This is a genomic window from Streptomyces sp. NPDC006174 (assembly GCF_040614075.1).
Lineage (GTDB): Bacteria > Actinomycetota > Actinomycetes > Streptomycetales > Streptomycetaceae > Streptomyces.
The window spans coordinates 169,813-225,447 of record NZ_JBEXTJ010000001.1 but is presented as its reverse complement, the minus strand read 5'-3'; the positions used below and the strand labels follow the sequence as shown (position 1 = coordinate 225,447).

Annotated in this window: 53 protein-coding genes (1 of these 53 only partly in view); 24 read left to right on the top strand and 29 right to left on the bottom strand. The window is 71.0% G+C overall.

The features are described from left to right. Window positions 1–204 precede the first annotated feature (204 nt). On the bottom strand, window positions 205–609 hold the full coding sequence (locus tag ABZ267_RS01045; protein ID WP_356747265.1) for a hypothetical protein: 405 nt from the start codon (window positions 607–609) through the stop codon (window positions 205–207). A 153-nt stretch (window positions 610–762) separates the two neighbouring features. Between ABZ267_RS01045 and ABZ267_RS01040 the strand changes: the two genes are divergently transcribed. Beyond that, entirely contained in the window at window positions 763–1,047 is a 285-nt protein-coding gene (locus tag ABZ267_RS01040; protein ID WP_356747183.1) for a hypothetical protein, read from the top strand. A gap of 105 nt (window positions 1,048–1,152) precedes the next feature. Here ABZ267_RS01040 and hutH read toward each other — a convergent pair whose 3' ends face one another. The 5 genes from hutH to ABZ267_RS01015 all read right to left on the bottom strand — a co-directional run bounded on the left by hutH (window position 1,153) and on the right by ABZ267_RS01015 (window position 7,272). After that, on the bottom strand, window positions 1,153–2,712 hold the full coding sequence (hutH, locus tag ABZ267_RS01035) for a histidine ammonia-lyase (RefSeq protein ID WP_356747185.1): 1,560 nt from the start codon (window positions 2,710–2,712) through the stop codon (window positions 1,153–1,155). A 76-nt stretch (window positions 2,713–2,788) separates the two neighbouring features. Beyond that, window positions 2,789–3,943 carry a diguanylate cyclase gene (locus tag ABZ267_RS01030; protein ID WP_356747187.1) on the bottom strand — a complete coding sequence of 385 codons (1,155 nt, stop codon included), beginning with the start codon at window positions 3,941–3,943 and terminating at the stop codon, window positions 2,789–2,791. Between the two features lie 90 nt (window positions 3,944–4,033). Continuing rightward, a complete protein-coding gene (locus tag ABZ267_RS01025) occupies window positions 4,034–4,846 on the bottom strand; it encodes an enoyl-CoA hydratase-related protein (RefSeq protein ID WP_356747189.1) in 813 nt (270 codons plus the stop codon). Window positions 4,847–4,973: 127 nt separating this feature from the next. Then, window positions 4,974–6,173: an adenylate/guanylate cyclase domain-containing protein gene (locus tag ABZ267_RS01020; protein WP_356747191.1), complete on the bottom strand. Its 1,200-nt coding sequence runs from the start codon at window positions 6,171–6,173 to the stop codon at window positions 4,974–4,976. A 226-nt stretch (window positions 6,174–6,399) separates the two neighbouring features. Further along, entirely contained in the window at window positions 6,400–7,272 is an 873-nt protein-coding gene (locus tag ABZ267_RS01015; RefSeq protein WP_356747193.1) for a biotin--[acetyl-CoA-carboxylase] ligase, read from the bottom strand. A gap of 233 nt (window positions 7,273–7,505) precedes the next feature. Here ABZ267_RS01015 and ABZ267_RS01010 point away from each other — a divergent pair, with 233 nt between their 5' ends. The 4 genes from ABZ267_RS01010 to ABZ267_RS00995 all read left to right on the top strand — a co-directional run bounded on the left by ABZ267_RS01010 (window position 7,506) and on the right by ABZ267_RS00995 (window position 10,180). Continuing rightward, window positions 7,506–9,086 carry an acyl-CoA carboxylase subunit beta gene (locus tag ABZ267_RS01010; RefSeq protein WP_356747195.1) on the top strand — a complete coding sequence of 527 codons (1,581 nt, stop codon included), beginning with the start codon at window positions 7,506–7,508 and terminating at the stop codon, window positions 9,084–9,086. A gap of 30 nt (window positions 9,087–9,116) precedes the next feature. Then, entirely contained in the window at window positions 9,117–9,323 is a 207-nt protein-coding gene (locus ABZ267_RS01005; RefSeq protein WP_015610948.1) for an acyl-CoA carboxylase epsilon subunit, read from the top strand. 77 nt (window positions 9,324–9,400) lie between these two features. Beyond that, the gene (locus ABZ267_RS01000) at window positions 9,401–9,529 is read left to right on the top strand and encodes a hypothetical protein (protein WP_356747198.1); all 129 of its coding nucleotides are present in this window, start codon (window positions 9,401–9,403) and stop codon (window positions 9,527–9,529) included. 39 nt (window positions 9,530–9,568) lie between these two features. Further along, window positions 9,569–10,180, top strand: coding sequence for a nucleoside triphosphate pyrophosphatase (locus tag ABZ267_RS00995; RefSeq protein ID WP_356747200.1), 612 nt, complete (start codon window positions 9,569–9,571; stop codon window positions 10,178–10,180). A 21-nt stretch (window positions 10,181–10,201) separates the two neighbouring features. On the opposite strand, the gene ABZ267_RS00990 is transcribed toward ABZ267_RS00995, so the two are convergent. Further along, a complete protein-coding gene (locus tag ABZ267_RS00990) occupies window positions 10,202–10,639 on the bottom strand; it encodes a hypothetical protein (RefSeq protein ID WP_356747267.1) in 438 nt (145 codons plus the stop codon). 354 nt (window positions 10,640–10,993) lie between these two features. Between ABZ267_RS00990 and ABZ267_RS00985 the strand changes: the two genes are divergently transcribed. After that, entirely contained in the window at window positions 10,994–12,748 is a 1,755-nt protein-coding gene (locus ABZ267_RS00985) for a biotin carboxylase N-terminal domain-containing protein (RefSeq protein ID WP_356747202.1), read from the top strand. Between the two features lie 120 nt (window positions 12,749–12,868). Then, window positions 12,869–13,465, top strand: coding sequence for a TetR family transcriptional regulator (locus tag ABZ267_RS00980; RefSeq protein WP_356747204.1), 597 nt, complete (start codon window positions 12,869–12,871; stop codon window positions 13,463–13,465). 123 nt (window positions 13,466–13,588) lie between these two features. On the opposite strand, the gene ABZ267_RS00975 is transcribed toward ABZ267_RS00980, so the two are convergent. Both ABZ267_RS00975 and ABZ267_RS00970 read right to left on the bottom strand, forming a co-directional pair. Then, on the bottom strand, window positions 13,589–14,557 hold the full coding sequence (locus tag ABZ267_RS00975; protein WP_356747206.1) for a DeoR/GlpR family DNA-binding transcription regulator: 969 nt from the start codon (window positions 14,555–14,557) through the stop codon (window positions 13,589–13,591). Window positions 14,558–14,764: 207 nt separating this feature from the next. Beyond that, window positions 14,765–16,204, bottom strand: coding sequence for an NAD(P)H-quinone dehydrogenase (locus ABZ267_RS00970; protein WP_356747208.1), 1,440 nt, complete (start codon window positions 16,202–16,204; stop codon window positions 14,765–14,767). Window positions 16,205–16,480: 276 nt separating this feature from the next. On the opposite strand from ABZ267_RS00970, the gene ABZ267_RS00965 reads away from it, so the two are divergent. The 3 genes from ABZ267_RS00965 (at window position 16,481) to ABZ267_RS00955 (ending at window position 19,685) form a co-directional block, all read left to right on the top strand. Next, window positions 16,481–16,918, top strand: a complete 438-nt coding sequence (locus ABZ267_RS00965) for a gamma-glutamylcyclotransferase (RefSeq protein ID WP_015610940.1) — start codon at window positions 16,481–16,483, stop codon at window positions 16,916–16,918. A gap of 105 nt (window positions 16,919–17,023) precedes the next feature. Beyond that, on the top strand, window positions 17,024–17,848 hold the full coding sequence (locus tag ABZ267_RS00960) for a purine-nucleoside phosphorylase (protein ID WP_356747210.1): 825 nt from the start codon (window positions 17,024–17,026) through the stop codon (window positions 17,846–17,848). Window positions 17,849–18,044: 196 nt separating this feature from the next. Beyond that, window positions 18,045–19,685 (top strand): phospho-sugar mutase, encoded by a 1,641-nt coding sequence (locus tag ABZ267_RS00955; RefSeq protein ID WP_356747212.1) that lies wholly within the window; start codon window positions 18,045–18,047, stop codon window positions 19,683–19,685. Window positions 19,686–19,769: 84 nt separating this feature from the next. On the opposite strand, the gene ABZ267_RS00950 is transcribed toward ABZ267_RS00955, so the two are convergent. After that, window positions 19,770–20,414 carry a PH domain-containing protein gene (locus tag ABZ267_RS00950; RefSeq protein ID WP_356747214.1) on the bottom strand — a complete coding sequence of 215 codons (645 nt, stop codon included), beginning with the start codon at window positions 20,412–20,414 and terminating at the stop codon, window positions 19,770–19,772. Between the two features lie 128 nt (window positions 20,415–20,542). On the opposite strand from ABZ267_RS00950, the gene deoC reads away from it, so the two are divergent. From deoC to ABZ267_RS00935, 3 genes are read left to right on the top strand one after another with little or no spacing between them, the layout of a single operon-like run. Continuing rightward, window positions 20,543–21,490 (top strand): deoxyribose-phosphate aldolase, encoded by a 948-nt coding sequence (deoC, locus tag ABZ267_RS00945; protein ID WP_356747269.1) that lies wholly within the window; start codon window positions 20,543–20,545, stop codon window positions 21,488–21,490. A 6-nt stretch (window positions 21,491–21,496) separates the two neighbouring features. Continuing rightward, window positions 21,497–22,933: an aldehyde dehydrogenase family protein gene (locus tag ABZ267_RS00940; RefSeq protein WP_356747216.1), complete on the top strand. Its 1,437-nt coding sequence runs from the start codon at window positions 21,497–21,499 to the stop codon at window positions 22,931–22,933. Continuing rightward, window positions 22,926–23,867: an aldehyde dehydrogenase family protein gene (locus ABZ267_RS00935; protein ID WP_356747218.1), complete on the top strand. Its 942-nt coding sequence runs from the start codon at window positions 22,926–22,928 to the stop codon at window positions 23,865–23,867. Before ABZ267_RS00940 ends, ABZ267_RS00935 begins: the two co-directional genes overlap by 8 nt. A 72-nt stretch (window positions 23,868–23,939) precedes the next feature. Here the strand turns inward: ABZ267_RS00935 and ABZ267_RS00930 are convergent, their stop codons facing one another. Then, on the bottom strand, window positions 23,940–24,362 hold the full coding sequence (locus ABZ267_RS00930; RefSeq protein WP_356747220.1) for a hypothetical protein: 423 nt from the start codon (window positions 24,360–24,362) through the stop codon (window positions 23,940–23,942). A 60-nt stretch (window positions 24,363–24,422) separates the two neighbouring features. Between ABZ267_RS00930 and ABZ267_RS00925 the strand changes: the two genes are divergently transcribed. Then, window positions 24,423–25,139, top strand: a complete 717-nt coding sequence (locus ABZ267_RS00925; protein ID WP_356747222.1) for a uridine kinase — start codon at window positions 24,423–24,425, stop codon at window positions 25,137–25,139. 9 nt (window positions 25,140–25,148) lie between these two features. Here ABZ267_RS00925 and ABZ267_RS00920 read toward each other — a convergent pair whose 3' ends face one another. The 4 genes from ABZ267_RS00920 to ABZ267_RS00905 form a co-directional block, all read right to left on the bottom strand. After that, window positions 25,149–26,156: a hypothetical protein gene (locus tag ABZ267_RS00920; RefSeq protein WP_356747271.1), complete on the bottom strand. Its 1,008-nt coding sequence runs from the start codon at window positions 26,154–26,156 to the stop codon at window positions 25,149–25,151. Between the two features lie 61 nt (window positions 26,157–26,217). Then, window positions 26,218–28,482: a hypothetical protein gene (locus ABZ267_RS00915; RefSeq protein WP_356747224.1), complete on the bottom strand. Its 2,265-nt coding sequence runs from the start codon at window positions 28,480–28,482 to the stop codon at window positions 26,218–26,220. Window positions 28,483–28,565: 83 nt separating this feature from the next. Beyond that, on the bottom strand, window positions 28,566–29,021 hold the full coding sequence (locus ABZ267_RS00910) for a hypothetical protein (protein ID WP_356747273.1): 456 nt from the start codon (window positions 29,019–29,021) through the stop codon (window positions 28,566–28,568). A gap of 369 nt (window positions 29,022–29,390) precedes the next feature. Further along, on the bottom strand, window positions 29,391–30,194 hold the full coding sequence (locus tag ABZ267_RS00905) for a SigE family RNA polymerase sigma factor (RefSeq protein WP_356747226.1): 804 nt from the start codon (window positions 30,192–30,194) through the stop codon (window positions 29,391–29,393). Between the two features lie 224 nt (window positions 30,195–30,418). On the opposite strand from ABZ267_RS00905, the gene afsQ1 reads away from it, so the two are divergent. The 5 genes from afsQ1 (at window position 30,419) to ABZ267_RS00880 (ending at window position 34,345) form a co-directional block, all read left to right on the top strand. Continuing rightward, window positions 30,419–31,096: a two-component system response regulator AfsQ1 gene (gene afsQ1 / locus ABZ267_RS00900; protein WP_078533099.1), complete on the top strand. Its 678-nt coding sequence runs from the start codon at window positions 30,419–30,421 to the stop codon at window positions 31,094–31,096. Then, entirely contained in the window at window positions 31,093–32,658 is a 1,566-nt protein-coding gene (locus ABZ267_RS00895; protein WP_356747227.1) for a HAMP domain-containing sensor histidine kinase, read from the top strand. The genes afsQ1 and ABZ267_RS00895 overlap by 4 nt, the downstream gene beginning before the upstream one ends. After that, window positions 32,655–33,311 carry a hypothetical protein gene (locus ABZ267_RS00890; RefSeq protein WP_356747229.1) on the top strand — a complete coding sequence of 219 codons (657 nt, stop codon included), beginning with the start codon at window positions 32,655–32,657 and terminating at the stop codon, window positions 33,309–33,311. Before ABZ267_RS00895 ends, ABZ267_RS00890 begins: the two co-directional genes overlap by 4 nt. Window positions 33,312–33,431: 120 nt before the next feature. Then, window positions 33,432–34,004 carry a VanZ family protein gene (locus tag ABZ267_RS00885; protein WP_356747231.1) on the top strand — a complete coding sequence of 191 codons (573 nt, stop codon included), beginning with the start codon at window positions 33,432–33,434 and terminating at the stop codon, window positions 34,002–34,004. 134 nt (window positions 34,005–34,138) lie between these two features. Next, window positions 34,139–34,345 carry a PspC domain-containing protein gene (locus ABZ267_RS00880; protein ID WP_356747233.1) on the top strand — a complete coding sequence of 69 codons (207 nt, stop codon included), beginning with the start codon at window positions 34,139–34,141 and terminating at the stop codon, window positions 34,343–34,345. Window positions 34,346–34,431: 86 nt separating this feature from the next. Here ABZ267_RS00880 and ABZ267_RS00875 read toward each other — a convergent pair whose 3' ends face one another. Further along, window positions 34,432–34,734, bottom strand: coding sequence for a hypothetical protein (locus tag ABZ267_RS00875; RefSeq protein ID WP_356755788.1), 303 nt, complete (start codon window positions 34,732–34,734; stop codon window positions 34,432–34,434). 134 nt (window positions 34,735–34,868) lie between these two features. Then, on the bottom strand, window positions 34,869–36,023 hold the full coding sequence (locus tag ABZ267_RS00870) for an adenosine deaminase (RefSeq protein WP_356755790.1): 1,155 nt from the start codon (window positions 36,021–36,023) through the stop codon (window positions 34,869–34,871). 197 nt (window positions 36,024–36,220) lie between these two features. On the opposite strand from ABZ267_RS00870, the gene ABZ267_RS00865 reads away from it, so the two are divergent. Continuing rightward, window positions 36,221–36,898: an alpha/beta fold hydrolase gene (locus ABZ267_RS00865; protein ID WP_356755898.1), complete on the top strand. Its 678-nt coding sequence runs from the start codon at window positions 36,221–36,223 to the stop codon at window positions 36,896–36,898. Between the two features lie 13 nt (window positions 36,899–36,911). Here the strand turns inward: ABZ267_RS00865 and ABZ267_RS00860 are convergent, their stop codons facing one another. Both ABZ267_RS00860 and ABZ267_RS00855 read right to left on the bottom strand, forming a co-directional pair. Beyond that, the gene (locus ABZ267_RS00860; RefSeq protein ID WP_356755792.1) at window positions 36,912–37,655 is read right to left on the bottom strand and encodes a hypothetical protein; all 744 of its coding nucleotides are present in this window, start codon (window positions 37,653–37,655) and stop codon (window positions 36,912–36,914) included. 74 nt (window positions 37,656–37,729) lie between these two features. After that, complete coding sequence (locus ABZ267_RS00855; RefSeq protein WP_356755794.1) at window positions 37,730–38,683, bottom strand: LysR family transcriptional regulator; 954 nt, start codon at window positions 38,681–38,683, stop codon at window positions 37,730–37,732. 62 nt (window positions 38,684–38,745) lie between these two features. Between ABZ267_RS00855 and ABZ267_RS00850 the strand changes: the two genes are divergently transcribed. From ABZ267_RS00850 to ABZ267_RS00840, 3 genes are all read left to right on the top strand, one after another. Next, complete coding sequence (locus ABZ267_RS00850) at window positions 38,746–40,059, top strand: MFS transporter (protein WP_356755796.1); 1,314 nt, start codon at window positions 38,746–38,748, stop codon at window positions 40,057–40,059. A gap of 147 nt (window positions 40,060–40,206) precedes the next feature. Then, the gene (locus ABZ267_RS00845) at window positions 40,207–40,923 is read left to right on the top strand and encodes a L,D-transpeptidase (protein WP_356755798.1); all 717 of its coding nucleotides are present in this window, start codon (window positions 40,207–40,209) and stop codon (window positions 40,921–40,923) included. A gap of 121 nt (window positions 40,924–41,044) precedes the next feature. Further along, complete coding sequence (locus ABZ267_RS00840; RefSeq protein WP_356755800.1) at window positions 41,045–42,103, top strand: sigma-70 family RNA polymerase sigma factor; 1,059 nt, start codon at window positions 41,045–41,047, stop codon at window positions 42,101–42,103. 57 nt (window positions 42,104–42,160) lie between these two features. Here the strand turns inward: ABZ267_RS00840 and ABZ267_RS00835 are convergent, their stop codons facing one another. Beyond that, window positions 42,161–42,505, bottom strand: a complete 345-nt coding sequence (locus ABZ267_RS00835; RefSeq protein WP_356755801.1) for an STAS domain-containing protein — start codon at window positions 42,503–42,505, stop codon at window positions 42,161–42,163. Window positions 42,506–42,695: 190 nt separating this feature from the next. Between ABZ267_RS00835 and ABZ267_RS00830 the strand changes: the two genes are divergently transcribed. Then, window positions 42,696–46,037 carry a S8 family serine peptidase gene (locus ABZ267_RS00830; protein WP_356755803.1) on the top strand — a complete coding sequence of 1,114 codons (3,342 nt, stop codon included), beginning with the start codon at window positions 42,696–42,698 and terminating at the stop codon, window positions 46,035–46,037. Window positions 46,038–46,137: 100 nt separating this feature from the next. On the opposite strand, the gene ABZ267_RS00825 is transcribed toward ABZ267_RS00830, so the two are convergent. From ABZ267_RS00825 to ABZ267_RS00785, 9 genes are all read right to left on the bottom strand, one after another. Next, complete coding sequence (locus tag ABZ267_RS00825) at window positions 46,138–46,728, bottom strand: Uma2 family endonuclease (protein WP_356755805.1); 591 nt, start codon at window positions 46,726–46,728, stop codon at window positions 46,138–46,140. Between the two features lie 97 nt (window positions 46,729–46,825). Next, window positions 46,826–48,103 (bottom strand): thymidine phosphorylase, encoded by a 1,278-nt coding sequence (locus ABZ267_RS00820; RefSeq protein ID WP_356755807.1) that lies wholly within the window; start codon window positions 48,101–48,103, stop codon window positions 46,826–46,828. A 112-nt stretch (window positions 48,104–48,215) separates the two neighbouring features. Beyond that, complete coding sequence (locus ABZ267_RS00815) at window positions 48,216–48,641, bottom strand: cytidine deaminase (RefSeq protein ID WP_356755809.1); 426 nt, start codon at window positions 48,639–48,641, stop codon at window positions 48,216–48,218. Further along, window positions 48,638–49,900 carry an ABC transporter permease gene (locus ABZ267_RS00810; protein WP_356755811.1) on the bottom strand — a complete coding sequence of 421 codons (1,263 nt, stop codon included), beginning with the start codon at window positions 49,898–49,900 and terminating at the stop codon, window positions 48,638–48,640. The genes ABZ267_RS00815 and ABZ267_RS00810 overlap by 4 nt, the downstream gene beginning before the upstream one ends. Beyond that, complete coding sequence (locus tag ABZ267_RS00805; RefSeq protein WP_356755813.1) at window positions 49,897–51,012, bottom strand: ABC transporter permease; 1,116 nt, start codon at window positions 51,010–51,012, stop codon at window positions 49,897–49,899. The genes ABZ267_RS00810 and ABZ267_RS00805 overlap by 4 nt, the downstream gene beginning before the upstream one ends. Beyond that, entirely contained in the window at window positions 51,009–52,592 is a 1,584-nt protein-coding gene (locus tag ABZ267_RS00800; RefSeq protein ID WP_356755900.1) for an ABC transporter ATP-binding protein, read from the bottom strand. The genes ABZ267_RS00805 and ABZ267_RS00800 overlap by 4 nt, the downstream gene beginning before the upstream one ends. 410 nt (window positions 52,593–53,002) lie before the next feature. Continuing rightward, window positions 53,003–54,049, bottom strand: a complete 1,047-nt coding sequence (locus ABZ267_RS00795) for a BMP family ABC transporter substrate-binding protein (RefSeq protein WP_356755814.1) — start codon at window positions 54,047–54,049, stop codon at window positions 53,003–53,005. Window positions 54,050–54,222: 173 nt separating this feature from the next. Continuing rightward, window positions 54,223–55,458: an amidohydrolase gene (locus ABZ267_RS00790; RefSeq protein WP_356755902.1), complete on the bottom strand. Its 1,236-nt coding sequence runs from the start codon at window positions 55,456–55,458 to the stop codon at window positions 54,223–54,225. A gap of 158 nt (window positions 55,459–55,616) precedes the next feature. Continuing rightward, window positions 55,617–55,635 carry the final stretch of a hypothetical protein gene (locus tag ABZ267_RS00785; RefSeq protein ID WP_356755816.1) on the bottom strand. 1,016 nt of this gene lie beyond the right edge of the window, so the window shows 19 of its 1,035 coding nt (coding positions 1,017–1,035); the start codon falls outside the window, past its right edge; it ends in the stop codon at window positions 55,617–55,619.

Genomic DNA, 55,635 nt, shown 5'->3' with positions numbered 1-55,635 from the left:
CTGCCAGGCGGCGATTCCCCGTCAATGTTCCAAGAACACCCGGAACGGACGCTCCGTTCCACATCCGCCGGGGATGTGGGGAACACCACTCATCGACGCGGCCGCGTCAGCGGTGGTTCCCGCTGCCGGGCCCGGATACGGATCCGTCGCACAGCACGGCCCCGGTCCGCGGTGAAGCAGGGCCGGGGCCGGTGTTCTCACACGTCAGACCCGCTGCGCGAGGTCACCGTCCTCGCCGTCGTCCCTCCCATTGTGCGCGACAGCGCCGCCGTACCCCTCCTCCTCGTCCCCGGTCCCGGCCAGGAACGGACCGTCCTCGTCGTCCTCACCCTCGTCCCAGCCCTCCGCGTCGGGGTCGTGGTCGACGCTCTCGCTGCTCCACGAGGCCTGCGCGAGCTCGACCCCGGGCACCTCGCTGACCAGGTCGAACGGGTCGATCAGCGAGGCCAGGGCCTCTGCTCCGTCTGCCCGGACGGTGGCCTCGGCATGCATCCGCTCCTCGGCGGTGTCGCTCTCCGTGATACCGGATACCGGTTCCCCGTACTCGGCGGCGATGGATTCCAGCGCGGTGCCGGTGAGGGCGTCTAGGTCGGTGATCTCCAGCACCATCTCCACGCGAACGCGAACAAACCTGGATGTCTCTTCAGTGCTCATACTCCGGAGCGTATGGCTCCCGGCAGCCACGACTTTCCTCCGACCCGCTGCTTTGCTTAGCATCGGCCCACGGGGCTAACTCATGGTTGTCGCAAGGGGATCGAAACTGTGTCCGTCACTCGCCGCACACTCCTGACCGCCACCGCCGCGGGAACGCTGTTGGCCGCTCTCTGGTTCGTCCCGTCGGCCAACGCGACCGTCGAAAGCTCCGCCGGTCCGGCGACCCGGAGCGTTCAGCCCGCCGCCGAGGAGCCGCAACTCGCCGAGACCGGACCCGGTGTCGACACCACTCCGTACCTGATAGGCGGCACGGCACTGCTCGGCATCGGCGCGGGCTTCGTCACCTATTCGGTACGCCGTTCCGGCGCCGCGGCGGCCCGCCCGGCACTCTGACCCTCGTACCCACGAAATCCCGGTACACGCGAACCTCGTGCAAAGGAAAAGGGCTGCCGCACCCCCCGGTGCGGCAGCCCTTCGTACGCGTACGGACCCGGACTCTCAGGCCAGCGGCCCCGTGACCGGCTCCACCGCCGCCACCAGGAGCCCTTCCCGTACGAACGTGTCCGCGGCGGCCAGGTCCGGCGCCAGGAAGCGGTCCGGCCCCGGGCCCTGCGCGCCGGCCGCCCGCAGCGCGGCCACGGCGGCCTGTGAGGCGGCGGCCGGAACCAGGCCCTCGGCGGCCCGGATCTCCACCGCGCGGGTCGCCGCGTACAGCTCCACGGCGACGATCCGCGCCAGGTTGTCCACGGCGGTACGGAGCTTGCGCGCGGCGGACCAGCCCATGGAGACGTGGTCCTCCTGCATCGCGGAGGACGGGATCGAGTCGGCGGAGGCCGGGACGGCGAGCCGCTTCATCTCGCTGACCAGAGCGGCCTGCGTGTACTGCGCGATCATCAGGCCGGAGTCGACGCCGGCGTCGTCCGCGAGGAACGGCGGCAGGCCGTGCGAACGGTTCTTGTCGAGGAGGCGGTCGGTGCGGCGCTCGCAGATCGAGCCGAGGTCGGCGGCGACGATGGCGAGGAAGTCCAGGACGTACGCGACGGGCGCGCCGTGGAAGTTGCCGTTGGACTCGACCCGGCCGTCGGACAGCACCACCGGGTTGTCCACGGACGAGGCCAGTTCGCGGCCGGCGACCACGGCCGCGTAGTCCAGCGTGTCGCGGCCGGCGCCGTTGACCTGAGGTGCGCAGCGTACGGAGTAGGCGTCCTGGACCCGCGGCGCGTCGCCCGTGACCTCGGCGTGCCGCCCCGTCAGCCCGGATCCCGCCAGCACCCGCAGCATGTTGTCCGCGCTGGCGCCCTGGCCCGGATGCGGGCGGATGGCGTGCAGCTCGGGCGCGAGGACCCTGTCCGTGCCGAGCAGCGCCTCCAGCGAGAGAGCGGCGGTGATGTCGGCGGAGGTGTAGAGGTTACGCAGGTCGGCGAGGGCCATGACCAGCATGCCGAGCATGCCGTCGGTGCCGTTGAGGAGGGCCAGGCCCTCCTTCTCGCGCAGCTCGACCGGCGTGATGCCGTGCGCGGCGAGCAGCTCGCCCGCCGGGCCGACCGTGCCGTCGGGCCCCTCCGCCTCGCCCTCGCCCATCAGGGTGAGCGCGCAGTGCGAGAGCGGCGCGAGGTCGCCGGAGCAGCCGAGCGAACCGTACTCGTGGACGACCGGCGTGATGCCCGCGTTCAGCACGTCCGCCATGGTCTGCGCGACCTCCGGGCGTACGCCGGTGTGGCCGGAGGCGACCGTCTTGAGCCGGAGGAACATCAGCGCGCGCACGACCTCGCGCTCCACACGAGGCCCCATGCCCGCCGCGTGCGAGCGGACGATGTTGCGCTGGAGCTGCGCGCGCAGTTCGGTGCTGATGTGGCGGCTGGCGAGAGCGCCGAAGCCGGTGGAGACGCCGTAGACCGGCTCGGGCTTGGCGGCCAGCGCGTCCACGATGAGGCGGGAGGCGGCCAGCGCGTCCACGGCGGCGGTGGAGAGCTCCACCCGGGCGCCGTGGCGGGCCACGGCGATGACGTCCTCGGCGGTGGTTCCGGACGTCCCCACCACGACAGTGTGCATATCCATATTCAGCAGCGTACGGATTGAAACCCGCTATGTCACTAGTGGTTGGCCACTGGACCCCTTACCTGGCCGCACACGCTCACGGCCGGTTGCCGCGCAGCCTGCGGCGGTCGTGCGCCGACTTCGGCGGCGAGTCCGCGAGCCGGATGACCTCGCCGTCCCGCCCGGCCACCACCGGCCGCAGCGAGCGAGCGGCCTTGGCCCGGTACTGGGCCGCGTCCGCCAGCCGGAACAGCCGGCGGGCCGAGCGCACCGGGCCGATCGGATCACCGGTCGACGCGACCCCGCAGGCGACCCCGTTGCCGAGCTCGATCACCGCCGCCCGGTCGCAGAGCTCGGTGGCCACACCGACCACGTCGTCCGCCGGAGGACCGTCGGCCACCAGGCAGAACTCGTCGCCGCCGAGCCGGGCCGCCAGCGCGTCCGGGAGTATCGCGCCGCAGAGCGAGAGCACCGAGCCGAAACGTTCCAGCAGACGGTCACCGACCGCGTGGCCGTGGGTGTCGTTCACCGCTTTGAGGCCGTTGAGATCGCAGACGACGAGGCTGACGACGACCCCGGCCGTGCGGTGCGCCTCGATCGCCTCGTCGAGCCGGATGTCGACGGCCCGGCGGTTGGCGAGGCCGGTCAGCGGGTCGGTGAAGGCCAGTTTGCGGACCTCCTCCAGCCGTTCGGTCTGAGCGATCCCGGAGGCGACGACGGCGGCGAGCACGGTGGCGAAGTTGGCGTCGTCCCGGTCGAACACCGGCTTCCCGGCCTGCCGCGCCACATACAGCTCGCCCCAGGCCCGCCCGTGCAGCACGATCGGCGCGACCACGCAGCAGCCCCGGCCGCGCCGCCGCAGCGCCGCCACGCGCTGGTGGCAGTACGGGCGCGCGCCGCGCGCCGGGCCGCCCGCGCCCGGCAGGCCGTCGGCGGTCTCCACCCAGGCGTCGGGCTCACCGCCGCCGGCCCAGCGCTCGTGCAGGAACTCGGTGATCTCCGGGAACTCGTGGACCGGGTAGGCCTCCTCCTCCGGGAACTCCTCCTCCCCGTCGGCCCGCCGGCCCGCGTTGACCAGGACCCGCAGCCTGCCGCGGTCCCGCTCCCACACCGAGAGTGCGGCGAAGCTGCCGCCCAGCGCCTCGCAGGCCCCCAGCGCGGCCGCCCGCCACGATTCGCGCGGCGTGTAGGCCGCGGCCATCGTCTGCGCCAGCGAAACCACGGCCCGCAGCCGAGCATCGTCTTCACCCATTTATCCAGCTTATGTAGATTTGTCCCCTTTTGATCAGTTTGATGCGCAACTAATTTTCGGCGTCATACGGCAGTGCTCCGGCGGGGTAGGTCACTCACCCGGCCACTGCGGGCTCCGCTTCTCGTTGAAGGCGGCCACGCCCTCAGCCCGGTCGCCGGAGAAGGCCACCGACCGCCAGGCCGCGTCCTCCACCTCCAGGCCCGCCCGCAGGTCGAGCCCGTGCCCGAGCCGGAGTGCCTTCTTGGCCGCCCGCAGCCCGACCGGCGAGTTGGCGGCCATCCGGGCGCCGAGCGCGAGCGCCTCCTCCCGGTCCCGGCCCGCCGCCACCAGCTCGTCCACCAGGCCCAGCTCCCGCGCCTCGGCCGCCTCCACCCGGCGCGCGGTGAAGACCAGCTCGGCGGCGCGGGCCGCACCGACCCGGCGCGGCAGCAGCTGCGTACCGCCGCCGCCCGGAATGACGCCCACCGACACCTCGGGCAGCCCGACCACGGCGGTGGCGTCGGCGACGATCACATCGCAGGCGAGAGCCAGCTCGAAGCCGCCGCCGAGGGCGAAGCCGTGCACGGCGGCGATGGTCGGCATCGGCAGCTCCAGGACGCCGGTGTAGGCGGCGCGGGCGGTGGGCCGCTGCCGTACCAGCTCGGCGTCGGTGAAGAAGTTCCGCTCCTTGAGGTCGGCGCCCACGCAGAAGGCCCGCTCGTGGCTGGAGGTGAGGACGGTGACGCGGACGTCCCGGTCGGCGCCGAGCGCCTCGCAGGCGGCGGCGACGGAGCGGGCCATGTCGGTGGAGACGGCGTTCATCGCCTTCGGCCGGTCGAGGACCAGCTCGGCCACATGCTCCTGGCCCGCGTGCCGCCGTACGGCGACGAACTCCCCGAACCGCTGCTCGGACGTGACGGTCATGACTGCACCCCTGTCGGTCGACTGCCGGTGAACGCCGGTCAACGGGCGTTGTTAACGCGCGTTATCGACAGGGATCCTAGACAGGGCGTACCGGGAACCGACAGGGCGAGGCCGCATAAGGTGCGGCTCAGGAACCCGTCTTGCCGCGCCGCGCCAGCAGCCACGGCTCCACCACACCGAGCCCGCGCACCGGCCGCTGCCACATCGGCTGGAGTCCGAAGCGGTACGTCGGCAGCGGCGGCTCCTCGGCCACCTCGCGGCCCTCCTTCTCGGCCAGCCGCGCCCGCTCGGCGGCGGCCGCGACCTCCTCGGCGGCCTGGGCCTCCGACTCCGGTGCGTCACCGTGCCGGACCAGCTCCTTGGCGAACGCCCCGTCCACCAGGACGGCGTCCTTCGGAGCTATCGAGGTGAGCCGGCTGGCCAGGTTCACCGTGGTGCCGAACACATCGCCCATGCGGGTGGTGACCGTGCCGAAGGCGATCCCGACGCGCAGCGCGGGCATCGCCTCGTCCTGGGACATGGCCTCGATCAGCCGGAGCGCTATCTCGGACGCCGTGCCCGCGTCGTCGGCGGCGAAGAGCACCTCGTCGCCGAGGGTCTTGATGAGCCGGCCGCCGTGCGCGGCGACCAGGTCGGCGGCGGTCGTCTCGAAGGACTCGACCAGCTCGCCGAGCTCCTCCTCCTCCAGCCGCCGGGTCAGCCGGGTGAAGCCGACCAGGTCCGCGAAGCCGACGGCCAGGCGCCGGTCGACCATCTCGTCGTCGTCCGCCGCCTGCACGACCCGGCCGGTCGCGGCGGCCAACTGGCGCCGCCACACGTAGACGAGGAACTCCTGGAGCTCCGGCAGCAACAGCTCGACCAGCGGATACGTGACTTCCGTCCGGGTCATTCCCGGCTCGGGCGGCTCCGTGAGCCCTTCCAGGAACGAGTCGATCTGCCACTCCGCCAGCCGGGCCGTGGTCTGCCCGGTCGAACGGGCCACCTGGATCGCCATCGGCTCGCTGAGCAGCCCGGCCTCCACCAGACCGGCGAGCCGGCGCAGGGCCAGCACGTCGGCCTCGGTGAGCGCCTTGGCCTGGCCGATGTCGGCGAAGCCCATGGCCCGCCAGAAACGCGAGGCGAGGTCCATGGAGACGCCGGCGGTACGGGCGGCCTGAAACGGCGTGTAGCGGCGGTCCGCGCCGAGGATCAGGGCTTCGAGGCGGATCGCGAGCGGGTCGTCGGTCGGCTCGGCCGTGTGGTCGACCTCGTGATGCGGGGTGGCATGGACCGAGGAGTCCGACGAGGGCTCCTCGCCCGCGCCGGACGTCGTGTCGCCGACGGTCACCAGCCGCCTCCTGCCCGTTCCCTGCGCACTGCCTGCCGATCTGTCGCTGATCGCCCCAACAGTGATCTGTCGCTGGATCGCCTCAACAATACGGCAGGTGTGCCCTAGCTCACGTCCTTGGTTGCCCGATACGGGTGCGTCGCGCGTGACATCTACCGGTTACGCGGTATCCACCGGTACGGCCATCGGGTGGATCCGGCGTACGCCGGGCCCTCGCCGCCGGCTCTCAGGTCAGCCCGCCCGCCGCGCCCCGCAGGTGCACGATGTCCCCGGCCGACACCGGCTGCTGGAGCCCGTCGTCGGTGGAGAGCACAAGACGCCCGTCGCCGTCGATCGCGACGGCCTGTCCGACCAGGGAGTTTCCGCCCGGCAGCTCGGCCCGTACGGTCCGGTCCAGGGTCGCGCACCCGGCCGCGTACGCCGCCTGGAGCCCGCTCGCCGCCGCGTCGCCGCCGGCCGCCTTCCACTCGCCGTACCAGTGCTCCAGCGAGCGCAGCACGGACCGCAGCAAGGTCTCGCGGTCGGTGGAGACGGCTCCGGCGAGCGCCAGGGAACCGGCGGTGGGTGCGGGCAGTTCGTCGGCGCGGAGCGAGACGTTGATGCCGAGGCCGACCACGATGCCGTCCCCGGCGAACTCGCCGAGGATGCCGCCGGCCTTGCGCTCTTCGCTGTCCACCGTGACCAGCAGGTCGTTGGGCCACTTGAGTGCCGTGTCGACGCCCGCCGACTTGGCGAGGCCGGTCGCGGCCGCCACTCCGGCGAGCAGCGGCACCCAGCCCCACCGCTCCACCGGCACCTCCTCGTCGGGCTCCAGGTAGACCGAGAAGAACAGCCCGGAACGCGGCGGCGCGGTCCAGCTCCGCTCCAGCCGGCCACGACCGGCGGTCTGCTCCTCGGCGACCAGGACCGTGCCTTCGGCCAGACCGCCGGAGCGGGCCCGTCCGGCGAGGTCGGAGTTGGTCGATCCGGTGGTCTCCACGACCTCCAGCTCGCTCCAGAGCGACTCCGGCCGCAGCAGCCCGCGGCGCAGGGCGGTCACGTTCAGAGGCGGCCGGTCCAGGTCCGACCAGCGATTGTGTGGCGCATCCGGTGGTGTCATGCAAGCCACCCTAGGTGTGGCAAAGGACGCACTGCCTTTCCGCAGACGCGCCGATACGCTACGAGTCAGTAGCCGAGGAGTGACGGACCAGAGTTGCCTGACCCGTTACGTATCAGCGTTGCGCAACCACAAGTTACGAGCCAGTAGCCGCAGAGCCGGACAGACGACCGCCCGTCCCCCCGTGACCGTTCACCGGTCGTCGTCCCCGTGACCAGGCAGGGAGCCGCCCCCCGATGTCCGAGCCGCAGAGCGACATCCACACCACCGCGGGCAAGCTCGCGGACCTGAGGCGCCGCATTGACGAAGCGACGCACGCGGGTTCGGCCCGCGCGGTCGAGAAGCAGCACGCCAAGGGCAAGCTGACGGCCCGTGAGCGGGTCGACCTCCTCCTCGACGAGGGCTCCTTCGTGGAGCTCGACGAGTTCGCCCGGCACCGCTCCACCAACTTCGGCATCGAGAAGAACCGCCCGTACGGCGACGGAGTCGTCACCGGCTACGGCACGGTCGACGGCCGTCCGGTCTGCGTGTACTCGCAGGACTTCACCATCTTCGGCGGATCGCTCGGCGAGGTCTACGGCGAGAAGATTGTCAAGGTCATGGACTTCGCGCTGAAGACCGGCTGTCCGGTCATCGGCATCAACGACGGCGGCGGCGCGCGCATCCAGGAAGGTGTGGCGGCGCTCGGCCTGTTCGCCGAGATCTTCCGCCGTAACGTGCACGCCTCCGGCGTGATCCCGCAGATCTCGCTGATCGTCGGCCCGTGCGCGGGCGGCGCGGTCTACTCGCCGGCGATCACCGACTTCACGGTGATGGTCGACCAGACCTCGCACATGTTCATCACCGGACCCGACGTCATCAAGACGGTCACCGGTGAGGACGTCGGCTTCGAGGAGCTCGGCGGAGCCCGTACGCACAACACCACCTCCGGCGTGGCGCACCACATGGCGGGCGACGAGAAGGACGCCATCGAGTACGTCAAGTCGCTGCTCTCCTACCTGCCTTTGAACAACCTCTCCGAGGCCCCGGCCTTCCCGGAGGAGGCGGACCTCGCCACCACGGACGAGGACCGCGAGCTGGACACGCTGATCCCGGACTCGGCGAACCAGCCGTACGACATGCACACCGCGATCGAACACGTCCTGGACGACGCCGAATTCCTGGAGACCCAGGCCCTGTTCGCGCCGAACATCATCACCGGTTTCGGGCGGGTGGAGGGCCATCCGGTCGGGATCGTCGCCAACCAGCCGATGCAGTTCGCCGGTTGCCTGGACATCGACGCGAGCGAGAAGGCGGCCCGCTTCGTCCGGACCTGCGACGCGTTCAACGTGCCGGTCCTCACCTTCGTGGACGTGCCGGGCTTCCTGCCGGGCGTGGACCAGGAGTACGGCGGCATCATCCGGCGCGGCGCCAAGCTGATCTACGCCTACGCGGAGGCGACGGTCCCGCTGATCACCGTCATCACGCGCAAGGCGTTCGGCGGCGCGTACGACGTGATGGGCTCCAAGCACCTGGGCGCCGACCTGAACGTGGCCTGGCCGACCGCGCAGATCGCCGTCATGGGCGCGCAGGGCGCGGTGAACATCCTGCACCGCCGCACCATCGCCGCCGCCGAGGACCCGGACGCGACGCGCGCCGAGCTGATGACGGCGTACGAGGACGCGCTGCTCAACCCGTACGTGGCGGCCGAGCGCGGCTACGTCGACGCGGTGATCCTGCCGTCCGAGACCCGGGCGCACATCGTGAAGGGGCTGCGTCAGCTCCGTACGAAGCGGGAATCACTGCCTCCGAAGAAGCACGGCAACATCCCGCTGTAGCCGCCCGCCCTCCCACAGAGAGGTCTGCCCATGATCAGGGTCGTACGGGGCAACCCGACCCCCGAGGAGCTGGCCGCCGCCCTGGCGGTGGTCCAGGCCCGCGCCGCGGCGAGCGCCGCCGTGTCGTCCGGCGCGCCCGTCCCGCCCGAGCAGTGGTCCGACCCGGGCCGCATCGCCCGTACGGGCCGCCCGCAGCCGGGCCCGCGGGCCTGGGCCCGGACGTACTGGCCGGCCTGAGCCGGACGGTGGGCGCCGGTGCGCTTGAGTACCCGTACTCAGGCGCATCGGCGCCCATCGCGGGCAGGATCGGAAGCATGCTGTGGTCCGACCCCGAGAACAAGCCGCCGAAGGAACTGCGCGACGCCCAGGACATGATGCGCCGCGCGGGTCTTCTGCTCGCGCTGGCGATGCTGGTCGCGATGTTCGTGCTCGGCACCCGCTGAGACCCGGCGGGGCCTCCCGGAGCTTCGGCTCCTTCTACGATGGCCGGTATGACTGATCAGCGCCGCCTCGTCCTCGCCTCCGCCTCCCCCGCCCGCCTCGGCCTGCTGCGCCAGGCTGGTTTCGCCCCGGAGGTGATCGTCAGCGGGGTCGACGAGGACGCGCTGTCCGCTCCGACCCCCGCCGAGCTGGCCCTGGTGCTGGCCCGGGCCAAGGCGGCGGCGGTCGCGGAGCGGCCGGAGGCGACGGGCGCGCTGGTGATCGGCTGCGACTCGGTCCTGGAGCTGGACGGCGAGGCGCTCGGCAAGCCGGCCGACGCCGAGGAGGCCACGGCCCGCTGGAAGGCGATGCGCGGCCGGTCCGGCATCCTGCAGACCGGCCACAGCGTGATCGACACCGCGTCAGGCCGTACGGCCTCGGCGACGGCGTCCACCGTCGTACGGTTCGGCGAGCCGACCGACGCCGAGGTCGCCGCGTACGTCGCGTCCGGCGAGCCGCTGCACGTGGCCGGAGCCTTCACGCTGGACGGCCGCTCGGCACCGTTCGTCGACTCCATCGAGGGCGACCACGGCAACGTGATCGGCCTCTCGCTGCCGCTGCTGCGCCGCCTGCTCGGCGAACTGGACATCTCGGTCACGGAGTTGTGGGCCTGAGACGGGCTTCCTGGCAGCGGCTCAGGCCGCCGCCGGGGCCGCCTCGTCGCTCACGCGGTCCTCGCCGCGGCCCTCCGGCCCGTACGCGAGCAGGGTGAAGACCAGCAGGGCCAGCACCATCGTCATGAAGGCGAACGCGGCCCACCCGACCAGTCCCACGGTCACCGCGCCGAGCACGCCGTGCACCACCGCGCAGCCGATCAGCGTGATCCGCCCGAACCGCCCCGGCGCCCGGTCCCGGACCCCGGCCGGCAGCGCGATCAGCCCGCACCCGATCAGCAGCACGGCCAAGACCCCGCCCAGCACCCAGGTGCCGGCGGTCATGGCTTTCGGGTCCATCCCGGCCAGCGACATGTTCTGGTTCTCGGTGACCGTGGCGAGGACGGCGTTGATCACGAAGATGCCCACCGCCTCCCCGAACAGCACGAGCGCGGTCACGATCGCCACCGTTCTGCGCAGCAAGGCGCCACCCCCTGTTACATGCGGTACGTGCGTGGGGCGGACCCTACTCACCGGTATTCCTCCGGACAAGGGGTCGGACCGTTCCGCACGTCCGGCAAAGAATCTGTCGGCCGTTCGTAGGGACTCCACAAAGAAACGCCGTGAGGCGTTGACCTCTCAGACAGAGACCTGCACCACACCGGATGATTACTGTGCGGTTGTAGAACCCGGCGTACCGTGGTGCCACAAGGGATTTCACTACTGGGGCAAGCCTCGAATCACACTCCGTGTGGGCAAGCTCACCATTGGGGACGGGTCGTAGCGCCGTGTCGGTAGTCCCTAAACTCAGCTTGTTTCCAGGAGGGAGTCATCGTGCGCAAGGTGCTCATCGCCAACCGTGGCGAAATCGCTGTCCGCGTTGCTCGGGCGTGCCGGGATGCGGGGATCGCGAGCGTGGCGGTCTACGCCGATCCGGACCGGGACGCGTTGCACGTCCGGGCCGCCGACGAGGCGTTCGCGTTGGGCGGTGACACCCCGGCCGCCAGCTATCTGGACATGGCCAAGGTGCTGCAGGCCGCCGCGGACTCCGGGGCGGACGCGATCCACCCGGGTTACGGGTTCCTGTCGGAGAACGCCGAGTTCGCGCAGGCGGTGCTGGATGCCGGTCTGACGTGGATCGGTCCGCCGCCGCAGGCGATCCGGGACCTCGGTGACAAGGTCGCCGCACGGCATATCGCGCAGCGCGCCGGTGCGCCTCTGGTCGCCGGTACGCCGGACCCGGTGGCCGGTTCCGACGAGGTCGTCGCCTTCGCGCAGGCCAACGGGCTCCCGATCGCGATCAAGGCCGCCTTCGGTGGCGGCGGGCGCGGGCTGAAGGTCGCCCGCACCCTGGAGGAGATCCCGGAGCTGTACGACTCCGCCGTCCGCGAGGCCGTCGCCGCCTTCGGCCGCGGTGAGTGCTTCGTCGAGCGCTACCTCGACAAGCCGCGCCACGTGGAGACGCAGTGCCTGGCCGACACCCACGGCAACGTGGTCGTCGTCTCGACGCGTGACTGCTCGCTCCAGCGCCGCCACCAGAAGCTGGTGGAGGAGGCCCCGGCCCCGTTCCTGTCTCCGGAGCAGAACGCGGAGCTGTACGCGGCGTCCAAGGCGATCCTCAAGGAAGCCGGCTACGTCGGCGCCGGCACGGTCGAGTTCCTCGTCGGAGCCGACGGCACGATCTCGTTCCTGGAGGTCAACACCCGCCTCCAGGTCGAACACCCGGTCACCGAAGAGGTCACCGGCATCGACCTCGTACGCGAAATGTTCCGCATCGCGGATGGCGAGGAGCTCGGCTACGGCGACCCGGCCGTGCGCGGCCACTCCTTCGAGTTCCGCATCAACGGCGAGGACCCCGGCCGCGGCTTCCTCCCGGCCCCCGGCACGGTGACCACGTTCGCGCCGCCGACCGGTCCCGGTGTCCGCCTGGACGCCGGCGTCGAGTCCGGGTCCGTCATCGGGCCGGCGTGGGACTCGTTGCTGGCCAAGCTGATCATCACCGGCGCATCGCGTGAGCAGGCGCTGCAGCGGGCCGCGCGTGCGCTGGCGGAGTTCCAGGTCGAGGGCATGGCCACCGCCATCCCCTTCCACCGCGCCGTCGTCACCGACCCCGCCTTCACCGCGAACCCCTTCACCGTCCACACCCGCTGGATCGAGACGGAATTCGTCAACGAGATCAAGCCGTTCGCCGCGCCTGTCGGTGCGGACGAGGAGGACGAGGCCGGTCGCGAGACCGTCGTCGTCGAGGTCGGCGGCAAGCGCCTGGAGGTCTCGCTGCCGTCCTCGCTGGGCATGAGCCTGGCCCGTACGGGCCTCGCGGCCGGTGCCAAGCCGAAGCGCCGCGCGGCGAAGAAGGCCGGTTCGGCCGCCTCCGGCGACTCCCTCGCCTCGCCGATGCAGGGCACGATCGTCAAGGTCGCGGTCGAGGAGGGCCAGGAGGTCAAGGAAGGCGACCTCGTCGTCGTCCTGGAAGCCATGAAGATGGAGCAGCCGCTGAACGCGCACCGCTCCGGCACGGTCAAGGGCCTCACAGCGGAGGTCGGCGGGTCCGTCTCCTCCGGCGCCCTGATCTGTGAGATCAAGGACTGACGGCTCAGTTCGTACGGAGGGGCCCGGCCGGCGTCCGTCAGGACGCGGGCCGGGCCCCTCCGCGTGCAGTGGCATCCTGGACCCCACGAGAGGTGCGCGGACCGAGGGAGGGCGGGAGCCATGGCAGGGCCGATCTCGATGGAGCCGGGCACGGCACGGGCGCCGGAGCGGCCGATGCGCGCGGACGCCCGCCGGAACCACGAACGCCTCGTCGGCGTGGCCCGTACGGCCTTCGCCGAGCACGGCACGGATGCCTCACTGGAGGACATCGCCCGGCAGGCGGGCGTGGGCATCGGCACCCTCTACCGCCACTTCCCCCACCGGCACGCGCTGATGAACGCGGTCTTCCAGGACGCCCTGCGCTCGCTCCTGGACCGCTCCCGGGAGCTGGCGGGCGCGGAGGCGCCGTGCCGGGCGCTGGTGGACTGGCTGGGCGCGATCGTCGCTCACGCGGGCGAGTACCGCGGGCTGTCACGTGCGCTCATGTCGGCCTCGCAGGACGAGACTTCGGCGCTCGCTCCGTGCCATCTGCCGTTGCGTGAGGCGGGGGCGGGGCTGTTGCGACGGGCGCAGGAGAGTGGGGCGGTGCGGGCGGATGTGTCGATCGATGATCTGTTGCAGCTGACCAATGCGATTGCGCTGGCCGCTGAGCATTCGCCGGGGGATCCGGAGCTGGCGGGGCGGTTGCTGCGGCTGACGTTGCGGGGGTTGAAGTAGGGCCCGTCCTGAGGGGTTTTCGGGGCTCCGCCCCAGGCCCCGCTCCTCAAACGCCGGAGGGGCTGAACACCGAGGAGCGGGGGTTCGGGGGCAGCGCACCCGACCTGGCCCTACCGCACGGCCCTACCGCCGCCGCAGGTCCGCCACCCGAGCCCGCTCGCCCGACGACGTCTGGTCGGACAGCGACGACGCGCTGCGCAACTGCGGCCCCAGCCCACCGTTCCGGCCCGTCGTCGTCCGCCGCTGGCCCGGCAACGGCATGTCGCGGCGAGGACGGCGCTCGCCGGGAGGGCCGTCCGGCGCGTCCGCGTCGGGGCCCGCCACCGTGACCTCCACGCCCTGGTCCGCCAGCGCCTGGAGCTCGGCGGCCGCGCGCTCGTCGTGGAGCGGAGGCTCGTCCGTGACCAGGCGGGTGATCAGCTCCGTGGGCACCGTCTGGAACATCGTGTCGGCGCCCAGCTTCGTGTGGTCCGCCAGGACGACCACCTCCGCGGCGGCCTGCACGAGCGCCCGGTCCACGCTGGCCGAGAGCATGTTGGAGGTGGACAGGCCGCGCTCGGCGGTGAGGCCGCTCCCGGAGAGGAAGGCGCGGGAGACCCGCAGGCCCTGGAGGGACTGCTCGGCCCCGCTGCCCACCAGCGCGTAGTTGCTCCCGCGCAGGGTGCCGCCGGTCATGACGACCTCCACCCGGTTGGCATGGGCCAACGCCTGGGCGACCAGCAGCGAGTTGGTCACCACGGTCAGGCCGGGGACCCGCGCGAGCCGGCGGGCCAGCTCCTGCGTGGTCGTACCGGCGCCGACCACGATGGCCTCGCCCTCACCGACCATCGAGGCCGCCAGGTCGGCGATGGCCGTCTTCTCCGCGGTGGAGAGATGGGATTTCTGCGGAAAGCCGGACTCCCGCGTAAAACCGCCCGGCAAGACCGCACCGCCGTGCCGGCGGTCGAGGAGTCCTTCTGCCTCCAGTGCCCGCACGTCCCGCCGTACGGTCACTTCGGAGGTCTGGACGACGCGGGCGAGCTCACGGAGCGATACCGCCCCGTTGGCGCGCACCATTTCGAGGATCAACTGACGACGTTCTGCAGCGAACACGAAACTGACAGTAACCTGACCGCCGGTGGTTTTCAGCAGTTTGCGCCGAATAACGGAAGTTGTACATCTGGCGGCCACCGAAGTGGTATAGAGGCTTTCGCTGTTGTCCGGGTGTGATCGCCGAGCGATCATCATCCTCGCCCGGACTGGCGGAGGTTGCCGGGGAATGTCGCAATTCACCGGCAACCACGCGGTGTTGCTCCGCCGTCAGCCCTCGTCCGTCAGCTTGCGCGTGTGCAGCTGCCGCGCGACCTCCGCGATCGATCCGGACAGCGACGGGTACACGGTGAACGCCTTTGCGATCTGTTCCACGGTCAGGTTGTTGTCGACCGCGAGCGAGATCGGGTGGATCAGTTCGCTGGCGCGCGGTGCGACGACACAGCCGCCGACCACGATCCCCGTACCGGGACGGCAGAAGATCTTGACGAAGCCGTCGCGGATGCCCTGCATCTTGGCGCGCGGGTTGCGCAGCAGCGGCAGCTTCACCACGCGGGCGTCGATCTTGCCGGCGTCCACGTCGGCCTGGCTGTAGCCGACGGTGGCGATCTCCGGGTCGGTGAAGACGTTGGCGGAGACCGTCTTGAGGTTGAGCGGAGCGACCGCGTCGCCGAGGAAGTGGTACATCGCGATCCGGCCCTGCATCGCGGCGACCGAGGCCAACGCGAAGATGCCGGTGACGTCACCGGCCGCGTAGACGCCGGGAGCGCTGGTGCGCGAGACCCGGTCGGTCAGGATGTGGCCGGAGTCCTTCAGCCGTACGCCGGCCTCCTCCAGGCCCATGCCGGCGGTGTTCGGGATCGCGCCGACCGCCATCAGGCAGTGCGAGCCGGTGATGACCCGGCCGTCGGCCAGCGTCACCTCGACCCGGTCGCCGACGCGCTTGGCCGACTGGGCGCGGGAGCGGGACATCACGTTCATGCCGCGGCGCCGGAACACGTCCTCCAGCACGGCGGCCGCGTCCGGGTCCTCGCCCGGCAGCACCCGGTCGCGCGAGGAGACCAGCGTGACGCGGGAGCCGAGCGCCTGGTAGGCACCGGCGAACTCGGCGCCGGTGACACCGGAGCCGACCACGATGAGCTCCTCGGGCAGCTCGTCGAGGTCGTAGACCTGGGTCCAGTTCAGGATGCGCTCGCCGTCCGGCTGCGCGTCCGGGATCTCGCGCGGGTGGCCGCCGGTCGCGATCAGCACGGCGTCGGCGCTGAGCCGCTCCTCGGTGCCGTCGGCGGCGGTGACGACGACCTGGCGGGAACCGTCGGCCGCCTGGAGCCCGTCGAGCCGGCCGCGGCCGCGCATCACGCGGGCGCCGGCCCGGGTGACGGAGGCAGTGATGTCGTGGGACTGGGCCAGTGCGAGGCGCTTGACACGGCGGTTGACCTTGCCGAGGTCGACGCCGACCACCCGGGCGGCCTGTTCCTTGTGCGGTGTGTCGTCGGCGACGATGATCCCGAGTTCCTCGTACGAGGAGTCGAAGGTGGTCATCACCTCGGCCGTCGCGATCAGGGTCTTCGATGGCACGCAGTCGGTGAGTACCGAGGCTCCGCCGAGGCCGTCGCAGTCGACGACGGTCACCTCCGCGCCGAGCTGGGCGCCCACCAGAGCCGCCTCGTAGCCGCCGGGGCCGCCGCCGATGATCACGATCCGGGTCACGAAAAGTCCGCCTCGCGTGGGTGTCATCCCCACGGCCGTCTGCCGCCCCGGCCGGGGGTCCGGGGGATCGCCCCGGGGGAATGCAGTACGTACTCCATTGTCCCGCACGCGCCAAACAGATTCGCCCCGGGGCCCTCCATACGGGCGCCCGGGCTCCGGACGTACGGGAATCGCGCCGCCCGCACAGCCCTTCGAACCGCTCCCGGCCCTCCCCCGACCGGGGGCTTCGTCACAGGAACCGGCACTCCCGCGCCCCCCTCCCGTACCCTCGGTCCCATGTCGCTCTACGCCGCGTACGCCGGCAACCTCGACGCGCGGCTCATGACCCGCCGCGCCCCGCATTCCCCGATGCGCAGCACCGGCTGGCTGAATGGCTGGCGGCTGACCTTCGGCGGGGAGCAGATGGGCTGGGAAGGGGCGCTGGCCACCGTGGTGGAGGCGCCGCGATCCCAGGTCTTCGTCGCGCTGTACGACCTGGCGCCGATGGACGAGGACTCCATGGACCGCTGGGAAGGTGTCGGGCTCGACATCTACCGGCGCATGCGCGTCCGCGTGCACACCCTGGACGGCGAGGAGCCGGCCTGGATGTACGTGCTGAACGGGTACGAGGGCGGCCTGCCCTCCGCCCGCTACCTCGGCGAGATCGCGGATGCGGCCGAGTCCGCCGGCGCCCCGCACGATTACGTGATGGGCCTGCGCAAGCGCCCCTGCTGAGCGGGGTCCGGCGACCCCTCTCCGTGCGAAGCCACAAAGCCACTCGGCGAGTCTTTGCACCAGGACATCTACGCGCGTAGGCATTCAGCGGTTACGCTCTTCCGCGTGAACGCATCAGTTATTCCGGACAACATCCAGGGCGACCCGTACGCAGCCGCTGCCGGGGCCGCCGCCCGCCTGCGCGAGCTGACCGGCGCCGAGACCCACGACGTCGCCCTGGTCATGGGCTCCGGCTGGGCGCCCGCGGGCGAAGCACTCGGCGCCCCGGAGGCCGAGTTCCCCGTCACCGCGCTCCCCGGCTTCCCGGCGCCCGCGGTCGAGGGCCACGGCGGCACCATCCGCTCGTACAAGATCGGCGACAAGCGTGCGCTGGTCTTCCTCGGCCGCACGCACTACTACGAGGGCCGCGGCGTCGCCGCCGTCGCCCACGGAGTCCGTACGGCGGTGGCCGCGGGCTGCAAGACCATCGTCCTGACCAACGGCTGCGGCGGCCTCCGCGAAGGCATGCGCCCCGGACAGCCGGTGCTGATCAGCGACCACATCAACCTCACGGCGACCTCGCCGATCGTCGGCGCCAACTTCGTCGACCTGACCGACCTGTACTCGCCGCGCCTGCGCGCGCTGTGCAAGGAGATCGACGACACGCTCGAAGAGGGCGTGTACGTCCAGTTCCCCGGCCCGCACTACGAGACCCCGGCCGAGATCAACATGGTCCGGGTCCTCGGCGGCGACCTGGTCGGCATGTCCACGGTCCTGGAGGCCATCGCGGCCCGCGAGGCAGGCGCCGAGGTACTGGGCCTCTCCCTGGTCACCAACCTGGCGGCGGGCCTCTCCGGCGAGCCCCTGAACCACGAGGAGGTCCTCCAGGCGGGCCGCGACTCGGCGACGAGGATGGGCGCGCTGCTGGCGAGGGTGCTGGAGCGCATCTAGGACCACCCGGGCCTGCGTGCCCACCGACAGCCCGTCCGGCGTTCGAGGACCGGGGTCCGGGGCGGCGCCCCGGTTTCGGGAAGGGGCGGGGAGGGGAACAGCCCGCGCAGCGCCCACCCCCGCCCCACCGTCCGGCACCCGCCACCCGCACCACCCCTGTACGCCCCCACCCGCACACCCCCGAAAGGCGGCCCCCGTGCAGCACGACCTCATCGCGCAGGCCAGGACCTGGCTGGCCGAGGACCCCGACCCCGAGACGCGCGAGGAGCTGGCCGCGCTGATCGAGGCGGGCGGCACCGACGAGCTCGCCGCACGGTTCGCGGGCACGCTCCAGTTCGGCACCGCCGGACTGCGCGGCGAGCTCGGGGCCGGTCCGATGCGGATGAACCGGTCCGTGGTGATCCGGGCGGCGGCGGGCCTCGCCGCGTATCTGAAGGCGCAGGGCCACGAAGGCGGCCTCGTCGTCATCGGCTACGACGCCCGCTACAAGTCGGCGGACTTCGCGCGCGACACCGCCGCCGTGATGACCGGCGCCGGCCTCCGCGCCGCCGTCCTCCCGCGCCCGCTCCCCACCCCCGTACTCGCGTACGCCATAAGGCACCTGGGCGCGGTGGCCGGCGTCGAGGTCACCGCCAGCCACAACCCGCCGCGCGACAACGGCTACAAGGTCTACCTAGGCGACGGCTCCCAGATCGTGCCTCCGGCCGACGGCGGGATCGCGGCCGCCATCGCCGCGGTCGGCCCACTGGCGAACGCCGTACGCCCTAAGGACGGCTGGGAGACCCTCGGTGAGGAGGTCCTGGATGCCTATCTCGCCCGTACGGACGCCGTCCTGGCCGCCGGCAGCCCTCGTACCGCACGCGCCGTCTACACCGCGATGCACGGCGTCGGCACCTCCGTCCTGACCGCCGCCTTCGAGCGCGCCGGATTCCCCGAGCCGGTCCTCGTCACCGAGCAGGCCGAGCCCGACCCCGCCTTCCCGACCGTCGCCTTCCCCAACCCGGAAGAGCCCGGCGCGATGGATCTCGCCTTCGCCACCGCGCGCCGGGCCGCGCCGGACCTGATCATCGCCAACGACCCGGACGCGGACCGCTGCGCCGTCGCCGTGCCCGACACCGCCACGGAAGGCGGCTGGCGGATGCTGCGCGGCGACGAGGTCGGCGCACTGCTCGCCGCGCACCTGGTGGAGCGCGGCGTCTCCGGCGTGTTCGCCGAGTCGATCGTGTCGTCGTCGCTGCTCGGCCGGATCGCTCAGAAGGCGGGCCTCGGTTACGAGGAGACGCTGACGGGCTTCAAGTGGATCGCCCGGGTGGACGGCCTGCGGTACGGGTACGAGGAGGCGCTCGGCTACTGCGTCGACCCCGAAGGCGTCCGCGACAAGGACGGCATCACCGCCGCGCTGCTCGTCGCCGAGCTGGCCTCCGTACTCAAGGAGCAGGGCCGTACGCTGCTGGACCTGCTGGACGACCTGGCGCTCGCCCACGGCCTGCACGCCACCGACCAGCTCTCGGTGCGGGTGGAGGACCTGACGGTCATCGCGAACGCCATGGCCCGGCTCCGCGAGCAGCCGCCGACCGCGCTGGCCGGCCTCGCGGTCACCTCGGCCGAGGACCTGTCGCAAGGCACGCCCGCGCTGCCGCCCACCGACGGGCTGCGCTACCAGCTGGAAGGCGCCCGCGTGATCGTCCGCCCGAGCGGCACCGAGCCGAAGTTGAAGTGCTACCTGGAGGTCGTGGTCCCGGTCGCGGACGCCGCCGGACTCCCCGCCGCACGGGCGCGCGGCGCGGAGCTGCTCGCCGGGATCAAGCGGGACCTGGCGGCGGCCGCCGGGATCTGAGGCGTACGCACGGAAGAAACGAAGGACCGGCCCCGCTCCTCTCCAGAGCGGGGCCGGTCCTTCCGCGCTACACGTTCGGGCTGCTCAGCCGATCGCCCACAGCACCACGAACAGCACCACGCCCGCGGCCGCCGGCGCGATCACCTCGTACGCCCAGCGCACCGAACCCGTGGTGGCCCCGTCCTTCGGGTCGCCCGCCTTCTCCGCGAGGTCCCGCAGCTCCATGATCGTCTGGTCGGCGGCCGCGACCGGCGGCACGCTGTGCTGGTGAGGGTCGGCGCCCGCACCGGGCGAGAAGCGGCCGTAGGCGTCCTTGTGCGGCGCGCGGCCGGCGGCGCGCGAGGCGCGCTTGCGGTCGCGCAGCGAGACCGGGACGGCCCAGAGCTGGTACTTGGCGCCGCCTGCGGCGATCAGCTCGGAGGAGTAGCCGGCCCGGACGTCGGCGACCTCGGTCCACGGCAGCTGGATCGTGCGGAACGGGTTGCGGATGCGGATCCGCTCGTCGTTCACGGCGACGACGGGCCGCAGCGTGAACGCCACGATCAGCGGCACCGCGGTGAGCAGAGCGGCCAGGGCCAGCCACGGCGCCTGTCCCTCGCCCCGGATCATCGCGTCGCCGGCCATCACGGCGACCAGCGCGATGAGCAGCACTCCGCAGACCAGCGCGGAGGTCGAGCGGTGGGTCCGGTCGGCGTACTGCGGCTCTGCGGGAGGCGTGGGGCTCGTCATGGGGCCGATTCTGCCTGACGGACCCGGCGGAGAGGTCACGCGCCCCGGAGGCGCGTGTGGCGGTGCGCACGGTTGAGCCGTCCCCCTGTACAGGTCGCTACGCGCGTAGATATGCTCCCCTGGTGACCATGCCCACCTCTGCTCCCGCATTCTCCGACGCGACGGCGTCCGACAGTGCGCTGCGCCGCTTCCTCTTCGGGCTGCCCGGCGTCGACGCCGTCGGCCTCGAAGCGCGCGCCGCCGCCCTCGGAACCCGTTCGATCAAGACGACGGCCAAGGCGTACGCCATCGATCTCGCCATCTCGATGATCGACCTGACGACGCTGGAAGGCGCGGACACCCCGGGCAAGGTCCGGGCTCTCGCCGCCAAGGCCGTCCACCCCGACCCGCTCGACCGCACGACCCCGCGCACCGCCGCCGTCTGCGTCTATCCCGACATGGCGGCCACCGCCGCTGCCGCGCTCGCCGGTTCCGGCGTGAAGGTGGCGTCCGTGGCGACCGCCTTCCCGGCCGGCCGCGCCGCGCTGGACGTCAAGCTCGCGGACGTCCGCGACGCCGTGGCGGCCGGGGCCGACGAGATCGACATGGTGATCGACCGAGGGGCGTTCCTCTCCGGCCGGTTCCTGAAGGTCTACGAGGAGATCGTGGCCGTGAAGGCCGAGTGCGGTACCGCCCGCCTCAAGGTGATCTTCGAGACCGGTGAGCTCTCCACGTACGACAACATCCGCCGCGCCTCCTGGCTCGGGATGCTGGCGGGCGCGGACTTCATCAAGACCTCGACCGGCAAGGTGGCCACCAACGCCACTCCCGCCAACACGCTGCTGATGCTGGAGGCCGTCCGCGACTTCCGCGCGCAGACCGGCGTACAGATCGGTGTGAAGCCGGCCGGCGGCATCCGCACGACCAAGGACGCGGTCAAGTTCCTGGTGCTGGTGAACGAGACGGCGGGTGAGGACTGGCTGGACAACCACTGGTTCCGGTTCGGCGCCTCCAGCCTTCTCAACGACCTGCTGATGCAGCGCCAGAAGCTCAGCACCGGCCGTTACTCCGGCCCCGATTACGTGACGGTGGACTGATAAGCCATGGCATCCGCATTCGAGTACGCACCGGCGCCGGAGTCCCGTTCCGTCGTCGACATCGCCCCTTCGTACGGGCTGTTCATCGACGGTGAGTTCACCGAGGCCGCCGACGGAGGGGTCTTCAAGACCGTCTCGCCGAGCACCGAGGAGGTCCTCTCCGAGGTCGCGCGGGCCGGCGCGGCGGACGTGGACCGGGCCGTGAAGGCGGCGCGTAAGGCGTTCGAGAAGTGGTCGGCGCTGCCCGGCTCCGAGCGCGCCAAGTACCTGTTCCGGATCGCGCGGATCATCCAGGAGCGCAGCCGTGAGCTGGCCGTCCTGGAGACGCTCGACAACGGCAAGCCGATCAAGGAGACCCGCGACGCGGACCTCCCGCTGGTCGCCGCGCACTTCTTCTACTACGCGGGCTGGGCCGACAAGCTGGACCACGCGGGCTACGGGGCCGACCCGCGGCCGCTGGGTGTGGCGGGTCAGGTCATCCCGTGGAACTTCCCGCTGCTGATGCTCGCGTGGAAGATCGCTCCGGCGCTCGCCACCGGCAACACGGTGGTCCTGAAGCCCGCCGAGACGACTCCGCTCTCCGCGCTCTTCTTCGCGGACATCTGCCGTCAGGCCGGGCTGCCGAAGGGTGTCGTCAACATCCTGACCGGTTACGGGGACGCGGGCGAGGCGCTCGTCACGCACGCGGACGTCGACAAGGTGGCCTTCACCGGTTCGACCGCCGTCGGCAAGGCCATCGCGCGCTCGGTCGCCGGCACGGACAAGAAGGTCACGCTGGAGCTCGGCGGCAAAGGCGCGAACATCGTCTTCGACGACGCTCCGATCGACCAGGCCGTCGAGGGCATCGTCACCGGCATCTTCTTCAACCAGGGCCAGGTCTGCTGCGCGGGCTCGCGGCTGCTGGTGCAGGAGTCGGTCCAGGACGAGGTGCTGGACGCGCTGAAGCGCCGGCTCTCGACGCTGCGGCTCGGCGACCCGCTGGACAAGAACACCGACATCGGCGCGATCAACTCCGCCGAGCAGCTCGCCCGGATCACCGCCTTGGTGGAGACCGGCGAGGCGGAAGGCGCGGAGCGCTGGAGCGCGCCGTGCGAACTGCCGTCGTCGGGTTTCTGGTTCGCGCCGACGCTGTTCACCAACGTCACGCAGGCCCACACGGTGGCCCGTGACGAGATCTTCGGCCCGGTCCTCTCCGTGCTCTCGTTCCGCACGCCGGACGAGGCGGTCGCCAAGGCCAACAACAGCCAGTACGGCCTCTCGGCGGGCATCTGGACGGAGAAGGGCTCCCGCATCCTCGCGGTGGCCGACAAGCTCCGCGCGGGCGTCGTCTGGGCCAACACGTTCAACAAGTTCGACCCGACGTCGCCGTTCGGCGGCTACAAGGAGTCGGGCTACGGCCGCGAGGGCGGCCGCCACGGCCTGGAGGCGTACCTCGATGTCTGACCGCGAATCCATCAACGGCTCCGCCGAGCGGCGTCTTGGCGTCTTCAAGACCTACAAGCTGTACGTCGGGGGCAAGTTCCCCCGCTCCGAGAGCGGCCGGGTGTACGAGGTGAGCGACTCCAAGGGCCAGTGGCTGGCCAACGCGCCGCAGTCCTCCCGTAAGGACGCACGTGACGCGGTCGTGGCCGCGCGCAAGGCGTTCGGCGGCTGGTCGGGCGCGACCGCGTACAACCGCGGCCAGGTCCTCTACCGCGTCGCCGAGATGCTGGAGGGCCGCAAGGAGCAGTTCGTCCGCGAGGTGGCCGCCTCCGAAGGACTGTCGAAGTCCAAGGCGGCGGCCGTGGTGGACGCGGCGATCGACCGCTGGGTCTGGTACGCGGGCTGGACCGACAAGATCGGCCAGATCTCCGGCGGTGCCAACCCGGTCGCGGGCCCGTTCTTCAACCTCTCCACGCCGGAGCCGACCGGTGTGGTCGCGGTCCTCGCGCCGCAGACGTCGTCGTTCCTCGGCCTGGTCTCGGTGATCGCTCCGGTCATCGCGACCGGCAACACGGCGGTCGTCATCGCCTCCGCCGAAGCTCCGCTGCCCGCGCTCTCGCTCGGTGAGGTGCTGGCCACCTCCGACGTGCCCGGCGGCGTGGTCAACATCCTGTCCGGCGCCACGGCGGAGCTGGCGGCCCCGCTCGCCGCCCACCAGGACGTCAACGCGATCGACCTCACCGGCGCCGGCGCGGAGCTGGCCAAGGAGCTGGAGATCGCGGCGGCGGACAACCTCAAGCGGGTCCTGCGCCCGCGGCCTGCCGAGGCGGACGGCTCGGACGCCTCCACCGACTGGCCGGCCGCGCCCGGCACGCACCGGCTGACGGCGTTCCTGGAGACCAAGACGGTCTGGCACCCGACGGGTGCGCTGGGAGCCTCGGGCTCGTCGTACTGACGCTCTCGCCGCCGTACGCGAAAGGGGCCGCCCCCGACGACCGGGGCGGCTCTTTTCGGCGTGCGGGAGGCGTCAGCCCGTGACGAGCCGGGTGACCGTGCCGACCACCGGCAGGTCGTTGATCGCACCGCCGCTGGTGAGCGGGTCGGTGAGAATCGCCGTCGACACCGGCTGGAAGTCGGCGACCTGGGTGCCGACCGCGTTGTCCAGCGGGTCGACGCCGGTCTTGGCCAGCGGGTGCAGCTGGAGGTCGGTGATGGGACGGATGCTGTTGGTCAGCGAGGTGCCGAGCGCGCTGGTCACCGCCGGTCCGGCGCTCTTGGTGACCGTCTGGACGGCCGCGGTTCCCTGCTCCGGGATCTCGGCGACCGGAGGCAGCTGAGGAGCGGCCTGGGCCGAGCCCGCACCGGCCCCGAGGGCCGCTCCCAGCGCGGTCACGGTCAGACCGGCGCGCAGCAGTGCGCGGCGTTCGGGCTTGCGTGCGTGAAGTGCCATGTTTCCACCTGATCGACCTGGTCGGGTAATCGTCCGTACGCGCAGAGTAGTTGAGGTGTGATGCTGGATACCAACAGGAGGCCCGGGTGGTCCCCTGCGCGGGTCAATGCCTCACACTTCTGTTCTGTGAGTTCCCGTTCCCCACTGATCCCGACCCGCGTCGTGCTGCTCGCGGGCCCCTCCGGCTCCGGCAAGTCCGTCCTGGCCGCGCGTACCGGCCTGCCGGTGCTGCGCCTGGACGACTTCTACAAGGAGCACGACGACCCGACGCTGCCCCGGGTCCCCGGCTCTTTGGACATCGACTGGGACTCCGCCGCGTCCTGGGACGCGGACGCGGCGGTGGCGGCCGTCGCGGAGCTGTGCCGGTCGGGCCGTACGGATGTTCCGGTGTACGACATCGCCACCAGCTCCCGTACGGGCCAGGATGCCTTCCACATCGAGCGCTCGCCGCTCTTCGTGGCCGAGGGCATCTTCGCGGCGGACATCGTGGGCCGCTGCCAGGAACTGGGCCTGCTGGCGGACGCGCTGTGCCTGCGCGGCCGCCCGTCCACCACGTTCCGCCGCCGCCTGGTCCGCGACCTGCGCGAGGGCCGCAAGTCGGTCCCGTTCCTCCTCCGGCGCGGCTGGCGCCTGATGCGGGCCGAGCGGCGCATCGTGGCCCGCCAGACGGCGCTGGGCGCGTACCCGTGCGGCAAGGAGGAGGCTCTGGGCCGGTTCGCCGCCGCGGCGGCCGGGCGGTGCCGGAAGGCTACGGTGGGGGCGCCGGTCCCGGAGTAGGACCGGTCCTCAGCCGACCGCGCAGCCGAAGGTCTTGGCGGCGGCCTTCGTGAAGGGCTCACGGTAGGCGTCCCGCTTCGGCAGGTCCGCGTGACGCTTGCTCGCCTCCAGGTACTGCTGCCCCGATTCCACCGCCAGGTAGAGAGCGCCGCCGTCCGCGCAGGGCAGGATGAATCCTTGGCCCTTGTCGACGATTTCGGCTTCCCGGCCGTCCGGTGCTCGGCCCTTCTCCGTACCCGGGAACTTCCGCATGGCGGCGATGAGCAGCGGGTCCCGGGTGGCGGTGTACTTCATGAAGCCGTCACTACGGACGAAGCCACTCGTCTCGTCGTCCAGGGTCAGCTTGCAGGCCCACAGGTCGGCGGGAGCCTTCTGCCCTTCTTCGAGCACCTTCGTCCCCGCCGGCACCTGGCCCGCCACGGTCAGGCCGTCCAGGCCGCACACCTGTCCTTCGGAGACCGGACGTGCGGCGTCGGAGCGCGGAGGCACGAGCGTTCCGGGCTTCTCGGGGAGGTCACCGCACTTGGTCCGGGCCGCGATGGTCCGTGCGGTGTCGGTGGCCAGGGCGGCGAAGGCGGTGCGGTCGGCAGCCGGCTCGGTGATGTTGAACTCGGCGACCACCGGCCGGTCGGTCCAGCACTTCTCGGGCAGCATGACCCACGCTTTGTACGCATTGACCCCGCCGGTCACCTCGCCGGTGAAGTACGAGGCGTCCGGTGGGTAGGGCTCGCTTTCGAACGCCAGTGGTTCATAGCCCCGCACCGCCCAGAGCCGGACACTGAGCCCGCTCTCGCCGGAACCGAGGACGACGGACGACTTCTCGACCCTGCACTGCGTATCCGTCAGGTCGTTGTCGTCCAGCCCGTCCCCTTCGGCGTCCAGACGCCCGGACCCCGGAAGCACCGCGTCAGCCTGCGACGCCGACACCAGGTCCCCGCAGAGCCGGTCCGCCGTCAGCACGTTGGTGTTGCGCCAGGCGTGCAGCAGCCCCGCGATCACTACGACGACGGCGGCCACGACCGCCCAGACCTTCCACGCCGGACGTGTACGGTCTGCTGCTCCTGCTGTGCTCACGTGCTCACTTCCTGGTTCGCAGGGCCGAATACGCTTCTTCGCGGCCGGTGATGTAGCTCTGCTTCGCCTCGCCCTTGGCGTTCTCGGCGGCGTCGGTGCCCTTGGCGTCGCGGGTCTCGGCCCAGCCGTCGATGAGGTTGTTCGTGCCCGCGATGCCGCCCGCCGTCTCGCGGCTGACGTCGGCGCGTGCGACGTTCTCCTTCTCGGTGACGACGTCCTTGGACCACTCGTAGGTGGCGGCGTCCACGGTGCGCTGCGCGACATCGCCGAACATGGGGATCGTGTTGGCCAGTGCCCCGACGCCGTGGTAGGCGTACCGCGCCTGGTCGTTGATCTTGCCGACCTCGGCGTCGCGGACGTCGAGGATCATGTCCGTGCCGATGCCGTTCATGCCGCCGAGGGCCTCGCCGACATGGCGGGCCCGGTTGTCCCAGCTGGTGACGTTCTCGGTCAGGTCGGACCGGGGCACCTGGCGGCCGGTCTCCAGGTACTCGGCCGCGTACCCGCGCTGGCTCTCGTAGAGGGTGTCGAAGACGCGGATGGGCTCGCCGTTCTCGTTCTCGCCGGCCACACCGTCGGAGACTCCGCGCATCACCCGCAGCAGGCTCTCCTTGCTGTTGGCGATGGAGGCGTTGTCGCCCGAGCCGGAGACGTCGTCCTGGCCGACCGGGCTGTTCGGCGCGTAGCCGCCGAGGATGGCGTGCGTATCGGCTGTGTAGTCGTTCAGTGCGCGGCCGAGCGGGGCCTTCAGCGCCTCCGGTACGGTGTCGCCCCCGGCGCCCTTGTCCAACGTCGCGATGATGCCCTGCATCACGCGGGCCTGGCCCTCGCTGTGAGGTCCGGTCCTGCCCAGCGGCGTACCCGGCTCGTGCCCGGTCGCTCCGGCCTCCAGCGCGAGGCCCAGGCCGTGGCGGCTGAGCGGGTCGTCGTTGGTGATGAGCGTGTTGCCGGCCACGATGTGCTGCCGCGGCCACTCCCGCGCATCGTCCCCGTTGCCCACCAGGTAGTCCAGGTGCGCCTGGCCGTGCTCCATCTTCGGGTCGAAGAAGGCGGTCGACGCGTCCGGGTTCTTGCTCATCACGCCGAGCAGGCTGTCGAGCGCGTCGGCCCGGCCCTCGCGGTGGTTGCCGCCCCACTGCTCGAAGATGGTCCGGTTGTCCTTCTCGGCGGCGATCATGTCGTGGCCGAGCTGGTTGAGGAACTGGTCGTCGAACGGCTGGTCGGCGCGGGTCATCATCTCGACGAACGGCCGGTAGCCGTACATCGGGTTGGTCTTCGAGTCGAAGTTCTTGGCCCCGGCCTCCTTGAGGCCTTCGGTGAACTGCTTGTAGAACGCGCCGTCCGGACTGTTCAGCCAGGCCTGGTACTTCGCCGAGCCGGGCCCGGCGTCCGCCATCGAACCGGGGACCTGGGTGGCCGTCGCGACCGTGTTGGCCAGTCCGCCGAGGAGCTTGGTGTACTGACCGGCGGAGGATCCGCCGTCCCGCTCCCGGTCGGACATGACGTCGCTCAGCTTGACGATGCCGTCCGGGCCGAGCTTGTTCAGCAGGGACTGGGCGAAGACCTTGTCACCGGCCTGGTCCCGCATGGCCCGGTCCATCTCGGCGAGGTCGGCGTCGGAGACCTTCTTGCCGTCGAGCAGGCGCTCGGCTATCGCCTCGGTGTTGCGCAGCTCGTACGTCTCGATGTCGCCGAGCGCCTTGGCGTTGAAGCCGTCACGGGTGCCGTCCGTGGCGTCGGTGTCCTTCACCACGGCTTTCAGCGCGATCTCGACCCCGGCGTCGGCGTCCGACGTCTGCGCGACCAGCCGGTCGATCGCCCGCTGCCACGAGCCGACCGCGTCGCGTACGGACTTCTGGTAGTCCGGGTCGTGGCGGTAGGCGGCCCGCGAACCCTCGCTCAGGCTCGCCATGTCGAAGGTGACCCTGCCGGCGTCCGAGATCAGCATGTCGGCCTTCAGCGCGTCGGCCTTCACCGTCTGCAGCTTGCTCTTGAACTCCGTGAACTGGGTGTGCGCGTCCCGCAGCAGCGAGGCGATCGCCTTGGCCTGGGTCTGGGCCGCGCGGTACTCGTTGAGCATGACGCGGAACTGCGCGTTGGCGGCGTCCGCGCTCTGGCCGATCCAGGTCCGCTCCAGCGTGATGCCCTGGACCTCTCTCTCGTACGCCTTCTCCTGCTTGCTGAACTCGCCTGCCATGCCGGTCCACTTGTCCGCGGCCGTGGTGAGAGCGGAGAGGTCCGTCGTCATGATCTCGTGATAGGTGGGCATGCCCTGGTCCCCGTTGTCCGGTATCGCTGTCGTCCGGAATGCCTGATGAACGCGCCGAGTCGTTTCTTCCCGCTCCGCGCCTGTCAGAAGTTGTCGAGCGGGGAGATCTGGCGAAAGCCCAGCCCGCCCTGCACGTCGGCCCCGAAGAGGTTCCGGCGGGCGCCGTTGAGGCTGTTGATGTCCGCGTCGAGCCGGCCCAGCATGGACCGCACCTGCCCGCCCCACGTCTTGTGCGCGTCCTTCAGCGCCCGGGAGGTCACCCAGCCGTCACCGTCCTTGGCGCCGAGCGCCTTGACGGCGGAGGAGGTCTCCTCGTCCGCGTGCTCGCCGGCGTCCCTGGTCCCGGGCTTGATCCGGCTGCGGATGGCCTCGGCCGCGGCCTTCTTGCGGGCCGGGTCGGTGGCCAGCGAAGGCGCGAACGGCGGTGCGTATCCAGGAGCGTAAGGGACCTGAGGCGAGGTGTTCGGGCCCTGGCCCGGAGCGAAGGGACCGTAGACGGGAGGCGGTGAAGGATCGGTCGGTGCCTCGTTGAGCTGCATGGAGGCCGACCCGCCGTCCGCCACTGCCCGATCGCCTGCCGCGCTGCTCACTTGGCCCCCATGAGTTTCCTCGAACGCCCACGCTTGACGTGATCCGCTCAGACTAACAAGCGCTTTTCCGCCATGCCCGTACGGGAACGAGCCGGGCCCGCAGAGCCGTCGGGCCGTGACCGGCACGGCGAACGGGGCCGTACAGGACCCCCCGGCCCGTACGACCCCGCTGCCTTCTCCCCCGTGACCCGCGCCTCCCCCGAAGCGACGGGCCGTTCCCCCGTGTTCCCCCAGGCCCCCTCGGACCCGTTTTCACTGCTCCCCCGTAGCCCCTGCCTCCCCCGAAGCAGTGGCCGTCCCCCGTCTCCCCCCGTTGCCTCAGGCCACCAGCTCGCCGAAGGACTCCTGCTCGTCACGTCCGAAGCTGAGGACCTCGTCCTCGCGCAGCCGGCGGAGGGACCGCCAGATGCTCGACTTCACCGTGCCGACACTGATGTCGAGGATCGACGCGATCTCCGGGTCGGTGCGGCCCTCGTAGTACCGCAGGACCAGCATCGTGCGCTGGAGTTCGGGCAGCCGGGCGAGCGCCTGCCAGAGCACCGCCCGCAGCTCCGTGCCGCGCATCGCGTCCGTGTCGCCCACCGTCTCCGGCAGCTCCTCGGTCGGGTATTCGTTGAGCTTGCGCCGGCGCCAGGCGCTGATGTGCAGGTTCGTCATGGTGCGGCGCAGATAGCCGCCGACCGCCGCCTTGTCGCTGATCCGGTCCCACGCCCGGTACGTCGAGAAGAGGGCGCTCTGCAGCAGGTCCTCGGCCTCGAACCGGTCGCCGGTCAGGTGGTAGGCGGTTGCGTACAGGGAGGCCCGCCGCTCCTGGACGTAGGCCGTGAAGGCGGCTTCGGCCTCCGTGGTCTCCGTCCGGTCGGTGCGGTCCCCCGTGACCTCCCCGTACGCGCTTCCCCCGTGGTCCCCCGTGTTCTTCCCCGTGGGCGCGTCGACCACCGTCATGTACGTCGTACGCGGCTGCTCCGCGGCCGACTGCGACGGCAGGTGCTGACGCCCTGCGCCTCGAACGCACCCCCGCACGTTCGTCACGTTCATCGCACCGGACTTCTCCGCACTCCGGCCGGCATCGTGGAGACGCGTCACAACTGCGCTTGAGCTGGTGCTGTGCAGTGCGTTCATCTCGCGCCCCCTATCGGTGGAGATCGGTGAAGTCCGTTCGTTCTCTGCGTTTTCCTGCTGACCAAGAGCTTGCCGGGGCAGTTTCATAGCGCTGTCCCCCGACTGTCACAGGCCTGTCACAGGGCCGGTTGTGGCCGTGCCCGGCAGCGGTCGCGGCCGTGTCCGGGCGACGGGAGCGGGCCACAGGTCGAACTGAAGCGCCACCATGGGCCAGAATGACGCTCGTGCCTTTCCTGTTGCTGATCGAGGACGACGACGCCATCCGCACGGCCCTCGAACTCTCGCTGTCACGCCAGGGCCACCGTGTGGCCACCGCGGCGACGGGAGAGGACGGCCTGGAGCTGCTGCGCGAGCAGCGGCCCGACCTGGTCGTGCTGGATGTGATGCTGCCCGGGATCGACGGTTTCGAGGTGTGCCGGCGGATCCGCCGCACCGACCAGCTGCCGATCATTCTGCTGACCGCGCGCAGCGACGACATCGACGTCGTGGTGGGACTGGAGTCCGGCGCGGACGACTATGTGGTCAAACCCGTCCAGGGCCGGGTGCTGGACGCCCGGATCCGGGCGGTGCTGCGCCGCGGTGAGCGCGAGTCGACCGACTCCGCGACCTTCGGCAACGTGGTCATCGACCGCTCCGCCATGACCGTCACCAAGGGCGGTGAGGACCTGCAGCTCACGCCGACCGAGCTGCGGCTCCTGCTGGAGCTGAGCCGCCGGCCCGGCCAGGCCCTCTCCCGCCAGCAGCTGCTGCGGCTGGTGTGGGAGCACGACTACCTCGGTGACTCGCGGCTGGTGGACGCCTGTGTGCAGCGGCTGCGCGCCAAGGTGGAGGACGTACCGTCCTCGCCGACCCTGATCCGTACGGTACGGGGCGTGGGCTACCGGCTGGACTCGCCTCAGTGACCGAACGCGCCAAGCGGTCCCTGCGGGCGGGACTGCGCTGGACCAGTCTGCGGCTGCGGCTCGTCGTGGTGTTCGCGCTGGTGGCGCTGACCGCCGCGGTCTCCGCCTCCGGAATCGCGTACTGGCTCAACCGCGAGGCCGTGCTGACCCGTACGCAGGACAGCGCGCTCGACGACTTCCGGCGGCAGATGCAGGAGACGGCGGCGGCGCTGCCGGTGCGGCCCACGAAGGACGACCTCCAGCGGGCCGCCGGGCAGATGGCGTCCGGCGGTCCCGGCTACAACGTGCTGCTGGTGGACGAGCGCGAGCGCGGCAAGCCGATCGTCGGCTTCTCCGACCTGGACGACTTCACCCTGGACGACGTACCGGACCCGCTGCGCGAGCAGGTGGCCCGCGAGCAGCCGCTGACCTCGAACAACGAGCACGAGTACCACCTGTTCTGGCAGCGTACGAGCATCGCCGGCACGCCGTACCTCGTCGCCGGTACGCGGATCATCGGCGGCGGACCGACCGGGTACATGCTCAAGTCCCTGGACCAGGAGCGGCAGGACCTCAACTCGCTGGCCTGGTCGCTCGGGATCGCGACCACGCTGGCGCTGATCGGTTCGGCGCTGCTGGCGCAGGCGGCCGCGACGACCGTGCTGCGGCCGGTGCAGCGGCTCGGTGACGCGGCCCGCAAGCTCGGTGAGGGCAAGCTCGACACCCGGCTCACGGTCTCCGGAACGGACGAACTCGCCGACCTCTCCCGCACGTTCAACCGGACCGCCAGCTCGCTGGAGAAGAAGGTCGCGGACATGAGCGCGCGGGAGGAGTCGAGCCGGCGGTTCGTCGCCGACATGTCGCACGAGCTGCGCACGCCGCTGACCGCGATCACGGCGGTGGCCGAGGTGCTGGAGGACGAGGCGGACAGCCTCGACCCGATGATCGCGCCCGCCGTGCACCTCGTGGTGAGCGAGACCCGGCGGCTGAACGACCTGGTGGAGAACCTGATGGAGGTGACCCGCTTCGACGCGGGCACCGCGCGCCTGGTCCTGGACGACGTGGACGTGGCCGACCAGGTCACCGCGTGCATCGACGCGCGGGCCTGGCTGGACGCGGTGGACCTGGACGCGGAGCGCGGCATGATGGTCCGGCTCGACCCGCGCCGCCTGGACGTGATCCTGGCCAACCTGATCGGCAACGCGCTCAAGCACGGCGGTTCGCCGGTGGGTGTCCGGGTGCGGACGGAGGGCGAGGAGCTGGTCATCGAGGTGCGCGACCACGGTCCGGGCATCCCGGAGGAGGTGCTGCCGCACGTCTTCGACCGCTTCTACAAGGCGAGTGCCTCCCGGCCGCGTTCGGAGGGCAGCGGTCTCGGCCTCTCCATCGCGATGGAGAACGCGCACATCCACAGCGGTGACATCACGGCCGCCAACTCGCCGGACGGCGGTGCGGTGTTCGTGCTGCGGCTGCCGCGTGACGCGTCGAAGCTGACGGACGGTGGGTCGGACGGCTCCGGCCGGCGTGATGGCGACGGCGGGCCTCGGGACGGCGACGACAGTGAGGACGGTGGCCGGTCATGAGCGGTGCGTTCCGGCCGGTGCCGGTGCCGGGCTCGACGGCGTGGGCTTCGCGGCTGCGTGGTGTCGTCGCCGCGGCCGGTGCCGTCCTGGCGGTGGCCGTGCTGGCCTCGGGGTGCGGGATCCGGACGACGTCCGTGCCCGTGGACGCAGGGGCCGCGCCGTCCCGGGTGCCGTGCAAGCTGCCTTCGGCCGATGTCACGACCCGGTCGCCGGACAGTGTGGCGGCGCCGGTGTACCTGGTGTGCGCCTCGCAGCTGGTGTCCGTGGACCGGCCGGTGCCGAGCGGTACGGCCGGTGGTGCCGACCGGCTGGTGGGCGCCCGCGCGCTGCTGGACCAGGTGCGGCAGGCGCCGCCGGAGAGCGAGCGCCGGGCCGGGTTCTCCACGGCGGTCCCGGCCGGCCTGCGGCTGGAGCCCACCCGGGCCGGCGACCCGGCGGGCACGCTGCGGCTGAGCAGCCAGCCCGAGGACCTCTCGGAGGAGGCGCTGGCGCAGCTGGTGTGCACGTACGCGGAGAACGAGGCGCTGGTCACCCAGGGCTCGGTGGTCCTCGGCGGGCCCGGCGACTACCGGCCGCGCGGCTATCTCTGCACCTCGCAGACGAAGGCCCGGCCGCAGGACGGGACCGTGCCGGACGTGCTGGTACGGGACTGAGGGCCCGCGCGGGCCGCAGGACGGGACCGCTGCCGACCTGCTCGTACGGGACCGGGCGCCACCGCTCCGTACGACCTCCGGCGGAGTCGCGGAACCGATCCGGCCGGTCGTGGCGTCTTGGTGGACGTGCGTCAAGGTTCGGACGGTCAGACCGTCATCCACTTCCGCGCGGCGGGGGTCACTCTCCTCCTCGCACATCTGCTGCTCGTCGGGTGGCTGACGCTGCGCCCGCTGGACGTTCCGTGGATCACCGCCGCCAACTTCGAGCCGCTCGCCTCCATCAGGGTCGATCTCGCGCTGGGCCCGGTCGAGGCCGCGCGCCGGATCGGCGGAGCGGTGCTCCTGCTGGCTCCGCTCGGGGTGCTGCTGCCGATGGCCGGCGGCCGGATCTTCGTCTCTCCGTGGGTGTCGCTGCTGCGGACGGTGGCGGCCGGCGCGCTGATCTCGCTCGCCATCGAGCTGGGCCAGACCGGGGTGCCGGGCCAGGTGGTCGACATCGACTCGGTGCTGCTGAACACCACCGGCGTGGTCCTGGCCCATCTGCTGGTCGTCCCGGTGTGCCGGGCCCGGCTGCGCCGCCGTGGCGTGCCGGGCGTACGGGACCTTCCCAGGTACCGGCAGGAGACCCTTCTGCGGGACGAGGCCCCTGGGGGTCCGACCCCGACGATTACCAGGGTCGGCATCGCCCCGTAGAGCGATGCTTTGTCCGCCTTCACTGACGCACCATGGATACATCGGGAGCAGCACAGAACGGCTCCCGGCTTCCCGGCGGAGCAGGACACGGACAGGTCCCGCTCCCACCGCTACGGTTCGCGAAGGAGCCCACCATGGCCGCACTGGTCCGCCCCACCGAAGGACGCATGATCGGCGGCGTCTGCGCGGGTCTGGCACGGCGCTTCGGCACCTCGGCCTCCACGATGCGCGTCATCTTCGTCGTCTCGTGCCTGCTGCCCGGCCCGCAGTTCCTGCTGTATCTGGCCCTGTGGGCGCTGCTGCCCTCGGAGAAGTCCTCCTCGTCCGCGACGGCCTGGTGACGCGACCGGCCGAGGCGGCCTCGTACATGACCGTGGGGCGCACACCCGGATCCGGGTGTGCGCCCCACAGGCGTGTTCAGGTGCGGTCAGCCGCCGAGCGGGATGCCGTTGGCGGTGAGGCCCTGGGTGGGCAGTCCGCCGAGCAGGCCGGTGATCGGGGCGGCCGCGTCGGTCGCGTCGCCGCCGAGGACCTTGTCGACGGTCTGCTGGACCGGTGCGTTCTGGGCCGCCGTGGCGACGCCGTCCAGCGCCATGGTGGAGACGGGGAGCGCGCCGGCCACGGTGTCGAGCGGCAGGGAGGGAGCGGCGGCGGCGCTGCCGGCGGCGGCAGCGGCGAAAGCGGCACCGAGAGCGGCGACACCGAGAGTCTTGGCAGCGGTCTTCTTCATGAAGAATTCATCCTTGGGGAAGGGGATGTGAGCGGCTCTGCAAGGTAGTCATCCCGCCGCCTCCTCCGCAAACATCGCGACACGCGGAAAATGGCCGGCATTTCGCATCCCGGCCATCTTCCACACGTCGAACGTCAGCTCGCGGCAGCGGCAGATCCGCTGGTCACAGCGGTCTGCCGGAAAAGCCACTCGGACTTCAGCTCGGCATAACCGGGCTTGACGACCTCGTTGATCATCGCGAGACGTTCATCGAAAGGAATGAAAGCTGATTTCATCGCATTGACGGTGAACCACTGCATGTCGTCGAGCGTGTATCCGAATGCCTCGGTCAGCAGCTCGAATTCCCGGCTCATGCTCGTCCCGCTCATGAGGCGGTTGTCCGTGTTCACGGTGACGCGGAAATGCAGCTTCCGCAGCAGCCCGATCGGGTGCTCCGCGTACGAGGTGGCGGCGCCGGTCTGGAGGTTGGACGTCGGGCACATCTCCAGCGGGACGCGCTTGTCCCGTACGTAGGAGGCGAGGCGGCCGAGAGCGACCGAGCCGTCCTCCGCGACCTCGATGTCGTCGATGATCCGCACGCCGTGGCCGAGCCGGTCGGCTCCGCACCACTGGAGGGCCTGCCAGATCGACGGCAGGCCGAAGGCCTCGCCCGCGTGGATCGTGAAGTGGTTGTTCTCCCGCTTGAGGTACTCGAACGCGTCGAGGTGGCGGGTGGGAGGGAAGCCGGCCTCGGCTCCCGCGATGTCGAAGCCGACGACGCCCTGGTCGCGGTAGCTGTTGGCGAGCTCGGCGATCTCCAGCGCGCGGGCCGCGTGGCGCATCGCGGTGAGCAGCGCGCCGACGCGGATGCGGTGGCCGTTGGCGCGGGCGATGCGCTCGCCCTCGCGGAAGCCCGCGTTGACCACCTCGACGACCTCTTCGAGGGTCAAGCCGCCTTCCAGGTGCTGCTCGGGCGCGTACCGGATCTCCGCGTAGACGACGCCGTCCTCGGCCAGGTCCTCGGCGCACTCGGCGGCCACCCGGAAGAGCGCGTCGCGGGTCTGCATGACGGCGCAGGTGTGGGCGAAGGTCTCCAGGTACCGGGGCAGCGAACCGGAGTCGGCCGCCTCGCGGAACCAGACGCCGAGCTTGTCGGCCTCGGTCTCGGGCAGGGATTCGTAACCCTGCGCGCGGGCCAGCTCGATGATCGTGCCCGGCCGCAGGCCGCCGTCGAGGTGGTCGTGGAGCAGCACCTTGGGGGCGCGCCGGATCTGGTCGGAATCAGGGACATTCGGGGTCTGGCTCGTCATCTGGGCACTCTAGCGCCTACGCGCGTAGAGCGCCCGCTGACGCCTTCCGTCGATGCGTAACAGTGACCGGAAAGTCGGGTGGAGTACACCTGCTCTTCTGAGACTGTTCTGTCATGGCACAGCGCGCACTCCCCCTGCCTGCCGCCAGGCTGGGACGGGCCGTCTCGACGGCCGGAGCACCATACGAGGTCAGCGGCGTGGTCCTGCTGCTCCCGGACGGCGAGCCCGACTCACGCCGCCGTCCCTCGCCCTTGTCGTACGCGATACAGCTGCCGTTCGCCCGTGCGCTGGCGCGCGCCGGAGAGGGCGACGGGCTGGCGGTGCACGTCCTGCGCTACCGCTGCCGCGGCTGGAACGACACCGACGCGCATCCGGCGGAGGACGCCGCCTGGGCGGCCGACGAGATCCAGCGGCGGTACGGGGACGTGCCGGTCTGCCTGGTCGGCCACGGCATGGGCGGCGGGGCGGCGCTGCGGGCCGCCGGGCACGGGTCGGTCAACTCGGTCCTGGCGATGGCGCCTTGGCTGCCGAACCACGCCGCCGCCGAGCCGGAGCCGGTGAAGCAGCTGGTGGGACGGCGGGTGCTGATCGTGCACGGCACCAACGACGAGCGTACGGACCCGGAGCTGTCGTACCGGCTGGCCGAGCGCGCGAAGAAGTCCAACCGGGACACCTGCCGCTTCGAGGTCCACTCGGACGGCCACGCGCTCCGCCAGCACCGCTCCGAAGTGGTGGCCCTGGCGGCCGACTTCGTACGCGGCTCACTCTTCGCCCGCTCCTACGCGCGCCCGGTCAAGGACGCGCTGGCCGCACCGCCGCCGCTGGGCCTGCGGATGCCGCTGGCGGCGGGGTTCGGACGGTCGCTGCGGCACTGAACGCCGTACGGCATCAGGCCGTACGTACGCCTGTCAGTCGGCGCGCCAGCAGCACCGAGGCCGTCCACGCGGCCGCGCATCCGGCGGCGGTCACCAGCAGGACGAGCCAGAGGCTCTCCGTGGCGACGGCGGCGGTGACGGCGATGCCCACCGCGATGAAGGTCGCCGCCATCGGCACGATGAACTGCGACGCGCGGACGGCCGGGGCGCGGGAGGCACGCAGGCGGTGCAGCCGTCCCGCTCCGCGCAGGAAGACGGCTCCGACGATCAACAGGGCCAGCCCCACGGCCAGTCGCACGGTAGGAGCGTGGCCGGGCTTGGTGGTCGTGTCCTGACGCAGCTCACCGAGGCCCACCGCCCATACCGTGTCGCGCCAGGAGGAGACCGTGACCGCGTTGCCGGGCGCGAGCTTCTCCCACACGGGCCCGTCGCCCCGCATCCGTATGCGGAACGGCTGTTCCTCGGCGCCGGGGTCGAGCGTGATCCAGTAGGTGACGGCCTTCTTCTTGCGGCCGGTCCCGGTGGAGACGACGGTGGCGGGCCACGCGGAGAGGCAGTCCCCGTTCTCAGGTGCGGAGACCTCCGCGCACGGCCGTGCGGCCCGGAAGTCCCGCGCCTCGGAGAGCGACCCAGGCAGCAGTGTGAACAGGACGGCCGCGACCAGCACCATCACCGAACCGACGACGGCGGCGGAGGTGACACCCATCAGGTTCGGGCGTCCGGACGGCGAGGAGAAAGGCGAGGAGGAACGGTTCACCGGGCCATTCTCGCTTCCCGGCCAGCTCTCTCCTCCGGTCGGCACTCTCCTCCGGCCAGGCTCCCGAACGTACGTCAGTCCGGCAGCAGGTTCCCTCGCCGTGAGAGCAGGAACCGCTTGAAGGCGGCGACCGGTGGAGTGTCCGGGTGGCCGTCCAGCCAGGCGACGCCGATCTCGCGGACCGCGCGCGGGGCCGTCACCGTCAGCTCGACGACGCCGGGGCGGGCCACCGCCGGAGGTGGCAGCAGGGCCACGCCGAGGCCGGCGGCGACCAGGCCGCGCAAGGTTTCGGCCTCCTCGCCCTCGAAGGCGACGCGCGGGGTGAAACCGGCCTCCGTGCAGAGGTCGTCGGTGATGCGGCGGAGCCCGTAACCGGGTTCGAGCGTCACGAACGTCTCGTCGGCGGCCTCCGCGAGGCGGATGCGGCGGCGGGAGGCGAGGCGGTGCTCGTCCGGGACCACCAGGCGCAGGCGCTGTTCGTCCAGGCGGCGGGTGACCAGGTCGGGGGCGTCGGGGACGGGTGAGGTGAGGCAGAGGTCGAGACCGCCCGCGCGGAGGCGTTCGATCATGGCCTCGCCGTAGTTCTGGACGAGCTGGAAGCGGACCTTCGGGTGGTCGGCGCGGAAGGCGCGGATCAGGGCGGGTACGGTCTCCGAGCCCATGGTGTGCAGGAAGCCGAACGAGACCCGGCCCGTCGTGAGGTCGGCGTCCGCCCGGACCGCGTCGGCGGCCTTCTCCACCTCGGCCAGGGCGCGTTCGGCGGAGGTCAGGAACGTGCGGCCGGCCGGAGTGAGCGAGACCGTACGGCCCTTGCGGGCGAACAGCGCGACGCCCAGGTCCGCTTCGAGCCGGACCATGGCCCGCGAGAGCGTGGACTGCGGGACGCCGAGCTCGTGTGCGGCGCGGGTCACATGCTCGTGGCGGGCGACCGCCTCGAAGTACGCGAGGCGCGGCGCGAGGACGGCCCGGATGTCTTCTTCGTAACTGCTCGGTGACAGCCGAGGCTGTGAGCTGCGTTGATGCGCCATGGGATCGATTATGGCGGTTTCGTGCATTGGACGCATGAAACGTGTCGCTCTACGTTCGTCGTATGCCTCCCGCCGATACCGGGGCATCCACCGTCGTCGTGGATGCCTCTGCCCCGTCGTCCCCCGTCATCACCTCCCGCGCCGCCGCTCCCGCGAGCGCCGCCGAGCGCCTGGAGCCCGGCCGCGCCGGCTACCGCAGGATGAGCTTCGCGCTCTTCGCCGCCGGTGTCGCCGCCTTCGCTCTCCTCTACTCCACCCAGGCCCTGCTGCCCGCGATCTCCGCCTCGTACGGCGTGAGCGCCGGCCAGGCGAGCTGGACGGTCTCCGCGGCGACCGGCGCGCTGGCGCTCTGCGTGCTGCCGCTGAGCGCACTCTCCGAGCGGTTCGGGCGGCGGCAGATGATGACGGCCTCGCTGACGGTCGCGGTCCTGGTCGGGATGCTGGTGCCGTTCGCGCCTTCGATCGGCTGGCTGATCGCGCTGCGGGCGATCCAGGGCGCGGCGCTCGCCGGACTTCCGGCCTCCGCGATGGCGTATCTCGCCGAAGAGGTACGGCCCAAGGCGCTGATCGCCGCGATCGGGCTGTTCGTCGCGGGCAACAGCATCGGCGGTATGAGCGGCCGCATCCTCACCGGCTGGGTCGCGCAGGCCTGGGGCTGGCGCGCGGCGCTCGCGGCGGTCGGCCTGCTGGCGGTGGCGTGCGCCGTCGCCTTCCACTTCCTGATCCCGAAGGCCCGTAACTTCACGCCCGGCACGCTCAACCCGAAGGCGCTGGCGAAGACCGTCGCCACGCACCTCTCCAACCCGCTGCTGGTGCGGCTGTACGCGATCGGCGCACTGTTCATGACGGTGTTCGGCGCGGTCTACACGGTGATCGGCTACCGGCTGGTCGAGGAGCCGTTCTCGCTGCCGCAGGGCATCGTCGGGTCGATCTTCCTGGTCTACCTGGTCGGTACGGTCTCCTCCGCCGCGGCCGGACGTCTGGTGGCCCGGCTCGGCCGCCGCGGCGCGCTCTATCTCGCGGTCTCGACGACGGCGGCCGGGCTGCTGCTCTCGCTCGCCGACCAGCTGGCCTCCGTACTGCTGGGCCTGGTGCTGATCACGGCCGGGTTCTTCGCCGGACACGCGGTCGCCTCGTCCTCGGTGAGCCGGACGGCGACGACCGGCCGGGCGCAGGCGTCGGCGCTGTACCAGTCGGCGTACTACCTGGGCTCCAGCGCGGGCGGCACGCTCGGCGCGGTCGCCTTCCACGCGGGCGGCTGGGCGGCGACGGTGGCGCTGGGCCTGCTCGCGGTCCTCGGCGTCGTCTCCATCACGCTGTACGGGACCCGGGTGGCGCGGGCCGAGCGGCGGGCGCTGGTGCCGGCTACGCGGTAACTTTCCGGCGCTCGTTCCGGAGGCCGTAATTCCGCCTATGCCGGACCGCGACGCAACCGAGACCTCTTCCGCGCAACCACCGCTCCCCTTCGCGCGTCTACCAGCCGTAACCACAAAACCACTGTGGGCGAAGGGGAGTTGGGGAACATGGGTGTGAAGGGATACGTATCCGGAGGGCGGCTGCGGCGCGGTGCGGTGCTCTCCGTGGCCGGGCTGGTGGCGGCACCCGCCCTGGTGCTGGGCACCGGCACCACGGCCCAGGCGGCCTCGTGCTCCACCTCCACCGGGCCGCACCAGAAGCAGGTCGAGAAGTTCCTGCAGCGGCCTGTGGACGGCAAGCAGTCGGCGGCCGACTGCAAGGCGATCCAGAAGTTCCAGAAGACCCACGGGATCACGCCGACCATCGGCTACGCCGGGCCGCTGACCTGGCGCACGATGAACACGATGCTCGCGCAGAAGGCGGCCGGGAAGAACCCGAACAAGGCCGGGAAGTGTCCCACCGACAAGGGCCGCATCGCCTGTGTCGACCTGACCCGGCAGCTGAGCTGGATCCAGGACGGCAAGAAGCTGACGTACGGTCCGGTGCCGGTGCGGACCGGACGCGACGGCGCGGAGACCCGGACCGGCGCCAAGAAGATCTACTGGCGCAACATCAAGCACTGGTCGACCATCTACAAGGTCTGGATGCCGCACTCCCAGTTCTTCGACGGCGGCCAGGCGTTCCACTCGGTCACCAAGTCCATGTACAACCCGCCGGGCTCCGGTGGCTGCGTCAACATGCGCCCCGCCGACGCGAAGGCATACTGGAAACTGCTGAAGAACGGCGACGACGTGTACGTGTACGGGCGCAAGCCCGGCACCTGATCGGGCCTGACCGGCGGCGGCCGTCGGCCTCTTTCCACCCCTGTTGTCAGTGCCCTGCGGTAGCTTCCGATGTACCGGGTGACGAAAGGCCGCGGCGCGGCCGGGCGACAGGGGTGGAGCGATGAGCGATTTGACCACGACGACGGCCGCGGATGCGGCGGCCGGGTCCACCGGAGCCTCGGAGGACGCCAAGGTCTCCGGTGACGGCGGTGTCGACGCCCGGCTCGAAGGCCACCGCACCGAGCTGACCGGCTACTGCTACCGGATGCTCGGCTCCGCGTTCGAGGCCGAGGACGCGGTGCAGGACACACTGGTGCGGGCCTGGCGCAACTTCGACAAGTTCGAGGGCCGCTCCTCGCTGCGCTCCTGGCTCTACCGGATCGCCACCAACGTCTGCCTGGACATGCTCAGCGCGGGCAACAAGCGGGCCCGCCCGGTCGATCTGACCGGCCCGACCCCGCTCGCCCAGGCCGCGCTCAGCCCGCGGCCGGAGAACGTCTGGCTGGAGCCGATGCCGGACGGCCGCATCCTGCCGACCGTCCAGGACCCGGCGGAGGCCGCCGTGGCGCGGGAGTCGGTGCGCCTGGCGTTCGTCGCAGCACTCCAGCACCTGCCGCCCAAGCAGCGGGCCGTGCTGATCCTGCGCGAGGTGCTCGCCTGGAAGGCCGCCGAGGTCGCCGAGCTGCTGGAGACCTCCGTCGCCTCGGTCAACAGCGCCCTGCAGCGGGCCCGCGCCACGCTGACCGAGCAGGAGGGCCGGGTTCCGGACGCGGCCGACCCGCTCGACGAGGAGCAGCAGAAGCTCCTGGAGCGCTATGTGAAGGCGTTCGAGGGGTACGACATGGCCGCTCTGACCGCGCTGCTCCACGAGGACGCGGTGATGACGATGCCGCCGTTCGACCTTTGGCTGCAGGGCACCTCGGACATCACGGGCTTCATGACGACCATCGGTGCGGCCTGCGCGGGCTCGCGGCTGGTGCCGGTCTCCGCCAACGGCTCTCCGGGCTTCGCGCACTACAAGCCGGATCCGGAGGGCTCCGGTTTCGTGCCGTGGGCGGTGCAGGTCATCGACGTCCAGGACGGGGCGATCTCGGGGATGCACTGCTTCCTGGACGTGGAGCGCTGGTTCCCGCTGTTCGGTCTGCCGGACCGGCTCCCGGCGGTGACGGACGCGGGCTGACCGGGCGGTGGACAGCCGGCTCCTCCAGGACCGGCCGGCCGGCGGCCACCGCATTCGCTACGGCCTCGGCACCCGCTCCTCCGGCTCCTCCAGCGCCACCACATCCGCCAGTCCCACCACATCCAGCAGGCCCTGGAGTTCGGGCCCGACCCGGCGCAGCCGTAGCTGCCGGCCGGCCCGGCGGGCGACCAGGGCCAGCCGGGCCACCGCCTCCACCAGCGCCAGGTCCGCCCGCTCCACGCCGCCCACGTCGCACTCGACCGGCGAGGCCGGAGCGACCGGTCCGGCCGGGTCGGGCGCGACGCTGCGGGGGTCGTTCAGCAAGGTCTCCAGCTCCGTGCAGAGGGCCGGTACGGCGTCACGGGTGACGCGTCCGGTGACGGTGAGGACGATCGGATTCATGGCTGCCACAACGGGAGGACCGGTCCGGTGACCGAAACTCATCGCACCGCAGGCAGAATTCCGGCCGGAGAGAGCCAACTCACAACTCGTACACATCTCTTGCGAACCTCTTCACAACTTTCTCCCTCTAGGTTGGGTGAACGGTTCAGAGGAACCGCCTCATTCTCCAGGGGGAGAGTTGCGCAGACATGTGAAGAGGGCGGGGGTCCCGGCTGTCGCCGTGACCGCAGCCGTCGCACTCGCCGCGGGCATGACCACGCCTGCCGCCGCACAGCCGATTTCGCCCGCAGCCGTGGCCAAGGCGGCCGCCGGCTCCACGGCCAAGGCCTCGCACCAGCTGACGCTGATCACCGGCGACCGGGTCTCGGTCGACGCCAAGGGCCGGGTCGTGGGCTTCCAGCCCGCCGAGGGACGCGACGGCATCCCGGTGCACAAGCAGATACGTGACGGGCGCACGCTCGTCATACCCGCCGACGCCCAGCGGCTCATCGCCTCCGGCAAGCTCGACCGGCGGCTCTTCGACATCACCGAGCTGAACCGGCCGGAGAACCGCCGGGCCCAGAAGAAGGACCTGCGGCTCATCGTCAGCTACCGGGGCGCGGAGAGCGCCCGGGCGAAGGCGGAGGTCCGGGACGCGGGCGCGACCCGGATCGGCCGGAGCCTGACCTCGCTGAACGCCGAGTCGGTCGCGACGCCGAAGGCGGACGCGCCGGACCTGTGGCAGGCGCTGACCAGCGAGCAGACGGGCAACGCCCAGCGCACCACGGCCGCCGGTATCGACCGGGTCTGGCTGGACGGCAAGCGCAAGGCGACCCTGGACCGCAGCGTCGCGCAGATCGGGGCGCCGACCGCCTGGCAGGCCGGTTACACCGGCAAGGGTGTCAGGATCGCGGTCCTGGACACCGGTGTGGACGGGACCCACGACGACCTCAAGGGCAAGATCGTCGCGGCGAAGAACTTCACCAAGTCGCCGGACCTCAAGGACCGCATCGGCCACGGCACGCACGTCGCCTCGATCGCGGCGGGCTCGGGCGCCAAGTCCGGCGGGAAGTTCAAGGGTGTCGCGCCGGACGCCAGGATCCTGGCGGGCAAGGTCCTCGGCGACGACGGGTTCGGCGACGACTCCGGCATCCTCGCCGGGATGGAGTGGGCGGTCGCACAGGGCGCCGACGTCGTCAACCTGAGTCTCGGCGGCATGGACACGCCCGAGGTGGACGCGCTGGAAGCCGCGGTCAACAAGCTCTCGGCCACCAAGGGCGTCCTGTTCGCCATCGCGGCGGGCAACGAGGGCAGCGGCGCGGGCACGGTCGGCTCGCCGGGCAGCGCGGAGGCCGCGCTGACCGTCGGCGCGGTCGACGTGAACGACAAGCTGGCGGGCTTCTCCAGCCGTGGCCCGCGCGTGGGCGACGGCTGCATCAAGCCCGACGTCACCGCACCCGGTGTGGCCATCACGGCGGCGTCCGCCAAGGGCTCGGAGATCGCCAAGGAGGTCGGCGAAAGCCCGGCCGGCTACCTGACGATCGACGGTACGTCGATGGCCACGCCGCACGTCGCGGGCGCCGCGGCCCTGCTCAAGCAGCAGCACCCGGAGTGGACGTACCAGCAGCTGAAGAACGTGCTGGCGTCCTCCACCGAGCCGGGCGCGTACACGCCGTTCCAGCAGGGCACCGGCCGGATCGCGGTGGACCGGGCGCTCACCCAGACCGTGGTGAGCGAGCAGGTCTCGGTCAGCCTCGGTGTGCAGCAGTGGCCGCACGCCGACGACGTCCCGGTCTCCAAGGAGGTCGCCTACCGCAACCTCGGCACCACGGACGTCACGCTCGACCTGACGGTCGCCGGCACCGGTCCGAAGGGCAAGCCCGCTCCGGCCGGCTTCTTCACCCTCGGCGCCTCGCAGGTCACCGTGGAGGCGGGTGGCACCGCCTCTGTGGCGCTGACCGCCGACACCCGGCTCGGCGGCACGGAGGTCGGCTCGTACTCCGCGTACGTCGTGGCCACCGGCGACGGCCAGAGCGTCCGCACCGCGGCCGTGGTCGACCGCGAGCGCGAGTCGTACGACGTCACGCTGAAGGCCATCAGCCGCACGGGCAAGGTCGCGCCCGCGGCGGACGCCGAGCTGGACGGCCTGGGCGGGAGCGCCGACGGCCTCTCGTACACCTCGGCCTTCAAGAACGGTGTGGCCACGGTCCGCGTGCCCAAGGGCACCTTCGTGCTGAACGGCAGCGTCGTCACGGACCCGAAGAGGAAGTACGACGTCGACTGGCTCGTCCAGCCGAAGCTGAGCGTCACGAAGAACACGACGATCACGCTGGACGCGCGGAGGACCAAGCCGGCCACCATCACCCTGCCGGTGAAGGGGACCAAGCTCCGCGGCATCCAGACCGAGTTCACGATCGCGACCGATGAGTACGACACCACGTACGGCTGGTCGGTCGGCTCCAGGGGCACGCTCCGCACCGCGCACATCGGCCCGAAGGTCACCGACGGCTCGCTCAGCCAGCGGTGGGCCGGCAGCTGGAACAAGGGCGCGGGCGACTACAACATCGCGACCGGCGGCAAGGTCACGCAGTTCGCCACCGGCTTCAGCCGTACGTACAAGGCCAACCAGTTCGCCACGGTGAAGCTGACCATGGGCGTCGGCGCGGTCAAGAACAAGACCGGCGCGGTCTGGCCCATCGCCGAGCTGCCGGGCGGCTACCAGATGTACGGCGAGCCCTCCTCGCAGGCGCTGCCCGGTGTCCGTACGGTCCGCCTCGCCACCAGCGACAAGGCCCGCTGGGCCCTGGAGTTCGCGCAGATCGGCGGCAAGGACAAGCAGGGCTACCCGATCTACGAGGCGAACTACTCCCTCGGGAACCTCGCCACCTACAAGGGCGGCAAGTCGTACACGAGGACCGTGAACACCGGGGTCTTCGGCCCGCGGCTGACCGCGTACGACGGCGTCTACCGCGACGGCAACGAGATTTTCGGCTTCGTCCCGCTGCTGGCGGACGGCAAGGGCAACGAGGGCGGACCGGAGTTCTCCTCGGTCACCACGGTGCTCCACCGCAACGGCAAGAAGTACGCCCAGACCGAGGACCCGCTCCAGGGCTGGGACTACTTCACGGTCCCGGCGGGCAGCGCCGACTACAGGCTCAGCTCGTCGGTGAGGCACACGGCGAAGATCGGCGCCCTCTCCACCCGGGTGGACGTCAGCTTCACCTTCCGCTCCAGGACGGCGGCCACGAAGCTCCCGGCCTCCACCGTCCGCTTCACCCCGGCCCTGACCACCGATGGCCGCGCCACGGCGGGCAGGACCGTCTCCGTGCCGGTGACGGTGCAGGGTTCGGCCGCCGGCAAGAACCTCAAGTCGCTGGCGACGTACGTCAGTTACAACGGCGGCAAGACCTGGAAGAAGGTCACCGTGAAGAAGGGCAAGATCACGGTGAAGAACCCGGCGAAGAACAAGGCCATCTCCTTCGCCGCCAACATCACCGACAAGAAGGGCAACAAGTCCACGGTGCGGATCTACAACGCGTACCTGGGCAAGTGACCGGCCAAGCACGGTAGTTGACCTCGCACGACGGCGGCCCGCCGCACGGAGAACGTTTCCGCGCTTGCGGGCCGCTCGCCTGTGCCGGTGGTGCGAGGCGTCAGCTCACCGGAAAGACGCCGGTGTCCAGGTCGAGTGCGAAGGGTTCGGGAAGGCTGATCTTCCCGCCGTACTCGACCGTTTCCAGCACCCGGTACGCACCGCCCTCCGGCTCCCCGTAGAGCGTCGCGGTAGGCCGGCCGGAGTGCCAGGGGTCGAGGAGCAGGAACAGCTCCACACCGGCCTTCGCGTAGCCGTTGACCTTGCTGACACGGTCGTGATTGGCGTTGGCGCGGGAGGTGATCTCGACTACGAGGCGGGCTTCCTCGGCGGGGACAGAGTTACCCGGCCCGGAGGCGGTGGCGCGATCCACAACGACGAGATCAGGGATGTACATCCCACCCCGCCCCGGCAGCGAGAGGCCGAGGGTCTGGTAGATCTCCCACTCTTCCGGAATGGCGGTGTAGAGCCTGCGCTGGAGCAGGGCAGCGGTGGTGTTGTGATCCTTGGACGGCGGCGGCGACACGGTGACGATCTCCTCGATGATCTCCACCTTGCAGCCCTCGGGTGCGTCCGTCTCCTCCCAGATCCGGACGATGTCGTCCCAGTCCTGGCCGTGGCCCGGCACGGGATCGACGGTGAGTGCGCTCATGGCGGTCTCCTCTATCGGTACGTCACCGAGTCCAGCATGCCGAACGGGACCGGTGGCAGTCCACCGGTCCCGTTCACCCGTACGAGGAAACCGCAGGTCAGGCGATACGTTCCCGCACCACCGGCAGCGGTGCGAACGACGTGCCCGCCGGGGAGATCTCGTACGCGTCCGGAAGGGCCTTCAGCGCGTAGTCGAACTTCTCCGGGGTGTCCGTGTGCAGCGTCATCAGCGGCTGGCCCTCGGAGACCGTGTCGCCGGGCTTGGCGTGGAGTTCGATGCCCGCGCCCGCCTGGACCGGGTCCTCCTTGCGGGCGCGGCCGGCGCCGAGGCGCCAGGCGGCTACGCCGACGTCGTAGGCGTCCAGGCGGGTCAGGACGCCGGAGGCCGGGGCCGTGACGATGTGGTGTTCGCGGGCCGTGGGGAGCGTGGCGTCCGGGTCGCCGCCCTGGGCCGCGATCATGCGGCGCCAGACGTCCATCGCGGAGCCGTCGGCCAGCGCCTTCTCCGGGTCGGCGTCCTTGAGGCCGGCCGCGTCCAGCATCTCGCGGGCCAGGGCCAGAGTGAGGTCGATGACGTCCCTGGGGCCGCCGCCTGCCAGGACCTCGACCGACTCCCGTACCTCCAGGGCGTTGCCCGCGGTGAGGCCGAGCGGGGTCGACATGTCGGTGAGGAGCGCGACCGTGCGGACGCCGCTGTCGGTGCCGAGCGCGACCATGGTGGAGGCCAGTTCGCGGGCGTCCTCGATGGTCTTCATGAAGGCGCCGGAGCCGACCTTGACGTCCAGGACGAGCGCGCCGGTGCCTTCGGCGATCTTCTTGGACATGATCGAGCTGGCGATGAGCGGGATCGCCTCGACGGTGCCGGTGACATCGCGCAGCGCGTACAGCTTCTTGTCGGCGGGCGCGAGGCCGTCACCGGCGGCGCAGATGACCGCGCCGGTGGTGTCCAGGACGTTCAGCATCTCCTCGCCTGTGAGGTGCGCCCGCCAGCCGGGGATGGACTCCAGCTTGTCCAGCGTGCCGCCGGTGTGGCCGAGGCCGCGGCCGCTGAGCTGCGGTACGGCGGCGCCGCACGCGGCGACCAGCGGGGCCAGCGGCAGGGTGATCTTGTCGCCGACGCCGCCGGTGGAGTGCTTGTCGGTGGTGGGGCGGGAGAGCGCGGCGAAGTTCATCCGCTCGCCGGAGGCGATCATCGCGGCGGTCCAGCGGGCGATCTCGGTGCGGTTCATGCCGTTGAGCAGGATCGCCATGGCGAGGGCGGACATCTGCTCGTCGGCGACCTCGCCGCGGGTGTACGCGTCGATGACCCAGTCGATCTGCTCGGGGGTCAGCTCGCCTCGGTCCCGCTTGGTGCGGATGACGGAGATGGCGTCCATGGGAGTCCTTCCGGCCGGTGCGTACGCAGGAGTTCGATGGCGACTCTACGCGCATAGAGAGTGGGAATGGCGGTGGCCCTTCCGGGAGAGGAAGGGCCACCAGGGTTGCAGATCAGCCGAGGTGCTGCGGGCCGAACGACTGCGGCAGCATCTCGTCCAGCGTGCGGCGCCCGTCGGGCGTCTCCAGGAGGAGTCCGGGGCCGCCGAACTCGTACAGGAGCTGCCGGCACCGGCCGCACGGCACCAGGATGGACCCGGTGCCGTCCACGCAGGTGAAGTGGGTCAGCCGGCCGCCGCCGGTGGCGTGGAGCGTGGAGACCAGGCCGCACTCGGCGCAGAGCGAGAGGCCGTAGGAGGCGTTCTCGACGTTGCAGCCGGTGATCGTGCGGCCGTCGTCCACCCGGGCGGCGACACCGACCGGGAAGCCCGAGTAGGGGGCGTACGCCCGGGACATCGCGTCCCGGGCCGCCTCCCGCAGGGCCTCCCAGTCGGCCTCACCGAAGGGAACGGCGGGGCCTTCGGAGGCGGGCGAGGTCACTTGCCCTCGCCCTTCCGATAGGGCACGCCGTCCGCCTTCGGCATCCGTAGCCGCTGTGCGGAGAGCGAGAGGACCAGCAGCGTGGTGACGTACGGAGCGGCGTCGACGAACTGGCTCGGCACCTGGTCGGTCAGCAGGTACCAGGTGAACAGCAGCGCCGAGACGGCCGCCGAGATCACCGCGGCGACGTACTTCTTCTTGTAGAGCTGCCAGAACACCGCGATGACCAGCAGGATCGCCAGCAGGAGCAGCATCGCGTGGACGTTCTCCGCGCCGCCGCGCAGCTTGAGGCTGTCGGTGAAGCCGAAGAGCCCGGCGCCGAGCGCCATGCCGCCCGGCATCCAGTTGCCGAAGATCATGGCGGCGAGGCCGATGTAGCCGCGGCCGCCGGTCTGGCCCTCCTGGTAGATGCCGGTGGCGACGATCGCGAGGAACGCGCCGCCGAGGCCCGCCAGACCGCCGGAGATGGTGACGGCGATGTACTTGTACTTGTACACGTTGACGCCGAGCGTCTCGGCGGCCACCGGCGACTCACCGCAGGAGCGCAGCCGCAGTCCGAACGGGGTGCGCCACAGGATCCACCAGGTGGCCGGGATCAGCAGCAGCGCCAGCAGCGTCAGCAGCGAGAGGCCGGTGACCAGGCCGCCGATGATGCCGGCGAGGTCGGAGACCAGGAACCAGTGGTGCTGCTGGAGGTCCTGCATCCAGTCCGAGAGCCCCGGAATGGTGATCTTGTCGATCGGGTCGATGCGCGGTGACTGCTTGGAGGAGCCGCCCTGCACACCGTCGAAGGCGAAGTTGGAGAGGTAGCGGGTGACGCCGACGGCGAGGATGTTGATCGCCACACCGGAGACGATGTGGTTCACGCCGAAGGTGACGGTGATGATCGCGTGCAGCAGACCGCCGAGGCAGCCGCCGAGGATGCCGAAGAGGACACCCATCCACGGGCCCCACTGGAATCCGGCCCAGGCGCCGAACCAGGTGCCGAGGATCATCATGCCTTCGAGGCCGATGTTGACGACGCCCGCGCGCTCGGCCCAGAGGCCGCCGAGTCCGGCGAGGCCGATCGGTACGGCCAGTTCCAGCGCGCCGGCGACCTGGCCGACCGAGGTGATGTCGTCGGCGCCGCTGATCAGGCGGACGAGCGAGACGAGCGCGAGGCCGCCCGCGATGATGAGCAGGACGACGGGCAGGGTGAGCTTGCGGCGGCCGCCCTTCTTGGGGGCGTGGCGTGCGGCGGTGACTTTGCTGGTGCTCACAGGGCCGCCTCCTTCTCGGTCTTGATGGCGTGGCCGGCGGCGAGCTCCTCGCCCACCTTCTGCTGCTGGCGGCGGACGCCGTAGCGGCGCACCAGCTCGTAGGAGACGACGACCGAGATCACGATCAGGCCCTGCATGATCGTGGCGATCTCCTTCTCGTACCCGTACTGGTCGAGCGAGGCCGACGACTTGTCGAGGAAGGCGATCAGCAGGGCGCTCAAGGCGATGCCGAGCGGGTTGTTGCGGCCCAGCAGCGCGATGGTGATACCGGTGAAGCCGATCCCGGTCGGGAAGTCGAGGCTGTACGTGTGGGTGTCGCCGAGCAGCGTCGGCATGCCCGCGAGGCCCGCCACCGCGCCGGAGATCAGCATCGAGGTGAGGATCATCTTCTTGGCGTCCACACCGGAGGCCTGCGCGGCGCTCTCGCTGGCGCCGGTGGCGCGCAGGTCGAAGCCGAAGCGGGTGCGGTTGAGGATGAACCAGTAGAGCAGGCCGCAGCCGGCCGCGACGAAGGTGAAGCCGTAGATCTCGCCGCCGTCGCCCATCGGCAGACCCGGGAACCAGCCGGACTCCGCGATCTCACCGGTGGTGAGGTTGTTGGAGCCGGCAGGCTGCTCGCCGAAGTTCTTCGGCAGGATCAGCCAGGCGATCAGCGCGGTGGCGATCGAGTTGAGCATGATCGTGGAGACGACCTCGCTCACACCGCGCGTCGTCTTGAGGAAGCCCGCGATCCCGGACCAGAAGGCGCCGACGAGCATCGCGACGATCACGATCAGCGCGATGTGCAGCGGGCCCGGCAGGCTGACGCTCGCGCCGACCAGCGCGGACATCATGGCGGCGAGGCGGTACTGGCCGTCGACGCCGATGTTGAAGAGGTTCATCCGGAAGCCGACGGCTACCGCCAGAGCGGCGAGGTAGTACGTACCGGCCTGGTTGATGATCAGGACCTGTACGTCGACGTAGCTCGCCGACTCGAACATGATGCGGTACGGCTCGAACGGGTTACGGCCGGAGGCCAGCAGCACCACGGTCGTCAGCGCGAGGGCCACGACCAGGGCGAGCACCGGGCCGGCGAGGCCCAGGATCAGCCGGTCCTTGTCGAATTTCTTCATCGGGCCTCGTCCTCCGAGCCTTCGAGGTGACCGGTGGCGGCGCCGGTCATGGCCGAACCCAGTTCCTCCGGGGTGATGGTGGCCGGGTCGGCGTCGGCGACCAGCCGGCCGCGGTACATGACGCGCAGGGTGTCGGAGAGCCCGATCAGCTCGTCCAGGTCGGCCGAGATCAGCAGGACGGCCAGTCCTTCGCGGCGGGCCTCGCGGATCTGGTCCCAGATCTGCGCCTGCGCGCCGACGTCCACGCCACGGGTGGGGTGGGCTGCGATCAGGAGCTTGGGCGCGTGGCTCATCTCGCGGCCGACGATCAGCTTCTGCTGGTTGCCGCCGGAGAGCGAGGCCGCGGTGACCTCGATACCGGGGGTGCGGACGTCGTACTCGCGCACGATCCGCTCGGTGTCGGCGCGGGCCGCCTTGTTGTCCAGCAGCCAGCCGCGGCTGTTGGGCTTCTCGGTGACGTGGCCGAGGATGCGGTTCTCCCAGAGCGGTGCGTCCAGCAGGACGCCGTGGCGGTGCCGGTCCTCGGGGATGTAGCCGATGCCGGACTCGCGCCGCTTGCGGGTCGGGGCGTGCGAGATGTCGTCGGTGTCGAGCGTGATCACGCCGCCGTCCGGGTCGCGCATGCCGATCAGCGCCTCGATCAGCTCGGTCTGCCCGTTGCCCTCGACGCCGGCGATCCCGAGGACCTCGCCCTTGTGGATGGTGAAGTCGACACCGGCCAGCACGTCGCGGACGGTGCCGTCGGGGTCGGTGACCGTGAGCGCCAGGTCCTGGACGCGCAGCATCGGCACGTCGGTGACGGTGGACTCGCGGGTCTCCGGCGACGGCAGCTCGCTGCCGACCATCAGCTCGGCGAGCTGCTTGGTCGTGGTGGTTGCCGGGTCGGCGGTGCCGACCGTCGTACCGCGGCGGATCACCGTGATGTCGTCGGCGACCGAGAGCACCTCGCCGAGCTTGTGCGAGATGAAGATGACGGTCAGGCCCTCGGCCTTGAGCTCGCGCAGGTTGGCGAAGAGCGCGTCGACCTCCTGCGGCACGAGGACCGCGGTCGGCTCGTCCAGGATGAGGATGCGGGCGCCCCGGTAGAGGACCTTGAGGATCTCCACGCGCTGCCGGTCGGCGACCCCGAGGTCCTCGACGAGCGCGTCGGGCCGGATGCCGAGACCGTACGCGTCGGAGATCTCCTTGATCTTCCTGCGGGCGCCGGCGCCGATGCCGTACAGCTTCTCGCCGCCGAGGACCACGTTCTCCAGGACGGTGAAGTTGTCGGCGAGCATGAAGTGCTGGTGCACCATGCCGATGCCGCGCTCGATGGCGTCGCCCGGGTTGGAGAAGGAGACCTGCTCACCGTTGATGGCGATGGTGCCCTCGTCCGGCTTCTGCATGCCGTAGAGGATCTTCATCAAGGTGGACTTGCCGGCACCGTTCTCACCGACGAGGGCGTGCACGGTGCCCTTGCCGATCGTGATGTCGATGTCGTGGTTGGCGACGACGCCGGGGAAGCGCTTGGTGATGCCGTGCAGTTCCACGGCGGGGGGGCTGCTGGACGCGTTGATGACGCACTCTCCTTGGCCGGACAGGAGCGGGGGCGGAGGGGCTGGAGGGGGTGAAGTTATCGCGCCGGAGGGCCGTCTACACGCGTAGAGCTGCCGAATCGTAAGACACAGGCGCACGTCACAGTCCGGACGCGAGGTCCGGGACCGGTGGGAGAGCACTGCGATAGGCGGATCTTCTTCGGTGCTGCGTTGGTGGTGCGGTGGGTGGAGCAGGTGGTGGTGCGGTGGGCGGAGCAGGTGGCGGTGCGGTCGCTGCCGCTGTTCCGCGGGTCTGCTGCCGTTGTTCCGCGGGTGGAGCTGAGGGCTCTGTTCCGGTTACGGGAGAGGGCCCGGCGGCCCTGTCCGTCCGCCGGCGCCGGAGTGCGGCGGGGTGGAAGGACAGGGCCTGGGAAACCAGCCGGAGAACCGGCCTCGTCACGCGAGGTGACGAGGCGTTACGGGGCGGTCTTGACGGTGATCTTGCCGTCGATGATCTCCTGCTTGGCCTTGTCGACCGCGGCGATGACGTCCTTCATGTCGGCGAAGGCCGGGTTGGACATCGAGAGCGCGACGCCGTTCTTGTCCAGGCCGTAGCGGATCTCACCGGACTGCGGCTTGCCGTCCTGGACCGACTTGATCAGGTTGAAGACGGCGTCCTCGATGTCCTTCGTGACCGAGGTCAGGATGGACTCCTTGTAGTTGGCGAGGCCCGCCTGGTTGTACTGGTCGGAGTCGACGCCGATGTTCCACTTCTTCGCCTTGGAGGCGGCCTCGATGGCACCGGAGCCGGCCAGACCGGCGGCCGAGTAGATCACGTCGGCCTTCTTGTCGAGCTGGCCCTGCGCGGCGGCCTTGCCGAGGTCGGGCTTGGAGAAGCCGTCGAAGTTCGGCGGCTGGGTCAGGTACTGCGGGAGCACCGTCACCGACGGGTCGGTGTCCTTGACGCCCTGGGCGTAACCGGCCTCGAACTTCTTGATCAGCGGGGTCTCGACACCGCCGATGAAGCCGACCGTCTTCGTCTTGGTGACCTTGGCGGCGGCGACGCCGGCGAGGTAGGAGCCCTGCTCCTCGTTGAAGACGATGTTGGCGATGTTCTTGGCGGTCACCGAGGCGTCGTCGATGATCCCGAAGGTGGTCTTCGGGAACTTCGGCGCGACCTTCTTGATGGCCGGCGCGTAGGCGAAGCCGACGCCGATCACCGGGTTGTTGCCGGCGCGGGCCAGCTCGGTGAGGCGCTGCACCTTGTCGGCGTCGCTCTCACCGTCGGACGGCTCGGCCTCGTTGCCGTCGATGTCGAGGTCCTTCTCCGCCTTGGCGAGTCCGGCGTAGGCGGCGTCGTTGAACGACTGGTCGCCGCGGCCACCGATGTCGTACGCGATGGCGGCCTTGGCTCCACCGTCGGAACTGGCTTCCGACGACGTTTTTCCGCCACACGCGGTGGCGGAGAGCGCGAGGGCCGCTGACGCGACGCCCACGGTGGCAATCCTGGTGATCCGGCGCAAGGGAGGCTCCTTCAAACCTGACCGAAGCGCCTCTTCCGGCGCTGGTTTCGCGGCGATCGTAACGCGCGTAGATGTCAGATAAGAGCACGTACGGAAGCCGTTATCGGATCGTCGCGAACAGAAGGTGTCGGCCACGTCCATGGATGGGCCGCGAACAGTTCGTGAAGGCGCCCCTAAGACCGTCCGGCCAGCAGAGCCGCCGCTGTGAACAGCTCGACGCCTACGGTGATGGCCTCCTCGTCCACGTCGAAGTTGCCGCGGTGCAGGTCCAGACCGCGCGTGTCGCCGGGCGGCCGGACGCCGAGGCGGGCCATGGCGCCCGGGACGCGCTCCAGGTACCAGGAGAAGTCCTCGCCACCGAGGCTCTGCTCGGTGTCCTCGATCGCGTACGAACCGCGGCGCTCGGTCATCGCCGCGTCCAGCAGGCCGATGGACTCGGCGTCGTTGACCACGGGCGGCACGCCCCGTACGTAATTGATCACGGTCTTGGCCCGATGCATTCCGGCCACCTCGTCGACGGCGGCGTGCACCAGGTCGGCCGCGTCCCGCCAGGCGTTCAGGTCGAGGCAGCGGACCGTGCCGGAGAGTTCGGCGTGCTGCGGGACGACGTTGGGCGCGTGGCCGGTGTGGAGGCGGCCCCAGGTGAGGACGAGGCCGGAGCGGGCGTCGACGCGACGGGAGAGCAGCGCGGGGACGTCCACGGCGACCCGGGCGGCGGCGGTGACCAGGTCGGTGGTGAGGTGCGGGCGGGCGGTGTGGCCGCCGGGGCCGTCGAGCGAGATCTCCAGGCGGTCACAGGCGGAGGTGATGGGCCCGATGCGCAGCCCGATCCTCCCGACGTCCACCTTCGGGTCGCAGTGGACCGCGATGATCCGCCCGACGCCCTCCAGCACCCCGGACTCGATCGCGCTGAGCGCGCCGCCCGGCATGACCTCCTCGGCCGGCTGGAAGACCAGCCGCACCGCGTTCGGCAGGAGGCCCTGCCGGTCGAGCGCGGCGAGGACCAGGCCGGCGCCGAGCACGGTGGTGGTGTGGACGTCGTGGCCGCAGGCGTGGGCCCGGTCGGGCACGGTGGACCGGTAGGGGACGTCCACCTTGGTGTCCGGGATCGGCAGTGCGTCGATGTCGGCCCGCAACGCCAGCATCGGCGTCACGCCGTCCCACTCCCCCACGTCGCAGACCAGCCCGGTCCCGACGTCCAGCACCCGCGGCTTCAGCCCGGCCTTCTCCAGCCGGTCCTTGATGGCGGCGGTGGTCCGGAACTCCTGGTTGCCCAGCTCGGGATGCATGTGGAGGTCCCGGCGGAAGGAGATCAGCTCGGCCCTCAGCTCGTCGCCGAGCCTGCCGGGCAGCCCACCTCCTCCCGGCTGGTCGACCGGGTCTTCGGAGCGGGCGGCGCGGGACTTCAACTGGTTCACCTTGTGAAGGGTAGGCCCCTTCACCCATCAACTGGCCACTGATCAAAAAAACTTCAGCCGCGCAGGGGAACAAAAGGCGGAGTCGAGGTGTGTGACGACTCGTGACAGTGGGTATCAACGTGGGTTTCGGTGACGGCGGCGGAGACCCGCTACGCGTGCGCCGTCGAC

What these genes read in the sequence shown, in the direction of transcription:
- ABZ267_RS00915 (WP_356747224.1), bottom strand. Translation starts at nt 28,482, where the DNA reads ATGCCCACCTATCACGAGATCATGACGACGGACCTCTCCGCTCTCACC.
- deoC (WP_356747269.1), top strand. Translation starts at nt 20,543, where the DNA reads ATGCCCACCTCTGCTCCCGCATTCTCCGACGCGACGGCGTCCGACAGT.
- ABZ267_RS00905 (WP_356747226.1), bottom strand. Translation starts at nt 30,194, where the DNA reads ATGAACGCACTGCACAGCACCAGCTCAAGCGCAGTTGTGACGCGTCTC.
- ABZ267_RS01005 (WP_015610948.1), top strand. Translation starts at nt 9,117, where the DNA reads ATGATCAGGGTCGTACGGGGCAACCCGACCCCCGAGGAGCTGGCCGCC.
- ABZ267_RS00910 (WP_356747273.1), bottom strand. Translation starts at nt 29,021, where the DNA reads ATGCAGCTCAACGAGGCACCGACCGATCCTTCACCGCCTCCCGTCTAC.
- ABZ267_RS00805 (WP_356755813.1), bottom strand. Translation starts at nt 51,012, where the DNA reads ATGAAGAAATTCGACAAGGACCGGCTGATCCTGGGCCTCGCCGGCCCG.
- ABZ267_RS00965 (WP_015610940.1), top strand. Translation starts at nt 16,481, where the DNA reads ATGTCGCTCTACGCCGCGTACGCCGGCAACCTCGACGCGCGGCTCATG.
- ABZ267_RS01010 (WP_356747195.1), top strand. Translation starts at nt 7,506, where the DNA reads ATGTCCGAGCCGCAGAGCGACATCCACACCACCGCGGGCAAGCTCGCG.
- hutH (WP_356747185.1), bottom strand. Translation starts at nt 2,712, where the DNA reads ATGGATATGCACACTGTCGTGGTGGGGACGTCCGGAACCACCGCCGAG.
- ABZ267_RS01025 (WP_356747189.1), bottom strand. Translation starts at nt 4,846, where the DNA reads ATGACCGTCACGTCCGAGCAGCGGTTCGGGGAGTTCGTCGCCGTACGG.
- ABZ267_RS00935 (WP_356747218.1), top strand. Translation starts at nt 22,926, where the DNA reads ATGTCTGACCGCGAATCCATCAACGGCTCCGCCGAGCGGCGTCTTGGC.
- ABZ267_RS00880 (WP_356747233.1), top strand. Translation starts at nt 34,139, where the DNA reads ATGGCCGCACTGGTCCGCCCCACCGAAGGACGCATGATCGGCGGCGTC.
- ABZ267_RS00950 (WP_356747214.1), bottom strand. Translation starts at nt 20,414, where the DNA reads ATGACGAGCCCCACGCCTCCCGCAGAGCCGCAGTACGCCGACCGGACC.
- ABZ267_RS00835 (WP_356755801.1), bottom strand. Translation starts at nt 42,505, where the DNA reads ATGAATCCGATCGTCCTCACCGTCACCGGACGCGTCACCCGTGACGCC.
- ABZ267_RS01030 (WP_356747187.1), bottom strand. Translation starts at nt 3,943, where the DNA reads ATGGGTGAAGACGATGCTCGGCTGCGGGCCGTGGTTTCGCTGGCGCAG.
- ABZ267_RS00820 (WP_356755807.1), bottom strand. Translation starts at nt 48,103, where the DNA reads ATGGACGCCATCTCCGTCATCCGCACCAAGCGGGACCGAGGCGAGCTG.
- ABZ267_RS00995 (WP_356747200.1), top strand. Translation starts at nt 9,569, where the DNA reads ATGGCCGGTATGACTGATCAGCGCCGCCTCGTCCTCGCCTCCGCCTCC.
- ABZ267_RS00825 (WP_356755805.1), bottom strand. Translation starts at nt 46,728, where the DNA reads ATGAGCGCACTCACCGTCGATCCCGTGCCGGGCCACGGCCAGGACTGG.
- ABZ267_RS00940 (WP_356747216.1), top strand. Translation starts at nt 21,497, where the DNA reads ATGGCATCCGCATTCGAGTACGCACCGGCGCCGGAGTCCCGTTCCGTC.
- ABZ267_RS00930 (WP_356747220.1), bottom strand. Translation starts at nt 24,362, where the DNA reads ATGGCACTTCACGCACGCAAGCCCGAACGCCGCGCACTGCTGCGCGCC.
- ABZ267_RS00850 (WP_356755796.1), top strand. Translation starts at nt 38,746, where the DNA reads ATGCCTCCCGCCGATACCGGGGCATCCACCGTCGTCGTGGATGCCTCT.
- ABZ267_RS00840 (WP_356755800.1), top strand. Translation starts at nt 41,045, where the DNA reads ATGAGCGATTTGACCACGACGACGGCCGCGGATGCGGCGGCCGGGTCC.
- ABZ267_RS00845 (WP_356755798.1), top strand. Translation starts at nt 40,207, where the DNA reads ATGGGTGTGAAGGGATACGTATCCGGAGGGCGGCTGCGGCGCGGTGCG.
- ABZ267_RS00875 (WP_356755788.1), bottom strand. Translation starts at nt 34,734, where the DNA reads ATGAAGAAGACCGCTGCCAAGACTCTCGGTGTCGCCGCTCTCGGTGCC.
- ABZ267_RS00855 (WP_356755794.1), bottom strand. Translation starts at nt 38,683, where the DNA reads ATGGCGCATCAACGCAGCTCACAGCCTCGGCTGTCACCGAGCAGTTAC.
- ABZ267_RS00980 (WP_356747204.1), top strand. Translation starts at nt 12,869, where the DNA reads ATGGCAGGGCCGATCTCGATGGAGCCGGGCACGGCACGGGCGCCGGAG.
- ABZ267_RS00870 (WP_356755790.1), bottom strand. Translation starts at nt 36,023, where the DNA reads ATGACGAGCCAGACCCCGAATGTCCCTGATTCCGACCAGATCCGGCGC.
- ABZ267_RS00890 (WP_356747229.1), top strand. Translation starts at nt 32,655, where the DNA reads ATGAGCGGTGCGTTCCGGCCGGTGCCGGTGCCGGGCTCGACGGCGTGG.
- ABZ267_RS01000 (WP_356747198.1), top strand. Translation starts at nt 9,401, where the DNA reads ATGCTGTGGTCCGACCCCGAGAACAAGCCGCCGAAGGAACTGCGCGAC.
- ABZ267_RS01015 (WP_356747193.1), bottom strand. Translation starts at nt 7,272, where the DNA reads ATGACACCACCGGATGCGCCACACAATCGCTGGTCGGACCTGGACCGG.
- ABZ267_RS00925 (WP_356747222.1), top strand. Translation starts at nt 24,423, where the DNA reads ATGCTGGATACCAACAGGAGGCCCGGGTGGTCCCCTGCGCGGGTCAAT.
- ABZ267_RS01045 (WP_356747265.1), bottom strand. Translation starts at nt 609, where the DNA reads ATGGTGCTGGAGATCACCGACCTAGACGCCCTCACCGGCACCGCGCTG.